This window comes from Streptomyces sp. TLI_55, from assembly GCF_900206255.1.
In the GTDB taxonomy this organism is placed as follows: Bacteria; Actinomycetota; Actinomycetes; order Streptomycetales; family Streptomycetaceae; genus Streptomyces; species Streptomyces aquilus.
Genome location: NZ_OAOJ01000001.1, coordinates 7,872,870 through 7,927,413, shown reverse-complemented (window position 1 = coordinate 7,927,413; position 54,544 = coordinate 7,872,870). Strand labels below are relative to the sequence as shown.

Here is a 54,544-nt window from a genome sequence, read left to right as displayed (position 1 = left end):
ATTCTCACAGTGGTCCTCGTGCCCAGCCTGTTGGGGCTGCTGCGGCTGTCAGACGTCCCGCTCGAATCCGGGCCCAGGTTGACGGCCGCCGGACGACAGGCCGCGCGCGAGTGGCGGACCCACGACCGCGCTGGAGAGCATCGGCTGCCCAAACGCCAAGTGGGAGCGGCTGGTCCCGAATCGGCGCTTCCCGTGCGCGAGCCGCAGCGGATCTGGTCCGCGTACGGCAGATCGTGGCACGTCGTGGACGCCGGGCCGCTGGACACCCCGCGCTGGGGACACCTGTGGCAGCTCGTGCTGCTGGCCCTGGCCGTGTGCGCCGCCTTTGGCGCCCTGGTCGCGGTGACCCTGACCGCGCACCGCCCGGCGTTGGCCTGGGAATGGGACACCGCTCCGTTGCTCGCCGGCGTACTGCTGTGGGGTTTGTGGCTGCCGGCCCGCCGCCGGGTCCTGGCCGTTCCCGACGAGGCGAGCTTTCGCGGTGCCGTCATCTCACGCTGGGACTACGACACCCACTACGACGACCCGTACACGGACATCACGCACTACTGCTGCTCCATCGAGGACCCGGCGACGCGGAAAGCCTGGTCCTTCGAGGTCGACCAGTGGAGCCGGCCGATGTTCTCACGCGCAGCGAACCCCGAGCTCAAGGACCGGTTCCGGGTAGGGGACGTCGTCGATGTCCACTGCAGCCCGCGTCGGCGAAAGATCCATCAGATCAGTGTGGTCGAGGCCGTGTCGCGGACCGACTGACGATTCCAGCGACGAGGCGTCGTAACCGCTGTCGGTTCGAAGTACCACGCAGCCGTAGACGCCGGGTCGGCCAGAACCTCCGGGTACGCGTCCAAGAAGTGGCGACGAACCTCGCGCCTCGGCCGTCCGCCGGCCCCTGTGTCCAGGGCGCGAGCTATACCGCAACGCGGGCATCCTCTCAGCCGAGTTGTGTCCGACCCCCCGGACGGCCCTCTAGGTGCCGGTGCCGACGACCTGCTCCGCCACTGACCGACGTCGAGGCCACCGGCACGGTGAAGTTCGCAGACCATGCATGCACATGCCGCGGGGAACCTCATCGCCGCTGGGGAGCGCCCTGGACCTTATTGGGCCGTCAGGCTGCATCAACGGGCGGCATTAGGGTTCAACAGCCGTAATTGACACGAGTCAGCAGGCCCATCGACATCCGTGCCAAGCGGTCCCCGAGAATAATCAAGGGACCGCTTCAGATCTCCTCTGAAACGGTCCCTTACCTGTGACTGTCTCCAGTCGGGACGACAGGATTTGAACCTGCGACCCCTTGACCCCCAGTCAAGTGCGCTACCAAGCTGCGCCACGTCCCGGCCGCGGTCGCCACGGGTGTTCCGTGCGAACGCGCAGGTAAACCCTACCTTACGCGCACGGCCGGGCCGACTGGCGTGACGTCAGCCCCGGGTGGCGACGGTCTCCCGGCGGGCCGGGGTGTCCACGGTGACCTGCCGTACGGCCCGCCGGACGGGGACGAGCAGCGCGGCCAGGGACGCCGCGAGCAACAGCAGCGCCAGCACGGTGAAGCCGTGGGTGTATCCGGACTCGTACGGCAGTCCGGACGGCTGGAGGTGCCCGGTCACCAGGACGCTGGTGACGGCGGCGCCGATGGAGCCGCCGATGGTGCGGATGTTGGCGTTCATGCCGGTGGCGGCGCCCGTCTGGTCGGCGGGGACACTGCCCACGATCAGGTTGGCCATGGAGGCGAAGGCGAGCCCGATCCCGAGGCCGAACAGGCCGGAGACGAGGGCGACCTGCCACTGCTCGTCGTGCCACAGGGCGAGCAGACCGACGGCCGCGGCGCCGAGCGCGGCGCCCGTCACCAGCAGCGTCTTCGCCCCGAACACCGGCTCCAGACGGCCACCGAGCACACCGGAGACGAACATCGCCACCAACATCGGCAGCATCAGGAGCCCGGCCGCGGTGACACTCGCGCCGAAGCCGTACCCGGCCGCCGTCGGTGTCTGGACGAAGCCCGGCAGGAAGGACCACAGCGCGTACATGCCCGCGCCGAACAGCAGCGCCACGGTGTTCGTGGTCCACACGGCGGGCAGCCGCATCACCCGCAGGTCGATCAGCGGGGTACGGGAACGGGCCTCGGAGTACAGCCACAGCGCGAACAGCACGGCGGCCAGGGCGAACAGGCCGAGCACGCGGGCCGATCCCCATCCCCAGACGGCGGCCTGACTGAGCGGCAGCAGCAGCGCCACCAGCCACGCCGACAGCAGCCCGGCACCGAGCCAATTGACGCTGCCCTCGGCCCGGTTGGGCGACTCGGGCACATACCGTACGGCGATGAGCGTGGCGACCGCGACGACGGCGACCGGGATCCAGAACAGCCAGCGGTAGTCGAGCGCGGAGACGATCGGCCCGGCGGCGACGATACCGACGCCACCGCCGGCGGCGATCACGGCGGACAGGTTGCTGATGCTCCGGCTCACCTCGGACGCGGCGAACTCGTCCCGGATGATGCCGAAGGACAGCGGGAACAGGGCGCCGCCGACACCCTGGACGACCCGGGCGACGATCAGGACGCCGATGCTCGGCGCCAGCGCGGCCAGCAGACAGCCGACCGCCACCGTCACCAGGACGGCGACGAGGGTGCGCTTCTTGCCGATCAGGTCGCCGACCCGGCCGAGGATCGGGGTGAAGATCGACGCGGACAGGAGGTACGCCGTCATCACCCAGGTCGCGGTGGACTGCGAGGTGTGCAGGGCATGCTGGACGGTCGGCAGGGCCGGCGCGATCAGCGACTGGAGCATGGCGAACACGCCGGCACCGGTCGCGAGGACCGCGAAGGTGAGGCGGGTGGAGTTGCGGGGCATGGAGAAGCCTCTCCGAGCACGAGGTGCGGCCGGAGCCTCTTGGGAGCGGTCGCGGAAAGGATGAAGGGGCACCTCGACTGCTAAAGTGGAGGTACGCCTCCACTCTATCGGAGGCCCGCCTCCGCTTCAACCCGTATCGGAGGTACACCTCCGCTTCACCTCCGGGAGGCGCCCGTGACCACCCAGTCCTTCCCCGTCACCGAGCTCGTCGCGGCGCGCCGCCCCACCCGGAAAGACGCCGCCCGCAACTACGACGCCCTGCTGGCCGCGGCGCGGGAGGCCTTCGCCGAGCACGGCGCCGAGGCGGCCCTGGAGGACATCGCGCGCCGCGCGGGGGTCGGCATCGGCACCCTGTACCGGAACTTCCCGACCCGGCGGCATCTCTTCGAGACGGTGTACGCGGACGAGGTCAACGCGTTGTGCCGGCTGGCGCTGGAGGTGGCGGACCGGGAGCCGTGGGAGGCGCTGGCCGTCTGGCTCGACCGCTTCGCCGGGTACATGGTGACCAAGCGGGCGGTGCGGGAGGCTCTCGACGGGGAGTCGGAGGTGTTCGCCGCATGCCGGGAGTCGATGTTCGCCGCGGGCGGTCCGTTGTTCACGCGGGCCCAGGAGGCGGGTGAGGTGCGGCCGGACATGGACTTCGGGGATCTGCTGCGGATGGTCTCGGGGATCATGGCGACGGCTTTCGAGGACGAGGCGCAGCGGGACCGGGTGCTGGGGATCGCGCTGGACGGCGTGCGCGCACACAAGGACCCGGGCGCCTGAGGGCTCGGCCCTTCGGCCGCGCGGGAGCCCTGGTCAGACGGCCGGCGGGGTCCCGTGCGTGTGGAACGACTCGATGGTCTTCAGGCCCCAGGCCTGCCCCTTCTTCCGCTCCTCCTCGGTCCAGGTGATCAGCGGCCAGTCGGGCGCGAGCACCAGCCGGGTGAGCGGATTGCACAGCTCGATCCGGTTGCCGCCCGGCTCGTAGACGTAGAGGAAGAACGTCTGCTGGACGGCGTGCTTGTGCGGCCCCGTCTCGATGAACACCCCGCTGTCGATGGCCAGATCGGCCGCCCGCAGGATGTCCTCGCGGGTGTCGGTCGCGAAGGCGATGTGATGCAGTCGCCCGGCGCTGCCGGTCCAGTCCGAGGTGTGGACGACGTCGTACGACTTGTTCGTGTACGTCAGCCAGCGCGCCGCGATCTTCCCGCTGTCCAGCTGGATCTGCTCCGTCGGGCGGGCGCCGAGGACGTTCTGCTGGAACTCGGCGTTGGCGAGGACGTCGGCGGCGAGGAAGTTGACGTGGTCGAGCCGCCGTACGCCCACGCCCCGGTTGGGCTTGGCCTGCGGCTGGTTCTTCAGGGCGGGCCTGAGTTCGTCGGGCGCCCGGTAGTGCTCGCTCTCCCAGTAGAGGGCGTGCTCGTGGCCGTCCGGGTCGGTGGTGACGTAGAGCCTGCCGAGGCCGGGTTCGTCCTCGACCCAGCAGCCGGTGCCGCCGGACTCCTCGACCGCCTTGACGCGACGGTGCAGTGCCTCCTCGCTGGAGGTGCGCAGGGCGAGCCGGCCGAGACCGGGCTGCTCGCGGGCGGTGAGGACGAGGCTGTGGTGCTCGTAGTCGTCGAAGGTCCGCAGGTAGACGGTGTCGCCGTCCTGGCCGTTGACCGTGAGGCCCAGGTAGTCGGTGAAGAAGGCGACACTGGCGGATAGGTCGGGGGTGAACAGCTGGGCGTGGCCGATGTGCGCGATGTCGCCGAGGGGCGGAGTCATCGCTGACCTCCTTGGGATCGTGCGGCGGCCCGGGGGAAGACGGTGCCGTCGGAGATCTTGCGGGCCGTGCGCACCACGGCGGTGCGGCGGGCGGCGGGCAGGCCGTCGGGGGTGGTGCCGAGGCTGCTCTCGATGTCCAGGAATCCGGTGGGATGTTCTATGCGCACGCGGTCACTGTCACGAGAAAGCTCCGCCAGGCCCGCGCCCACCCCGCCCTCGATCCGCAGCCCGGCGGCGACACTGGCCGCGCCGAGCACACCGATCGAGGTGTGGCAGCGGACGGGGATGAAGGTGCGGGTGCAGATCGCGCCGCCCTCGCGGGGCGGGGCGAGCAGCGTGAGCTTGGGGACGGTCGTGTCCGACACGTCACCGAGCCCCATCAGCCGGCCGGCCACCAGGCGGATCTCGCGCAGCCGGTCGGCGAGCGCCAGGTCCCCCTCCAGGTACTGGGGCGTCTCGTACCCCGTGACCTTCAGCTCACCGGCGGCGATCAGCACGGTCGGCATGCCGTTGTCCACACAGGTGACCGGGACCCCGTCGATGACGTCCCGGGCGTTGCCGGTGGGCAGCAACTGCCCTGCTCCTGCCGAGAATTCGATGACGACCGCGGCGGCCGTACCCGGCACTCCGGAGATCCGGGCCTCGCCCGTGTAGTCGACCCGACCGCCCGGGGTGGGAAAGGTCGCGGTGGCGAGGTCGCCGCTGTTGACCATCCGGATGCGGACGGAGGTGGCGTCCTCCCCCACCGGGACCAGGCCCCGCTCGACGGCGAACGGGCCGACACCGGCGAGGATGTTGCCGCAGTTCTGACGGTCGCTCACCTCGGGCCGGTCCACGGCGACTTGGAGGAAGAGATAGTCGACGTCGGCGTCCGGGTCGGACGAGGGCGAGACCACGGCCACCTTGCTGGTGAGCGGGTGCGCCCCGCCGAGACCGTCGATCTGCCGGTCGTCGGGGCTGCCCATGATGCGCAGGAGCAGCTCGTCGCGGGCGGCCGGGTCGGCGGGGAGGTCGGCGGCCAGGAAGTAGGCGCCCTTGGAGGTGCCGCCGCGCATCAGCAGACAGGGCACCTCCTCAGGCACGGAGAGCACGGAGGGCACGGAGGGCACGGAGGGCACGGAGGACACGGAGGACACAGCGGTCACGGAGGGCACGGCGGTCACGGCCGCCCTCCCTCGTACTCCGCGTACGTCCGGTACTCGACGCCGACCCGCCGGAGGGTCTCCCGCAACCCGTAGCGGTCCAGGCCGAGTTGGCCGTCGAGGAAGGCGGCCCGGGTGGCCGCCTCCTTGGCGTCGCGGGCCTCGGACCTCTCGACCGTCTCGCGGACGCGCTCGCGCGGGACGACCACGACACCGTCGTCGTCGGCGAGGATCGCGTCGCCCGGGTGGATGACCTGGCCGTCGATGGCGATCGGCACGTTGACGGAGCCGCCGGTGGCCTTGACGGTGCCCTGCGAGGAGACGGCGCGGGACCAGGCGGCGAAGCCCATGGCGCGCAGTTCCCGGGTGTCGCGGATGCCTGTGTTCAGCACGACGCCGCGAACGCCGCGCCGCCGCAAGGCAGTTGCGAACAGCTCGCCGAACAGGCCGTCCGTGCACGGGGAGGTGGTGGTGACGACCAGGAGGTCGCCCTCGCCGCACTGCTCGACGGCCGCGTGGATCATGAGGTTGTCGCCGGGCCAGCTGAGTACGGTGACGGCGGTGCCGGCGACCCGTACGCCCTGCTGCACGGGACGAATCCCCGGGCCCAGCAGCCCGGTTCGGCCCATGGCCTCGCTCACCGTCGCCACGCCGTAGCCGGCCAGCGCGTCGACGTCCTTCAGCTTCGCCTTCGGCGGGTCGGTGACGATCACACCGCTCATGCCAGCTCCTTCGCGATCTGCGGGTACGGACGCATGTACGCCTCGGCCATGGTCCTGTGGGCCAGGCCCAGGTTCGGCCCCGCGTTGCGCTTGAGCTGGACGCCGCGGCGGACGGCGAGGTCGGTGTAGTAGTCCCACAGGTGCTGCTGGGCGCCGAGGCACTCCATGGCCTTGCGTTTGGTGTCCCAGACCTCGGTGATGTCGAGGAGGACCTCGGGCCGGAAGCCGCTCATCTCCGGCTGGTGCGGCTCGAAGAAGAAGACCGGCGGGGCGCCGATGATCTCGCCGGGGCCGGGGTAGCCGATGGCCTGGGCGAGGACCCGGGCTTCCAGGGCCATGCGGTTCGCGGCCGGGTGGTCGCCGTTGTACGGGTCCTCGACGGGGTGGGTGAGCACGACGTCGGGCCGGGTGTCGCGGTACGTCTCCACGAGCCGGTCGGTCAGTTCGGGGGTGACCAGCAGCGGGTAGTCGCCGGCGTCGAAGAAGCGGACCTCGGCGCCGAGGGTGGCGGCGGCGCGCTCGGCCTCGTCCCGGCGTATCGCCTTGATCTCCGCCAGCTTCTTCCCCTCGCGCCACGCCTTGGCGGACTCGCCGCGCTCGCCGAAGGTCAGACAGGCGATGGTGATCTTCTCACCGCGCGAGGCCGCGAGGGCGATGGCCCCGCCGGCCCGCCACACGAAGTCGCCGGCGTGTGCGGTGACGACGAGTGTGGAGCGTGGGGCGGCGGGCGCGTCGGCCTGGGTCATTGCTGCCATCTCCCTCGGTCACAGGTGAGCGCCCGCCCCGGTCCGTGGTGATCAGTCGCGCAGCGCCTCGATCACGCTGGTGAGGTGGGCGCGGACGGCCGCTTCGGCCGCCTGCGGGTCCCTGGCCCTGATCGCCTCGATCATGGCCAGGTGCTCGTTCAGGGAGTGCTGGGGACGCCCGGGCCGCAGCGCCAACTGGAAGCGGTGGCGCACCAGTTGGGCGTTGAGCCGCTCCAGCAGGTCCACGGCGGTCCGCTGGCCGGAGAACTCCAGGACCTTGGCGTGGAGCTCCTGGTTGAGCTCGGAGTAGGTCACCGGCTCGCCGTCGGCGACGGCCTTGGTCATCGCCGTGCCCAGCTCGGTGAGCTCGGCGAGCTGCTCGTCGTCGGCGGCGACGGCGGTCTTCGCGGCGCAGAGCCCTTCGAGGGCCATCCGGCATTCGGTGATGGCGACCGCTTCCTCCACGCTCACCACCCGCACCCGGGAACCCCGGTTGCGGATCCGCTCGACGAGGCCCTGGGCCTCCAGATCGATGAGCGCGGCCCGGATGCTGGCCCGTGTCACCCCGAACTGCTCGGCGAGTTCGTTCTCCACCAGCCGCTGCGCCGGTGCCATCTCGCCGTGCAGGATCGCCTGCCGCAGCTGCGCGAGCGCATGCTGTTTGGCCTGCTCCCCGGTGCTCGGACGGGCTACTTTCGGCATCGTCGCCCTCCCTGAGTGAGTGCCTGTCGAACGTAAATCCAGCCAGACAAGATTGTCAACAATCTTGTCCACGGTATTGCTTGCACCACTCCGAACGACATCTGGCCCGCCCCGCCGCTCACCCCTCCCGGTACAGCTCCGTGAGCAGCTCCATCACGGCCTGCGTCGCCGGATGCGGGTCGTCCCGCCACCAGGCGAGCCGCACGGCGATCGGCTCCCCGTCCCGCACCGGCCGGTAGACGACCCCGGGCCGCGGGTACTGGTTGGCGGTCGACTCGGCCGTCATCCCGACGCACCGGCCGGTGGCGATCACCGTCAGCCAGTCGTCGACGTCGTGCGTCTCCTCGGTGGCCGGCCGGGCCTCCGGCGACCACAGGTCGGGGGTGGTGGTGCCGGTACGGCGGTCCACCAGCAGCGTCCGCCCCGCGAGGTCGGCCATCCGCACCGACCGGCGCCGGGCCAGCGGATCGTCGGCGGCCATCGCGCACAGCCGCCGCTCCAGGCCGACGATGACCGACTCGAACCGACGGTCCTCCAACTCCCGGCGTACGACGGCCAGGTCGCACGCGCCCTCCGCGAGCCCGGCGGTCGGCGAGTTCACGCGCACCAGGTGCAGGTCCGTCTCGGGTCGCTCCCGGCCCCAGCGGCGCTGGAAGGGCAGCGTGTGCCGCCCGAGCGCCGCCCAGGCGTAGCCGATGCGCAGATGGGCGTGGCCCGAGGTGGCCTCCCGGACCAGGTCGTCGACCTCGGCGAGCACCCGGCGGGCGTGCGCGAGGACCCGCACCCCGGTGCCGGTCGGGGTCACCTCGCGCGAGGTGCGCCGCAACAGCCGTACGCCCAGGGAGCGTTCGAGCGAGGCCAAGGTACGGGAGACGGCCGCCTGGGACACCCCGAGGGCGAGGGCGGCGTCGGTGAAGGTGCCCTCGTCGACGATGGCGACGAGACAGCGCAGCTGCCGAAGCTCCACATCCATACCTCTAGCGTATAGATCGAGCTGCGGATGCATTTTGCGCAAGCGTCGAGCACACGGACCATCGGCGTATGCAAGGAGCCCCCGCACGCCCCGCCGCCCCCGCCCTGCCCGCCCCCGGCGCCCGGGAGCGCTCCGGTGTCTCCGTCGCCGGGGTGGCCACGATGGCGGGCAGCGGGCTGTCCAACCAGGTCGGCGCCGCGATCGGTTCGCTCGCCTTCCCTGTCATCGGCCCGGTGGGAGTCGTGGCGGCACGTCAATATGTCGCCGCTGCCGTGCTGTTGACGGTCGGCAGGCCGCGACTGAGGTCGTTCACCTGGCGCCAGTGGTGGCCGGTGCTGCTGCTGGCCGTGGTGTTCGGGACGATGAACCTGTCCCTCTACACGGCCGTCGACCGCGTCGGGCTGGGGCTGGCGGTGACCCTGGAGTTCCTCGGGCCGCTCGCCATCGCCCTGGCCGCCACCCGGCGCCGCGTGGACGCGGGCTGTGCGCTGCTGGCGACCGCGGGGGTCGTGACGCTGATGCGGCCGCAGCCCTCCACCGACTACCTGGGCATGGGGCTCGGACTGCTGGCCGCCGCCTGCTGGGCGTCGTACATCCTCCTCAACCGCACCGTCGGCAGCCGGTTGCCCGGAGCGCAGGGCTCGGCGGCCGCTGCCATGGTGTCGGCGCTGATGTTCCTGCCGGTCGGGATCGTGGTCGCCGTGCACCGTCCGCCGACCGCGGAGGCGGCCGGCTGCGCGGTGGCCGCCGGGGTGCTGTCCTCGGCGGTGCCCTACCTCGCCGACCTGTTCACGCTGCGGCGGGTGCCGGCCCCGGTGTTCGGCCTGTTCATGAGCGTCAACCCGGTCCTGGCGGCCGTGGTCGGGTGGGTGGTCCTCGGGCAGGGGCTGGGCGGTCCGGAGTGGGCGGGGATCGCGGCCGTCGTCGGCGCGAACGCGCTCGGCATCCTTACCGCGCGGCCCCAGCGGACTTGACCGCCCGGTTCAGCCCTTCATGGCCTACGACCGCTCCGGCGCCGCGCCCTCGAACGCCGCTCGCAGCAGCGCCAACACGCCGTCCGCCGTGACCTCCCGCGGGTTGGGGTACGCCTGGCCCGCCGCCTGCTCGGCCGCCACCGCCAAGTCGGTTTCCTTCAGGCCCAGTTCCGCAAGTGAGCGCGGCGCGCCCAGGTCTCCGGCCAGTCGCCACAGGGCCGTTGGGGCGTCGGACGACGTGTCCAGGGCGCGGGCGACGGCGGCCGCCGCCTCGGGGGCCGCGGGGGCGTTGTATGCCAAGGCGTACGGCAGGACCACGGTGTGGGTCTCGGCGTGGGGCAGGCCGAAGCTGCCGCCGAGGACATGGCAGAGCTTGTGGTGCAGGCCCATGGTGGTGGCGCCCAGGCAGGAGCCGCACAGCCACGCGCCGTAGAGGGCGCGGCTACGGGCGTCCAAGTTCCGTGGATCTGCGGCCAGTTGGGGAAGCGCGCCCGCCATGGCCCGTACGCCCTCCTCGGCGGTCAGCGCGATCAGGGGTGAGGTGTCGGGTGCGTACAGGGCCTCGACGGCGTGGGCGATCGCGTTGACGCCGCTGGTGACGGAGAGCGGGACGGGGAGGGAGAGGGTGAGCTCGGGGTCGTAGACGATGCTGCGGGGCAGGACGGAAGGGTCGCGGCCGGTGCGTTTGACGCCGTGTGCGGTCAGGCCCCACACCGGCGTCGCCTCCGAGCCGGAGTACGTGGAGGGGACGGCGATCAGCGGCAGGCCGGTGCGCAGCGCGATCGCCTTGCCGAGGCCGATGGCCGAGCCGCCGCCGACCGCGACACAGCCGTCCGCGTCCGCGGCGCGGGCCACCTCCACAGCGCGGTCGGCGACTTCGGCGGGGACGTGCATCCTGGCCCCGGTGTGCAGGCCCGCGCAGGCCGGGCCGAGGGAGTCGGCGACCGCCTGCGCGGTGTCGGCGCCGTGCGTGCCGGAGACCACCAACAGTCGTCGCAGGCCGAGCCGTTGGGCCTCCCCCGCGGTCGCAGTCGTCGCGGCGCCGGGGCGGAAGACGACCCGCATGGGCGGCGTCTCGTGGATGAAGGCGGCCAGGGGGTTCACGAGCGCTCCAGTACGAGGTCGATGTGCGCGTGCCGGAAGGGGTTCGGCACGCCCCACGCCCGGGCCAGGGACGGGTCGTCGGTCGGGGTGAAGTCGCGGACGAGGCTTCGTTTGACGGCGAACACCGCGTCCGAGTCGAGGTACTTGTCGCCCGCCACGAAGATGTGCGTGGTGACCGGGGCGTGGCCGGGGGCCGAGGCGATGAAGTGGATGTGGGCGGGGCGGTAGGGGTGGCGGCCGGTGGCCCGGAGCAGGTCCCCGACAGGGCCGTCGGTGGGGATCGGGTAGGAGCTCGGGACGCAGGTGCGGAAGCGGAAGCGGCCCTCGGGGTCGGTGGTGAAGAGGCCGCGGCCGTTGCCGGTCGGCTGTACGTCCGGCTGCTGGACGTCGTAGAACCCGTGGGCGTTCGCCTGCCACACGTCCAGGGTGGCCCCCGGCAGCGGGGTGCCGTCCGCGGACAGCACGCGGCCGCTCACCACACAGGGCTCGCCGTCGCCCACGAGGTCGATGTCCGCGCCGAGTTCACGGACCGGGGACTCGGTCATGTGGAAGGGGCCGAGGACGGTCGACTCGGTGGCGTCGGGCGTGCCGTGGCCGTGGAGGGTCTCCAGCAGCATCGACAGGCCGAGGACGTCGGACAGGAGGATGAACTCCTGCCGGGTGTCCGTGCAGGTCTGTCCGGTCGCCGTCAGGAAGCGGATCGCCGCCTCCCACTCCCCCTGCGTCAGTCGCGTCTCGCGGGCGAAGTCGTGCAGATGGCGGACGAGAGCGGTGAGCAGGTCACGCAGACGCGGGTCCGCGGTGTCGCGCAGGCTGGCGATCGCCTCATCGGTGACGTCGGTGGTCATATGGGCTCCCATCCCCTGCATCGGTGGTCGTACGGGTTCCCCTCCCCGGCAGCACCCCGACCCTACGCTCCGTCACTTGATGACCGCGTTGGCCACGACCACCCCCACCCCCAGCAGCGCGTCCACCGCGCCGATCAGCAGGGCTGCGCCCCATGAACGGTGGGCCCAGCGGGCCGTCACCAGGCCGAGGGCGAACAGCAGGGTGATGTTCAGGGCGAACGCCGGGTACTCCACGCCCTTCGCGGGCCACCAGCCCCAGCCCGCCCCGGCCAGGATCGCGACGGTGGGCAGGACGGCCGCGATCAGGGGCCACTCGTCGACCAGCGTGCGCAGGGCGTCCCCGCGGCGGTGCGGGGTGCGTTCGGCGATGTAGTGGGCGTAGCCGTGGGCCAGGGCGGAGGCGAGGGCCGTCACCAGCAGCCACAGGGCGTCGTAGCGGCGGCTGTCCTGGGAGGTGTGGCCGTACTGGGTGAGCGCGGCGACCATCGAGCAGGCGAGGACGGCGCCGTAGACGCCGCCGAACAGGACGGCCTCGCGGGTGTCGTGCGGGTGCGGTGCGTCGGCGGTCTCCGCCGCGGCCTGTGCCATGTCTCCCACGATCACGCGCCTCGCGGCGGGCCGCCAGTCGCGACGAAGTGTCCTCCCACCTGGGCCGATACCCCACACCCTGTCCACGGCCGAGGAGCGTGCGCGCTGGCTAGGGTCGTCCCATGAGCCACAGTTTCGTAGTCCACGTCCCCGACGCCGAGCTCGAACCCGAGCCCCTCGCCCCGGAGCAGATCGTCTCCGGGACGCCCGAGGTGACCGGGAAGGTGGTCTGGGAGTCGGCGGACGGCCGGCAGATCCGCGGCGTCTGGCAGATCACGCCGGGCGTCGTCACCGACACCGAGGCGGACGAGCTGTTCGTGGTGATCAGCGGGTCGGCCACCGTCGCGGTGGAGGGCGGGCCGACGCTGGAGGTCGGGCCCGGCGACATGGCCGTCCTGCGCGAGGGCGACCGTACGACGTGGACGGTGCACGAGACGCTGCGGAAGGCGTACGCGATCAACCTGCCGTAGTGGCGGCGGGCATGTTGTACGGCGTCACGACCTGGGTCGCGGACGGCAGTGTCGGCCCCGCCGGCGGCAGCGCGCCGTGCGCCCGCATGACGAGGTGGCAGGCCTCGCGCAGGTCCTGGCGCAGGTCGTGGTGGAGGACCGCGGAGAGGCGGTGCTCGCTCAGCAGGCGGGTGTTGTCGTGGTCGAGGTCGTGCGCGATGAACACCGCGCACTCCCGGCCGAGGTCCTCGAAGGCGCGCAGGGTCGCGATGTTGCCGCCGCCGATGGAGTAGACGGCGCGGATGTCCGGGTCGCGGGCGAGTGCGGCGCGGACGAGCTCGTACTGGGTGGCGTCCAGGCCCTGGCCCTCGGCGATCTCGACCAGGGTGCGGCCCGGGTGGTGGGCCCGCATGGCGCTGCGGAAGCCCATCTCACGCTCCTCCTCGTTGCGGAAGAAGCCGCTGCTGAGGCTGGTGAGGACATTGCCGGGCCGGTCGCCGAGCCACTGGCCCATGAGGTACGCGGCCGTCGCGCCGGCCGCCCGGTTGTCGATGCCGACGTAGCCGAGGCGGGCGCTGGCGGGCAGGTCGGTGACCAGGGTGACCACGGGGATGCCGGCGGCGACCAGGCGGCCGACGGCCGCGGTGACCTCGGGGACGTCCGGGGCCTTGAGGATGACGCCTTGGGAACCGCGCCGGGCTATCCGGTCCAGGGTGCGGACCTGCTCCTCGACCGGGCCGGTCTCCCGGAAGTGGAAGCGGGAGCGCACGACCGCCGGATGCAGGGCGGGCAGTTCCGCCTCCAGCGCCGCCCGGACGGCGGTGCTGAACCGCTCGGGCGTCAGCATCACTATGTCGATCATGAAGGTGCGGCCCACCAGCCGGACCTGGGTGCGCTGCCGGTCGAGGTCCGCGATGGCCTGCCGGACCTCGCGGGCGGTGCTCTCCCGGACGCCTCCCCTGCCGTTCAGGACCCGGTCCACGGTGGCCTCGCTCAAACCCGCCTGACGTGCGATTTCCCGGATCGGGAAGGGGTGGCCCATGGGCAGGCTCCTTGAGGGGTTTTTGATGGCTCCGTGCCGGTTGTTCGACGGGTTTGTACTGACAAGAATGACAGCGCTGCGTCGCCCCTGTCACCCGAGCGCTGCGTCGCCCCGTCACCGAGAGGACACCGATGTCCTTCACCGCCGTACACCGCCGGGCCTGGCTGTCCGAGCAGGACTGCGACCTCGCCGCCCTGCGTCCGCTCGTCGAGCGGACCACCGACCCGGCCGACTATCCGTACGCCGAGGCCGTGGAGCGCAACGTCCTGCTCTACGACAGTGAGCGCGTCGCAGCGGCCGGGGACCGCCGTGAGGTCCAGGAGGAGCTGGTGCGGGCCCTCACCGACGGGCCCGGAGTCGTGGTGTTCCGGGGCGCGTTCCCCGATGCCGCGGTCGTGGACCGGGCCACCGCGGTCTTCGAGGCGCTGATCCGCGAGCAGGACGCGGCGGGCGCCACCGCCGGCGACCACTTCGCGAAGCCCGGCGCCAACGAGCGGGTGTGGAACGCGCTGGAGAAGGCCGCCCTGTACGACCCGACGGCGTTCGCCGACTACTACGCCAATCCCGTTCTCGCCCTGGTCTCCGAGGCCTGGCTGGGCCCCGGCTACCAGGTCACCTCCCAGGTCAACGTCGTCAACCCGGGCGGCCTCGCCCAGACCGCGCACCGCGACTACCACCTCGGTTTCCTCTCCGACGAGGTCGCCGCCGCCTACCCGGCCCATGTGCACCGCCTCTCCCCCGTGCTCACACTCCAGGGCGCGGTCGCGCACTGCGACATGCCGGTGGAGTCCGGGCCCACGCTGTACCTGCCGTACTCGCAGACCTTCGAGCCGGGCTATCTGGCGTGGCGGCGGCCGGAGTTCCAGGCGTACTTCAAGGAGCACCACGTCCAGCTGCCGCTCGCCAAGGGCGACGCCGTCTTCTTCAACCCGGCGCTGTTCCACGCGGCCGGCACCAACCGCACCACCGATGTCCGGCGGATCGCCAATCTGCTCCAGGTGTCCTCGGCGTTCGGGCGGGCCATGGAGACCGTGGACCGGGAGACGATGGCGAACGCGGTCTACCCGGTGCTGCTGCGCCGCGCCACGGAGGGCGCGAGCGAGGAATGGCTGGCCAACGTCATCGCCGCCAGCGCCGAGGGCTACCCGTTCCCGACCAACCTCGACAGCGATCCGCCGGTCGACGGTCTGGCCCCGCCCTCGCAGGCGGATCTCGTCCGGCGGGCGCTGCGCGAGCGGTGGACGCCGCGGACTCTGCGGGACGGGCTGCGGGCGGCCGCCGAGCGGCGCGAGAGCTGAAGGGACTCGGTTTCATGGGACTTCTCGACGACAAGATCGTCCTCGTCAACGGCGGGAGCCAGGGCGTCGGTGCCGCGATCGCGCGGGCCGCGGTGCGCGAGGGCGCGGTGGTGGCCGTGTCCGGGCGGCGCCCCGAGCCGGGTGAGGCGCTGGTGGCCGAGCTGACGGCGGCGGGCGGCAAGGCGATGTTCGTACGGGCCGACCTCGCGGACGCCGAGCAGGCGAAGGCGTCGGTGGCGTCCGTGGTGGCGGCGTACGGCCGGATCGACTGCCTGGTGAACTCGGCGGGGCTCACCTCCCGGGGCACGCTGCTCGACACCACGCCCGAGCTGTTCGACCAGCACATCGCGATCAACCTGAAGGCGCCGTTCTTCGCGATGCAGGCCGCGGTCGCCGACATGGTGGGGCGGGGCGCGCCCGGCACGGTCGTCAACATCATCACGTCCTCGGCGCACGGCGGGCAGCCGTTCCTCGCCCCGTACGTCGCCGCGAAGGCCGGGCTGATCGGCCTGACCCGCAACGCCGCGCACGCGCACCGCTGGGACCGGGTGCGGATCAACGGCCTGAACATCGGCTGGACGGCGACCGAGGGCGAGGACGCCACCCAGAAGACCTTCCACGGCGCCGGCGACGACTGGCGTGAGCAGGCCGCCGCGAAGCTGCCGATGGGCAAGCTGGGCCAGCCGGACGAGATCGCCGACTTCGTGGTCCTGCTGCTGTCCGACCGGTCCGGCGTGGTCACCGGATCGGTGATCGACTGGGACCAGAACGTCCTCGGCGGACTCGACTAGCCCCCGCTGATCCACTGATCGACGCAAAAACCCTCAAGGAGCTGCAACCCCCATGCGCATCGGAATCCTCGGCCTCGGCCGTATCGGCGCCTTCCACGCCGAGACCCTCTCCGGACTCGACGCGGTCGAGTCGCTGGTCCTCACCGACCCGTTCGCGGACGCCGCCAAGGCCGCCGCGGAGAAGTTCGGCGGCGAGGTCGTGGACTCGCCGGAGGCCCTGCTGGCGGCCGGCGTGGACGGGATCGTCGTCGCGGCGGCGACGGACGCCCACCCGGCGCTGATCCTGGCCGGTGTCGAGGCCGGCATCCCGGTCTTCTGCGAGAAGCCGGTCGCCAAGCACATGAGCGAGGGTGTCGCGGTCCTCAAGGCGATCCAGGGCACGACCGTGCCGATCCAGATCGGCTACAACCGGCGTTTCGACGCCGGGTTCGTGGCCGCGCGGGCCGCCGTGCAGAGTGGCGAGCTCGGCAAGCTGCACACCGTGCGCTCGACGACCCTGGACCCGGCGCCGCCGCCCGCCGCGTACGTCGCCGCCTCCGGGGGCATCTTCCGGGACTGCTCGGTGCACGACTTCGACATCATCCGCTGGGTGACCGGCCGTGAGGTCGTCGAGGTGTACGCCATCGGCGGCAACCGCGGCGCCGACTACATCAAGGCGGCCGGCGACGCCGACACCACCGGCGCGATCCTCACCCTGGACGACGGCACGATCGCGGTGATCTCCAACTCCCGCCACAACAAGCGGGGTTACGACGTCCGCATGGAGCTGCACGGCTTCGAGGACTCCATCGCGGTCGGCCTGGAGGACAAGCTGCCGCTGCGCTCGGTCGAGCCCGGGGTGACGTTCCCGGCCGGCACGCCGCACGACTTCTTCATGGACCGCTTCACCGCCGCCTACCGCGCCGAACTCACCGCGTTCACCGAGGTCGTGGCCGGCACCCGGCCCTCCCCGTGCACGGTGGAGGACGCCCTGGAGGCGGGCTGGATCGCCGAGGCGTGCACACTGTCCCTGCACGAGCACCGCCCCGTCACCATCGAGGAGGTACGGCAGGCATGACCGAGCCGGGCCGGGAACCACTGCGCATCGGAGTCCTGGGAGCCGCGCGGATCACCGCGAGCTCCCTCATCGCCCCGGCCCGGACGACCGGCCACCGCGTCGTCGCGGTGGCCGCCCGCGACCGGTCCCGCGCCGAGGAGTTCGCGCGCGAGCACAGTGTGGAGCGGGTCGTCGGCTCCTACGCCGACCTGATCGCGGACCCCGAGGTCGAGGTCGTCTACAACCCCCTCGCCAACGGTCTGCACGGGCCGTGGAACCTCGCCGCCCTCGCGGCGGGCAAGCATGTGCTGTCCGAGAAGCCGTCGGCGAGCAATGCCGCGGAGGCCGCCGAGGTGCGGGAGGCGGCGGCGAAGTCCGGGACCGTCTTCATGGAGGCGTTCCACTACCTCTTCCACCCGGTCACCCGGCGCCTGCACGAGCTGCTGGAGAGCGGTGAACTCGGCGACCTCCAGCGGGTGGAGACGATGGTCGCCATCGCCGCGCCCCCGGACACCGACCCGCGCTGGTCGCTGCCGCTGGCCGGCGGCGCGATGATGGACCTGGGCTGCTACAGCCTGCACGCGGTGCGCATGCTGGCCCCGTTCGGCGGCGGCACCCCCCGACTCGTCTCCGCGCGCGGCGGCGAGCGGGCGGGGGCGCCGGGCGTGGACGAATGGCTGGACGTGGAGCTGGAGTTCCCGGGCGGGGCCACGGCGTCCGCGCGCTGCCACATGGCGTACGACGGTCTCGACATGAGCTGCCGGATCATCGGCAGCCGGGGTGAGGCGACCGCGACGAACTTCGTGCTGCCGCACCTCGACGACCGGGTCGTGGTGCGCACCGACGCGGGCGAGCGCACGGAGCGGCTCGGCACCAGGTCGTCGTACACCTACCAGTTGGACGCGTTCGCGGCGCGGGTGCGCGAGGGGACGCCGCTGCCGCTGGACGCGGACGACGCGGTGGCGACGATGGAACTGATCGACGCGAGCTACCGCGCGGCGGGCTTCGAGCCACGCCCCCGGTCGGCGCTCCCGCGCCTGTCATGATCGACGGCATGCCCGCACCAATCGTTCTCGCCCGGGTCACCGACATCCAGCAGGTTCTCGCCGATCACTCCCGCTACTGGGGCGACCGCGACCTCCGCTCCCTCCATCTCCTGGCCCTGGTCCAGGAGTTCGGGTCGACCTGCCTGGTGGCCCGGGCCGAGGACGGCATCCACGGTTATCTCGTCGGGTTCGTCACGCCCGACGCCACCGGGTACGTCCACCTGATCGCCACCCGCGACGACCTGCGCGGCACCGGGCTCGGCCGCCGGCTCTACGGAGCCTTCACCGAGGCCGCGCGGAAGCAGGGCGCGGTCCGGCTGAAGGCCATCACCTCGGTGACCAACACGGGATCGGTCGCCTTCCATCGTGGCCTGGGCTTCGACGCCCGCATCGTGGAGGACTACAACGGTCCCGGGCAGCCGATGGTGGTCTTCACGCGGGCGCTCCCGGAACCCGGTCAGGCGTAGAGCCCCGGCCGCTCCACCAGTTCGACCGCCACCCGCCCGCCGTCCGTCAGCGCCCGTACCCCGGCCTCGCAGACGGCGGCGGCCGCGTACCCGTCCCACACGCTCGGACCGGTTACCTCGCCCCGGCGGGTGGCGTCGGCCCAGGCCTGGAGCTCGCGGTCGTAGGCGTCGGCGAAGCGGTCGGTGAAGTCCTGGGCGATGGTGCCGCCCCAACGCCCCGCCATGTTGGTGACCATGGCGTGGCCGTCGCCGATGCGGGCGGTGCCGCGTTCGCAGACCACCTCGGCCTGCACCTGGTAGCCGAAGCCGCAGTTGACGAAGATCTCCACGTCGGCGACCACGCCGCCGTCCGTCTCGAACACCACGAACTGCGGGTCCTGCAAGCCGTCCGGCGCGTTCACCGAGGGCCTCGGCCGCAGCACGGTGACGGCGGTGATCTCCTGGCCGAGCAGCCAGCGGGTCACGTCCGTCTCGTGCGCCACCGAGTCGCTGATGAGCATCTCGCTGGTGAAGAAGGGCGGGCTGGCCGCGTTGCGGTGCCGGTTGTGCAGCAGCAGCGGACGGCCCAACTGTCCTGTGTTCAGCAGCGCCTTGAGGCGTACGTACTCGGGGTCGTAGCGCCGCATGAAGCCGACCTGGACGCGGCGGCGGCCCAGTCGCCGTTCGGCCTCCAGGACGCGCAGGGCCGAGGCCGCATCCGGAGTGAGCGGCTTCTCGCACAGCACCGGGAGGTCGCGTTCGAGGGCGGCCAGCAGGGCGGCCTCGTGCGCGGGGCCCGAGGAGGCGATCAGTACGGCGTCGACGTCGTCCGCGGCCATCGCCGTGACCGGGTCGGTGTAGGCGGTGCAGCCGTCGACACGGGCCGCCACGGCCTTGGCGCGCTCCGCGTCGACGTCGACGACGGCGCTCACCCGAGCCCCGCTGACGACCTCCTGGATGCGCCGCACATGGTCGGCGCCCATCTTTCCCGTTCCGATGACGGCGACTCGGAGAGTGTCGCTCCGCGTCATGTCGTCGCCCCCTTCAGGCGCCGCAGGACCTCAGGAACTTGCGGGTGCGCACCGCGATCGGCAGTGGCTTGTCCGGTGCGCACGGGTACATGTCCTGCTCGACGATCGCGAACAGCTCCACGCCCAGCTTCTGCGCGGCCACCAGCACCGGCTCCAACTCCGGTACGCCGGAGGGCGGTTCGCACATCACACCGCGCTTCACGGCCGGGCCGAACGGCACCTCGTTCGCCACCACGTCGGCGAGGATCGCGGGGTCGACCTGCTTGAGGTGCAGATAGCCGATGCGTTCGCCGTACGTCTCGATCAGCTTGACGCTGTCGCCGCCGCAGTAGGCGTAATGCCCGGTGTCCAGGCAGAGGTTGACGAGTTCGGAGTCGGTCGAGTCGAGGAAGTGCTCGACGTGGTCCTCGGTGTCGAGGTGGGTGTCGGCGTGCGGATGGACGACGAGGTCCAGGCCGTACACCTCCTTGACCTCGTGCCCGAGCCGTTCCATGCCCTTGGTGAGGTGCGCCCACTGCTCATGGGTCAGCTCCGGGGGTTCGAGCAGCTCGGCGGTCTTGTCGTCCCGCCAGAACGACGGGATGACGACGAGGTGCCCGGCTCCCATCGCCTGGGTGAGCGCGGCGACCTGGCTGACGTGCGCCCAGGTCGCCTCCCACACCGAGGGACCGCGGTGCAGTCCGGTGAAGACCGTGCCGGCCGAGACCTTGAGGCCCCGCTGGGCGACCTCGTCGGTGAGCCGGGCCGGGTCGGTCGGCAGATAGCCGTACGGACCCAGCTCGATCCATGAGTAGCCGGCCTCGGCGACCTCGTCCAGGAACCGTTCCCACGGCACCTGTTGGGGGTCGTCGGGGAACCAGACGCCCCAGGAGTCGGGGGCGGAGCCGACCCGGATGCGGTCCAGGGCGGTCACGACAGGTCTTCCTTGGTCGTCACCACCGGTGCGGTGAGGTCGGCCGCCTCGGGCAGCTCCTCGACGTCCACGCCTCGCACCTGTGCCAACTCGTGCTTGAGCGCGGCGAGTTCGGAGCCGCCGGCCATGTGGTTGGTGAGCTCTTCGAGGCTGACGTCGTCACGGGAGGCGTTGAGCTCCATGGTGCCCAGACGCAGCACGCTGAAGTGGTCGCCGACCATGTAGGCGTGGTGCGGGTTGTGGGTGATGAAGATGACGCCGAGGCCGCGGTCGCGGGCGGCGGCGATGTACTTCAGCACCACACCGGACTGCTTCACGCCGAGGGCGGCGGTGGGCTCGTCCAGGATCAGGACGCGGGCGCCGAAGTAGACGGCGCGGGCGATCGCCACGCACTGGCGCTGGCCGCCGGAGAGCGTGCCGATCGGCTGCTCCAGGTCATCGAGGATGATGCCCATGTTGCGCAGCTCCTCGTCGGCCGTCTTCTTCATCCGGTCGATGTCGAGGCGCCGCAGCGGCCAGGGCCCCTTGGTCATCTCGGAGCCGAGGAAGAAGTTGCGCCACACCGGCATCAGCGGGACCACGGCGAGGTCCTGGTAGACGGTGGCGATGCCCTTGTCTAGGGCCTCGCGCGGGGTGGAGAACCGCACCGCGGCGCCGTCGACGAGGAACTCGCCCTCGGTGTGCTGGTGCAGACCCGAGATGATTTTGATCAGCGTCGACTTGCCCGCGCCGTTGTCGCCCAGCACACAAGTGACCTTGCCGGGATGGACCTTGAGGTCGACGCCGTGCAGGGCGCGGATGTTGCCGTACGACTTGCCCGCGTTGCGGAGTTCGACGATCACGCCGTCGCTCCCCTGGGGGGCGGTGTCGGCGAGGATGGCCCCATGGGTTCCCTGGGTTCCGTTGGATGTCATCACGTCACCTCCGGGTCGCCGTACGGCTGACCCACAGATTGATCAGGACGGCGCCGAGCAGCATCACGCCCAGGAAGGCCTTGAACCAGTCCGGGTTCCACCCGGCGTACACGATGCCCTGCTGCACCATGCCGAACATGAACGCCCCGAACACCGGGCCGATCGCGGAACCGGCACCACCGGTGAGCAGACAGCCGCCGATGACGGCCGCGGAGATGTAGATCAGCTCCTGCCCGACACCCTCACCCGACTGCACGGTGTTGAAGGAGAACAGGTTGTGCATGCCGACGAACCAGGCGCCGAACCCGACCAGCATGAACAGCGAGATCTTCGTGAAGGTCACCGGGACACCGACGGCCCGCGCCGACTCCTTGTTGCCGCCGACCGCGAAGATCCAGTTGCCGTACTTGGTGCGCAGCAGCACCCAGGTCGCCAGCGCGGCGAAGACCAGCCAGTACACGATCGTGATCTTGATCTGTACGCCGCCGACCTCGAAGGACGAGGCGAAGATCTTCTTGGCGCCGGAGAAGCCGTCCATGTTGCTGATGTCATCGGTGGCCACGTTGCCGGTCACCAGCTTCGTCACCGCCAGGTTCACGCCCTGGAGGATCAGGAAGGTGCCCAGGGTGATCAGGAAGCTCGGCAGACCGGTCTTCACCACCAGCCAGCCGTTGAGGAACCCGATCGCGAGCGACACGACCAGGGCGGCGACGACGCCCACCCACACGTTCAGCGTGAGCTGGTAGGCGAGCATGCTCGCGGTGAGCGCGGAGGTGATGACCGCGACGCCGGACGAGAGGTCGAACTCGCCGCCGATCATCAGCAGCGCGACCGGCAGGGCCATGATCCCGATGGTCGACGACTGGTAGAGGATGTTGGCCATCGCGCTGCCTTCGCGCACCGGCGGCGCGGCGACCAGGAAGAACACGTAGACAGCGACGGCACCGAGGAAGACACCTACCTCGGGGCGGGCCAACAGCCGCAGCGCCAGGGGACGTTCAGCGGTCCGGCCGTCGGTCTCCTTCGGGCCGGGGGCCGGCGGTGTGGTCACCGCCGGCTCGGCGTGCTGGGTCATTCGGATCACCGGGTGCCCTTCGCGGCGTACTGCGCGACCGCGTCGACGTTGGACTTGTCCACGAACGCGGGACCGGTCAGCACCGGCTGCTCGCCGCCGCCCATGTAGTTGCCGTTGTTCTTGTAGAGCCACAGCGAGTCGATCGCCAAGTAGCCCTGGAGGTACGGCTGCTGGTCGACCGCGAAGGCGATGGTGCCCTTGCTGATGGCGCCCGTCAGGTCCTTGTTGAGGTCGAAGGTGGCGACCTTGGCCTTGCTGCCGGCGTCGGACACGGACTGCGCGGCGGTCAGCGCGATGGGGGCGCCGAGGGCGACGACGTAGTCGATGGACTTGTCCTGGCTGAGCTTGGCCGTGATGGTCGACTTCACGGACGGCATGTCGGCGCCGTTGACGTTGACCGTCTGGAACTTGCCCGAGAACGTCTTCTTCACGCCGTCGCAGCGCTGGGTGAGACCGATGTTGCCCTGCTCCTGGATGACACATACGGCGCTCTTGGCGCCCTCGTCGTTCAGCCGCTTGCCGAGCGCCTCACCGGCGACGGTCTCGTCCTGGCCGAAGAACTCCAGCAGGCCGAGCTTCTGCCATTCGCTGACACCGGAGTTGAGGCCGACGACGGGTATCTTCGCGGTCTTCGCCTTGGCGATGACGTCCTTCAGGGCGTCCGGCTTGGCCAGCGTGACCGCGATGCCGTCGACCTTCTGGTCGATGGCGTTCTGCACCAGGGTGGCCTGGCCGCCGGCGCTCGGGTCGTTGGTGTAGATCAGCTTGACGTTGTCCTTGGCGGCGGCGGCCTCGGCGCCCTTGCGGACGATGTCCCAGAAGGTGTCGCCGGGCGACTGGTGCGTGACCAGCGCGACCGTCATGCGGGGGGTGCTGGCCTTGCCGGCGGAGGCGCCGTCCGCGCTCTCCTCCGACTTCTTGCCCCCGGAACTGCTGGAGCAGCCGGCGAGGGTCAGGGCAGCGGCCGCCGCCAACGCCACGACCGGGGCGAATCTGCGGGACTGAGAGCGAGAAGAGCGGTCCATCTTTCCTGCACCTCACTGTGCTTACGGGGGAAAGGAAGAGAGATCTCGGTGATCCGAGGCCCGGGATCTTGGCATGTCCGGGTCGCGGGCCGCAAATACGGCGCTTGTACTGGGACGGAATCAAATCCCTGGGCGTGCCCGCTGTCAATACTTTGTTAAGACATCATTTCACGATCAGGTCCGAATGTAAGTACAAACCATTGACAGGGTCACCTCCCACGTCCTACACCTGAGACTCGCAGGCCCCCACGCGGGGCGCACGTCCAGCCGAGTCCGAGGAGCATCGCGCATGGCCGGATCCGCCCAGCCCTTCGACTTGATCACGATCGGCCGCACAGGAGTCGATCTTCACCCACAGCAGTCGGGCGTGCCGTTGAGCGATGTGCAGACCTTCGGGAAGTTCCTGGGCGGTTCTGCGGCGAACGTCGCCGTCGCGGCCGCCCGGCTGGGGCGCTCCGCCGCCGTCATCACCCGTACCGGCGACGATCCCTTCGGCTCCTCCCTGCCTCTGGCGCTCAAGGAGTCCGGGGTCGACGACCGCTGGGTGACGCCGACGCTCGGCGCCGACGAGCTGGACTACTTCGCACTCCGCTCGGCCCGGATCCTCTGGATCACCGGCACCGGTCTGAGCGCGGAGCCCAGCCGCTCCGCGACCCTCGCCGCCCTCAAGTCCCGCGAGAAGACGGGCGTGACCGTGTTCGACCTCGACTGGCGTCCGGCTCTTTGGACAGACCCGGCCTGGGGCGCCCCTGAGGAGGCGCGCCCCTATTACGCGGAGGCCCTGCGCCACGCGACGGTCGCGATCGGCGACCTCGACGCGTGCGAGTTCGCCACCGGAGTCCGTGAACCCCGCGCGTGCGCCGAGGCGTTGCTGGCGGCCGGGGTGGAACTGGCCGTGGTCAAGCGGGGCCCCGAGGGCGTGCTGGCGGTGCACCGCGACGGCCGCAGCACCGAGGTACCACCGGTGGCCGTCGAGGTCGTCAACGGCCTCGGCGCGGGCGACGCCTTCGGTGGCTCGCTCTGCCACGGTCTGCTGTCCGGCTGGGACCTGGAGCGGATCGTGCGGTACGCCAACGCGGGCGGCGCCCACCACGACGACCCGGAGCACACGGGCCACACGGAACACACCGAACATCCCACCCCCTGCCTCCCCCTCCAAACAGCCCCGGAGACCTCCTGATGAGCACCCCCACCCGCCGCCTGACCGTCGCCCAGGCCCTGGTGCGCTTCCTGTCCGTGCAGTACACCGAGCGCGACGGCGTACGCCATCGGCTGATCGCCGGTACGTGGGGCATCTTCGGCCACGGCAACGTGGCGGGCGTCGGCCAGGCCCTCCTGGAGGCGGGCGAGGAGGCGATGCCCTTCCACCAGGGCCGCAACGAGCAGGCCATGGTGCACGCGGCCGTCGGCTACGCCCGCCAGCTCGACCGGCTCTCCGCGCAGGCGGTGACGACGTCCATCGGCCCCGGCGCCACCAACCTCGTCACCGGCGCCGCCCTCGCCACCATCAACCGCCTTCCCGTCCTGCTCCTCCCCGGCGACTACTTCGCCTCGCACGCCCCCGACCCGCTGCTCCAGCAGCTGGAGCACCCCACCGAGGCGGACGTGTCGGTCAACGACACCCTGCGCCCGGTCTCCCGTTACTTCGACCGCGTCACCCGCCCCGAGGCCCTGATCCCGTCCGCCCTGAACGCCATGCGGGTCCTCGCCGACCCCGCCGAGACGGGCGCGGTCACCCTCGCCCTCCCCCAGGACGTGCAGGCCGAGGCGTACGACTGGCCGGAGGAGTTCTTCGCCGAGCGCGTGTGGCACGTACGCCGTCCCGCGCCCGACCCGTACGAGCTGACGGCGGCCGTGGCGGCGATCCGGGCCGCCGAGCGGCCGCTGATCGTGGCGGGCGGCGGGGTGCACCACAGCAGGGCCGAGGAGGCGCTGAAGGCGCTCGTGGACGCCACGGGCATCCCGGTCGCCTCGACGCAGGCCGGCAAGGGCTCGCTGCGGCACGACCATCCGGCCGACCTCGGCGGCATCGGCCACACCGGCACGGCCGTCAGCGACGACCTCGCCCGCACCGCGGACCTGGTGATCGGCGCGGGCACCCGGTACACGGACTTCACCACCGCCTCCGGCACCCTCTTCCAGAACCCGGACGTCCGGTTCGTCAACCTCAACATCACCGCGTTCGACGCCCACAAGCTGGCCGCGCGGACACTCGTGTGCGACGCGCGGTCGGGACTGACCGCGTTGACGGAGGCGTTGGCGGATCATCGCGTGAACTCGGTTTACGAGGCCGAGTACCGCGCCGGGAAGGACCGCTGGGACGCGGTCGTCGACGCCGCTTTCACCGCCGCCGACGAGAACGCCGTACCGACCCAGACCCAGGTGCTCGGCGCGCTGGACGCGGTGGTCGGGGACGAGGACGTCGTCATCAACGCGGCCGGCTCGCTCCCCGGCGACCTGCACAAGCTGTGGCGGGCCCGCAGCCCCCGCCAGTACCACCTGGAGTACGGCTACTCCTGCATGGGCTACGAGATCCCGGCGGCCATCGGCGTCCAGCACGCCACCCCCGACACCCCCGTGTGGGCGCTGGTCGGCGACGGCACCTATCTGATGATGCCGACCGAGATCGTCACGGCCGTCCAGGAGGGCCTGCCGATCAACCTGCTCCTCGTCCAGAACCACGGCTACGCGTCCATCGGCGGCCTGTCCGAGTCGGTCGGCGGCGAGCGTTTCGGCACCGCCTACCGCTACCGCGCCGCCGACGGCACCTTCTCCGGCGCCCCGCTCCCCGTCGACCTGGCCGCCAACGCGGGCAGCCTCGGCATGGACGTGCTGCGCGCCAAGACGGTCCGCGAACTGCGCGAGGCGCTCGCCGCGGCCCGCGCCTCCGACCGCCCGACCTGCGTCTACGTCGAGACGGACACGGCCGGCCCGACCGCGCCACCGGCCGATGCCTGGTGGGACGTACCGGTGGCCGAGACCGCGTCCCGCGAGGCCGCCGTACGGGCGCGGCAGGAGTACGACCGCGAGGTCACCGCCCGCCGCCCGCACCTGTGACGCCCCGCGCCCGCTCCACCCAGGAGGTACCCCCATGGCGAAGACCGGCGGTCACCCGCGCACCGCTGCCGCCCCCGCGCTCGACTCCCTGGACTTCGCCCTGGACCGGGGCAGTCCGGTGCCGCTCTACTACCAGCTCGCCCAGCAGCTGGAGGCGGCGATCGAGCACGGGGCCCTCGCCCCGGGGAACCTCCTGGGCAACGAGATCGACCTCTCCGTACGCCTCGGCCTGTCCCGCCCGACGGTCCGCCAGGCCATCCAGACCCTGGTCGACAAGGGGCTGCTGGTCCGGCGGCGCGGGGTGGGCACGCAGGTGGTGCACAGCCAGGTCAAGCGCGGGCTGGAACTGAGCAGTCTCTACGACGACCTGGAGGCGGCCGGGCAGGGGCCGACCACGCAGGTGGTGCGCAACGAGCACGTCCCGGCCGCCGCCGACGTGGCCGCCGCGCTCGGCGTCGCGGAGGGCGCCGACGTCGTCGTACTGGAACGGCTGCGCGCCACGCACGGACAGCCGGTCGCGGTCCTGTGCAACTACCTGCCCGCGACCCTCCTCGAACTCGACACCGCCAGACTGGAGACGACGGGCCTGTACCGGCTGATGCGTTCGGCGGGCGTCACCCTGCACAGCGCCCACCAGACCATCGGCGCCCGCTGCGCCACGGCCGAGGAGGCGACCCGCCTCGACGAGCGGGAGGGCGCCGCCCTGCTGACGATGCAGCGCACGGCGTACGACGACACGGGGCGGCCGGTGGAGTACGGGACGCATATCTACCGCGCCTCCCGGTACGCGTTCGACTTCCAACTGCTCGTCAGACCATGAGGTGTTGTCTAGCGGACCCCGTCCAGGCGGGCCCGCTGCTCCTCGGTCAGCTCCAGGTCGACGGCAGCCAGGTTCTCCTCCAGCTGGGCCAGGGTCGACACCCCGGCCAACGGGAGGATCGGCAGGGCGCCGCCGATCTGCCAGGCCAGGACGACCTGGTTGACGGTGGCGCCGGTCTCCCGGGCCACCTCCTCCAGGACCTTCAGGCGGGCCGGAGTACCCGGGTGGTCGTAGTCGGCGGGGAGCCGGTCCGGGTGGGTGTAGGCGCCCTTGAGCAGGGGTGAGTAGGCGACCAGGGTGAGCGTGGGCTCCTCGCGCAGATAGGAGAGGAGTTCCGCGCCCGCGTGGCCGAGGCTGCCGTCCGGCCAGAAGTCGTCCGGCACGTCGAGACGGGGCCGCAGATGGCTGTGGGCGTACTGGAGCACCTCGTAGCCGGGCAGTCCCGCCGCGGCGGCGATCGCGCGGGCCCGCTCCACCCGCCACACGGCGTGGTTGCTGACACCGAGCAGTCCGACGGTGCCTTCCGCGACGAGTTCGCCGAAGCCCTCGACCGTCTCCCGCAGCGGGACGTCGTAGTCCTCGATGTGCGCGTAGAGCAGGTCCAGCTTGTCCACGCCCAGCCGCTCCCGGCTGCGTTCGGCGGACTCGCGGATCACCTTCGCCGAGAGGCCCTCGGCGTTGTCGACGTAGCCGGTGCCGGGGGCCAGGGGGCGGGCGCCGAGCTTGGTGGCGATGAAGACCTCCGCGCCGATGCCGCGGCTGCGCCGCCAGCGGCCGAGGAGTTCCTCGCTCTGGCCGCCCTGTCCGCCGTCGACCCAGTAGGCGTAGTTGTCGGACGTGTCGATGAAGTTGCCGCCGGCCTCGACATAGCGGTCGAGGAGGGCGAAGGAGGTCTCCTCGTCGGTGCGCGAGCCGAACAGCATCGCGCCGAGGGCGAGGACGCTGACCTCGCGGCGGTTCTTCGGATCGGTGCCGATAGTGCGGTACTTCATGACGTTCCCTCCCGTTGCGCACCCTCGGTCGGGGTGCGCGAACGGGAGTCTTGCTGCTGGAGCGCACTTCAAGTCAAGAGGTCACGGCACGCGTCACGAACGCGCGAACGGCCCTTCCAGGGCTGCCCATTGGAGCAGCATGATCGTCTTGGCGTCGGCGATCTCGCCGGTGCGGATCATCTCCAGGGCCCTGCGGAAGGGCAGTTCGAGGATCTCGATGTCCTCGCCCTCCTCGTCCAGGCCGCCGCCCTCGTGGGTACGGGTCGACGGGCCGTACGCGGCGGCGTAGAAGCTGACACGCTCGGTGACGGAACCGGGGCTCATGTAGACGTCGAAGACGTGCTGGACCTCGCCGATGGTGTGCCCGGTCTCCTCGACCACCTCGCGGCGCACGGCGATCTCCGGGTGCTCGTCCTCGTCGTCGAGCAGCCCGCCCGGGGTCTCGACGAGCATGCCGTCGGGGTGGCCGTTGACGTACACGGGGAAGCGGAACTGCCGGGTGAGCAGGACGGTTTCGCGGTCGGCGTCGTACAGGAGCATGGTGGCGCCGTTGCCGCGGTCGTGCGTCTCGCGCTGCTGAGTGCGCCAACTGCCGTCCGCGTGCTGGAAGTCGAAGGTGGTGGCCCGCTCGACGTACCAGTGGCTGGAGAGCAGCTTCACGTCGCGGACCTTGACCCGGGGGTTGCCGGTGAGATCCAGGCCGGTGCGGTCGAGCCCGGTGCGGCCGCGGCCGTCCGGGGTGTCGATGCCGGCGGTCATCGGGCACCGGCCGGGAGGCTGAGGATGTGCGAGTCGGTCATGCCCGCCTTCTATCATCCCTGGGCACCGAGCCGCGCGACGTGTTATGATCTCAGAGTTGCAGTTGTGGTACCCATGAACCTATGTGCGCCTGACGGGAATGTTTATCCATCAGGCGCATTATTTGTTTTTCCGGCATCTCCGGATGGGGCCTCTGCCTACTGAAGGAGAAAGTCATGGCACAGGGAACCGTCAAGTGGTTCAACGCTGAAAAGGGTTTCGGATTCATCGAGCAGGACGGTGGCGGCCCCGACGTCTTCGCCCACTACTCGAACATCCAGTCCCAGGGCTTCCGTGAGCTGCAGGAGGGCCAGCGGGTCTCCTTCGACGTCACGCAGGGCCAGAAGGGCCCCCAGGCGGAGAACATCGTCCCCGCCTGATCGCCGGACGCGTATTCCGCTCACCGGGGTCCGCACCGTCTTGGTGCGGACCCCGGTTTGTGCTGTTTCCAGGAAGGCAGACCACCGCATGTCCCGCAGGCCCCAGAAGTCGAACCGGCGCGCCTCGTCCCCCTCACCCTCCGCGTCGCCGTCGAAGGAATTCCGGCTGCCGGAAAGCACCACTCCCGCACTTCCCGCCGTCGAGGACTTCGCCGACCTGGACATGCCCGCGGGGCTGCTGAAGACCCTCACCGCACAGGGCGTGACCACGCCGTTCCCCATTCAGGGCGCCACCCTCCCGAACTCGCTGGCCGGCCGTGACCTGCTCGGCCGCGGCCGCACCGGCTCCGGCAAGACCCTGGCGTTCGGGCTCGCGCTGCTGGCCCGTACGTCCGGGCTGCGTGCCCAGCCCAAGGCGCCCCTGGCGCTCGTGCTGGTGCCCACCCGGGAGCTCGCCCAGCAGGTCACGGACGCGCTGACGCCGTACGCGACGGCCGTCAACCTGCGGATGGCCACCGTGGTCGGCGGGCTGTCCATCACCAAGCAGGCCGCCACCCTCCGGCGCGGCGCCGAGGTGCTGGTGGCGACGCCCGGCCGCCTCAACGATCTCGTGGAGCGCGGCGACTGCGTGCTCGACCAGGTCGGCATCACGGTGCTGGACGAGGCCGACCAGATGACCGACATGGGGTTCCTGCCGCAGATCACCAAGCTGATCCAGCAGGTACGGCCGGACGGGCAGCGGATGCTCTTCTCGGCCACCCTCGACCAGAACATCGACCGTCTGGTGCAGCGGTTCCTCACCGACCCCGTGGTGCACTCGGTGGACCCGTCCGCGGGCGCGGTGACCACCATGGAGCACCACGTGCTGCACGTCCTGGACGAGACCGACAAGAAGGCCGTCACCACGCGCATCGCGGCGCGGGACGGCCGCGTCATCCTCTTCCTCGACACCAAGAGGTCCGCCGACCGGCTCGCCAAGCGGCTGCTGTCCGTCGGGGTCCGGGCGGCGGCCCTGCACGGCGGCCGCTCCCAGCCGCAGCGCAACCGCACCCTGGAGCAGTTCAAGAACGGCCAGGTCACCGCGCTGGTGGCGACCAACGTCGCGGCCCGGGGCATACACGTCGACGACCTCGACCTCGTCGTCAACGTCGATCCCCCGACCGACCACAAGGACTACCTCCACCGGGGCGGCCGCACGGCCCGCGCCGGCGGTTCCGGCAGCGTGGTCACGCTGGTCCTGCCCGACCAGAAGCGGGACGTCACCCGGCTCATGTCGGACGCGGGCATCCGCGCCCGAACGGCCCGTGTCACCTCGAGCGACGCCGCGCTGACGACCATCACCGGCGCCCGCGAGCCCTCCGGCGTGGCGGTCACCATCGAGGTCCCCCAGCCGACGGCACCGGCGAAGTCCCGCCCGGACCGCAAGGCCGGAGCCAATGCCGGGGGCCGGCCCGGTCGCCGACGCCGTGGCGGCGGTGGCGACGGTCAGTCCCAGGCCACGTCGGGCGGTGCTCCCAGGGCCGGGAGCGAAGGCTCCACCCGCCGGTCCGGCACCGGCACCGGCAAGGCCAAGAGCGGCGCCCCCGCGGCGGGCGGCCGCACCTCCGCCCCCCGCCGGTCAGCGTCCGGAGGCACTGCGAGCCGCGCGTCCGGTGGCCGTCGCACGGCGCCCCGCCGGGCCACCGGGGGCGCTGCCTAGAACGCGCGCGGGGGCCGGTCACGGACCGGCCCCCGCGGCACAGCACAACCGAAAGGCCGTTTCAGATGCCTCTGAAACGGCCTTTGCCGTACGGCCTGCTCAGGACAGTGCACCTGGGTACACCCCCTTGGGCAGCTACCTGCAATGGCCCACCCCGCAGCGACCGGCAGAGTCGACGGCGGCGCGTCCGAGGACGACGCGCACGTACCCATCGAGCAGGAGGCCGGGCAGCATGCGGGAGTGGAAAGCGGAGGCAGGTGTGTTCCTCGCCGTCGCGTTTGTGGCAGCGGGGGTGCTGGGGGCGGTGCAGCCCGCGACCGGGATACCGCAGGAAGTGGTGCAGCTGACCCAGTTCGGCCCCGCCCTGGGGGTAGGGGCGGTGGCCCTGCTGTGGCCGTCCCGCGTCCGGCGCCGGCTCGCCGGGGCCCTGCCCGGCCGCCGGGCGGACGAGGCGGTGGGCGCCGGAGGCGAACGGGCCGGCCAGGGACTGCTGTTGCTGCTCACGGCACCCCTGATCACCGTCCTGAGCGTGGCCGCGTACACCGCCGTGGAGGGCACACCCCGGGCGACCGGTCCGGGATCCCTCGGTCACCCCTTCGCGCTGATCGTCGTGGCGCAGTTCGTCGGCGCGTGCGGCGAGGAGATCGGCTGGCGCTGCCTGCTCCAGCCGCTGGTGCGCGGGCGGTTCGGTCCCCTGTCGGCCTCGGCGCTGGTGGGGGTGGTGTGGGGCCTGTGGCACGTCCAGGTCTTCGCCCAGGCCCCGGCCTACGCCGCCGGATTCCTGCTGGCCACCGTGGCGATGTCGGTCGTCCTCGGGCTCGCTCTGGAGCGCGTGCGAGCGGGCCGTCTGCTGCTCGCGGGCGGTTTCCACACCCTGGTCAACCTGGGGATGCTGCTGTTCATGGATGATGAGTCCGGCGCGGTGCTGCCGATGGTGCTGTTCGGCGGCGCGTGCCTGCTGGCGGCGGTTTTGTGGGTGGTGCGCGCACCGGCGGTGCGGGTCCTGGCGCCGCTGCACGGCGCACGCTGACGCGACGGGACGACGGGACGACGGTGGCCGGGGCAACGGGGGACGGACGGACGGGTGCGGGTGGCCGCGGTACGGTCGGCCGCGGCTGGGTCGCCGTAGGGCGGTGCCAGGTGCTGTCGCTCGCCGCCTTCGCGGTGATCGCCGTCGGCGGCCTCGTGGTGGGCGTGCTGCTCCTGCTCCCGGTGGGGGCGGGCTTTCCCCTGCTGCCGCCCGCCGCGCTGGCCCTGCGCCGGCTCTCCGACCGCTACCGCTCCTGGACCCTGCGTTGGACGGGCACCCGGATCAGCCCGCCGGACCCTCTCGCCCCCGGAAACCCCGGTGGCCGCACCGGGAACCACCGCCGCCGGGCGCCCCGGATCCTCGGCGACGACGGATTCTGGCACGACCTCAGATGGGCCTGGCTGGAGCCGTGGACCGGCGCGCTCCTGGTCGCGTTCCCGCTCGCGCTCGTCCACTACGGGCTGTTCGGTGCGCTGGTGCAGCCGTTCGTCTGGCGGCTCCTCGGCGACGGCAACTGGTACGCGTTCATCCCTGTGCGCTCCACCGCCACCATGCTCGCCGCCCTCCTCCTCGGCCTCGTGTTCACCGTGGCCGGGCTGCGGCTGGCCGCCACCGCGCTGAGGTGGCACGCCCGCTGGAGCCGACGGCTGCTGTCCGCCCCCTACCGCACCGAACTGGAGCGCCGCATCGAGCACCTCACCGACACCCGCGCCGACGCGCTCGACACCCAGTTCGCCGAACTCCGGCGCATCGAAAGGGACCTGCACGACGGGGCACAGGCCCGGCTGGTCGCCCTGGGCATGACCCTGGACCGGGCGACCCTGCTCCTCGACACCGATCCCCCGGCCGCCCGCGCTCTCCTCGACGACGTCCGCGCCACCTCGTCGCGGGCGCTGAAGGACCTCCGCGACCTGGTCCACGGCATCCATCCGCCCGTCCTCGCCGACCGTGGACTCGGCGACGCGGTACGGTCCCTGGCACTCGACAGCGTGCTCGACGTGCTCGTCGAGGCACAGCTGCCCGGGCGGCTGCAGGCCCCCGTCGAGTCCGCCGCCTACTTCGCGGTGAGCGAGCTCCTCGCCAACGCGGCCAAGCACTCCGGCGCCCGCCAGGTCCACATCCGTATCGAGCACACCGGCCCCGCGCTGCGCGTCACGGTCACCGACGACGGCCACGGAGGGGCGGACCCCTCCCGCGGCAGCGGACTGCACGGCGTACGGCGCAGGTTGAGTACCTTCGACGGGTCCCTGGCCCTGCACAGCCCGCCGGGCGGACCGACCACCGCGACCCTGGAGATACCGTGCGCATCGTCCTCGCCGAAGACCTCTTCCTGCTCCGGGACGGGCTGAGCCGCACGCTCCGGGAGCACGGCTTCGACGTGGTCTCGGCCGTGGACAACGGCCCCGCCCTGCTGCGCGCCCTGCGCGAGGAGCGGCCGGACGCCGCCGTGGTCGACATCCGGCTGCCGCCGACCTTCACCGACGAGGGCCTGCAGGCCGCCCTGGAGGCCCGCCGCACCCGCCCGGCCTTCCCCGTCCTGATCCTCTCCCAGTATGTAGAACAGCTGTACGCCCACGAGCTGCTCGCCGGCGGCCAGGGCGCCATCGGTTACCTGCTGAAGGACCGGGTCACCCACACCGCCCAGTTCATCGACGCCGTACGGACGGTGGCATCCGGCGGCACCGTCATGGACCCGCAGGTCATCGCCCGGCTCCTCGCCCGGAGCGACGCCCGGGGCAACACCTCCGACCTCACCCCGCGCGAACACGACGTACTGAAGCTGATGGCCGAGGGCCGCTCGAACGCCGCCATCATGAACACCCTGCACATCAGCGAGAGCGCGGTCGCCAAGCACACCGCGAGCATCTTCGCCAAGCTGCGCATCGAGTCGTCGGCCGACGACAACCGCCGTGTGCTGGCCGTCCTGGCCTACCTCAGACGCTGACGGACGCCCGGGCCCGGAGAGCTGGGCGCCCCCTCCTTCGCGTCAGCCGAGGTTCTTGGGGCCCAGATACGTGCCACCGCTGGCGTCGATGGTGTTCGCGGTGACGAATCCGCTGTCAGGGGAGGCGAGGAAGGCGACGACCCCCGCGATGTCGGCGGGAGCACCCACGCGTTCGATGGCCTGGCTGCCGGTGACCATCTGCTCCGCCTGCGGATGGCCGAACAGCCAGGCGGTGCGGTCGGTGTGGACGGTGCCGGGCTCGACCGTGTTGATGGTGATCCCCCGCGAGCCGACCGCGTTGGCGAGATTGCGGCCCAGCGTGGCCAGGGCCGCCTTGGACATCGAGTACGCCAGCTCTCCCGGGACCGAGATGCGGGTCACTCCTGAGCCGATGTTGATGATCCGGCCGCCCTCGCCCATCAGCGGGAGCGCGCGCCGGATGAGGAAGTACGGCGCCCTGACGTTCACCGCGAACAGGCGGTCGAAGGCTTCGGGGGTCTCGTCGCCGGCGCCTTTGTCGAGGGCCGCGTTGTTCACCAGGATGTCGAGCCGGTCGGTGCCCGTACGTTCCCGAAGCCCCGCCGCGACCGCGTCGACGAGGGTGTCCGCGTCGCCGGGCACGCCGAGTTCGGCCCGCACCGCGAACGCCTGCCCACCCGTGGCCTCGATCGCGGCCACGGTCTCCTTCGCGGCGCCCTCGTCCCGTCCGTAGTGCACGGCCACCAGGGCGCCGTCGGCGGCCAGGCGCTCGGCGATGCCCCGCCCGATGCCCCGCGACGCGCCGGTGACCAGCGCGGCCTTGCCCGTGAGTGCTGCCATCGGTCCCACTCCTCTCGGATTGCCTCCGCGGTGCCGCGGTACAGCCCCAGAATCCGCCGTCCGGCCTCTGGCCATCAACGGCCGTCTCGGTACCGTTCCGTTAACCGAGCGGTTCACAATCCGGGGGCGGGCGCATGGAGTTGCGGGACATCGAGATCTTCCTGGCCCTTGCCGAGGAGCTGCACTTCGGGCGCACCGCCGAGCGGCTGCACGTCACCCCGGCCCGGGTCAGCCAGTCCGTGAAGAAGCAGGAACGGCGCATCGGGGCCCCACTGTTCGAGCGGACCACACGCACGGTGCGGCTGACGCCGCTCGGCGAGCAGCTCCACCGTGACCTGGCCTCCGGCTACCGGCAGATCATGGAGGGGATCCACAGTGCGACCGCCGCCGCGGGCGGGGTGTGCGGCACGCTGTCGTTGGGCGTCATGGGCTCCGAGACGCTGATGATCGGACATGTCCTCGACCCGTTCCGGGCCCGCCACCCCGCTGTCGAGGTGCGCTACCGCGAGATCCAACCCACCTCTCCCTTCGATGAGTTGCGCGCCGGAGAGGTGGACGCGGCGCTGGTCTGGCTGCCCGTCGACGAACCCGATCTGACCGTCGGACCTGTCACCCACGTCTCCCCCGTGGTCCTGATGGTCAGCACCGGGCATCCGCTCGCCACCCGCGCCTCGGTCTGTCTGGAGGACCTGGGCGACTGCACGGTCCTGGCCTCGCCTTCACTCCCGTCCGGCATGGAGGAGGCGTTCCATCCCCGGCGCACACCCTCGGGGCGTCCCATCCGGCGTGGGCCCACCGCGTCGAGCTGGCACGAGCAGATGTCTCTCGTCGCCGGTGGGAACACGGTGTGCGCGGTGGTGGCCGAGACCGCGCACTTCTACCCCTGGCCCACCATCGCGTATCCGCCCATCCGTGACGCGCCGCACTGCCACTGGGCCCTGGTCTGGCGCACCACCGGCCACACGCCCCTCATCCGCGCCCTGGCCCGCACGGCCGCCGAAGCGATGCCGCAGCACTGACCTGGCACGCCTTGCCCCAAAAAATGATCGAGGGCCGTTTCAGATCTCCTCTGAAACGGCCCTCGACCTGCGACTTCGTAAAGTCGGGACGACAGGATTTGAACCTGCGACCCCTTGACCCCCAGTCAAGTGCGCTACCAAGCTGCGCCACGTCCCGGTGCGTTTCGCGCGCGGTGGAACCGCGTGATCACGCGTTGAGTACTTTACCGCACGCCGGGGACCGCTTCGAAGAGGGCCCGGTGAGGAGTGCCCGGCGGGCGCGGGACAATCGGCGTATGGGCAGCACATCCTCAGGACGGCCGACCGGGGCGCGGGACCGTGACGACGAGGGGCGGGCGCGCAACGCCCGGCCGCGGGACGGGCTGGGGCGGCCGCTGCCGTACGGCGCGGACGGTGTGGAGCGGCAGCCCGAGGGGGTGCTGCGGACGCCGGAGCAGTCCGTCGCGGAGGCCCAGGAGCTGCTGGACGCGGGGAAGCCGTTCCATGCGCACGAGGTGTTCGAGGACGCCTGGAAGTCGGGGCCCGAGGAGGAACGGGAGCTGTGGCGGGGCCTGGCCCAGCTCGCGGTGGGGCTCACGCACGCGGCCCGGGGCAACCTCACGGGCGGGGCGCGGCTGCTGCGGCGCGGTGCCGGGGCGGTGGAGGCCTGGGCGTCGCAGGCGGCGCGGCCACGGCCGTACGGCATGGACCTCGCCGGTCTCGCCGGGTGGGCGCGCGAGCTGGCGCGGACCGTGGAGGAGGACGGACGGGCCGTCGACGCGCGGGCCCGGGCACCCCGCCTGCGACCCTGACCTTGGACGCGGTGCCGTCACTGTCAGTGGCGTACGGCAGACTCAAGGCGTGCGAAAGATTCATGTCATCGGTATCGGCGCGGGCGACCCCGACCAGCTGACCCTCCAGGCGGTCAGGGCGCTGCGGGACACGGACGTGTTCTTCGTCCTCGACAAGGGCGAGGTGAAGAGCGACCTCACGGACCTGCGCCGGGACATGCTGCACACGCACATACCGGAGGGGACGTACCGCGTCGTCGAGGCGCGTGACCCCGACCGTGACCGGACGGCCGGCGGCGCGGCCTACTCCCCCGCCGTCGGGGACTGGCGCAGCGCGCGTGCGGCGATCTACGAGCGGCTGATCGCCGAGGAGCTGGGCGAGGACGAGACCGGCGCGTTCCTGGTGTGGGGCGACCCCGCGCTGTACGACAGCACGCTGGGCATCCTGGAGGAGATCCTGGAGCGCGGCGCGGTGGCGTTGGAGTACGACGTCATACCGGGCATCAGCAGCGTCTCCGCGCTCGTGGCGCGGCATCGGACCGGGCTGAACCGGGTCGCGCGGCCGGTGCAGATCACCACCGGGCGGCGGCTCGCCGAGGGCTTCCCGGAGGGGGTGGACGACGTGGTGGTGATGCTGGACGCGCACCAGACCTTCCGGAAGTACGCGGACGACGACATCGACATCTACTGGGGCGCCTACATCGGCACCCCGGACGAGATCCTCGCCTCCGGGCCGATCGCCGAGGCCGGGCCGCGGATCGAGCGGCTGCGGGCTCAGGCGCGGGAGCGCAAGGGCTGGATCATGGACACGTATCTGCTGCGCCGCAACCCCCGCCAGGGATAAGGCACCCGCGCGGGCCCGTCCCGCATGCGGGGCTGGGCCGCCGGTGTGATCGTGACCTCGTGACGATCACCGAGGAAACCGCGCCGGCCGCCGCCGAGCCACCGGTGCTGGACAAGCGTCAGCGGAACGTCGTCTTCGTGACGATCATGCTGGGGATGCTGCTGGCGGCACTGGACCAGACGATCGTGGGCACCGCGCTGCCGACGATCGTGTCGGACCTCGGTGGTGCCGCGCACATGTCCTGGGTGGTCACCGCCTATCTGCTCGCTGAGACGGTCTCGACCGCGCTGGTGGGCAAGTTCGGCGACCTGTTCGGCCGCAAGGTGGTCTTCCAGGTCTCGGCGATCGTGTTCATCACCGGCTCGTTCCTGTGCGGTCTCGCCGGGAACATGACGCTGCTGATCGCCTGGCGGGCCGTGCAGGGCGTCGGCGCGGGCGGGCTCATGGTGACGGCGATGGCGCTGATCGCCGACGTCATCCCGCTGCGCGAACGCGGCAAGTACCAGGGCGCGATCGGCGCCGTGTTCGGGGTGGCCACCGTCATCGGCCCGCTCCTGGGCGGCCTGTTCACCGACCATCTGACCTGGCGCTGGGCGTTCTACGTCAACGTCCCGATCGCGATCGTCGTCGTGATCGCCGCGGCTCGCACGATCCCCGTGGTGAAGTCGGCGTCCCGGCCGGTCATCGACTACCTCGGCATCGCCCTGGTCGCGGCGGGCGCCAGCGCCCTGATCCTGGCGACGAGTTGGGGCGGCAACGAGTACGCGTGGGGCTCCGGCGTCATCATCGGCCTGTTCGTCGGCGGTGCGATCGCGCTCGGCCTGTTCTGCTGGGCGGAGACCCGGGCGAAGGAACCGATGCTGCCGATGCGGCTGTTCGCCAACCCGGTGTTCACGGTCTGCTCGATCCTCAGCTTCATCGTCGGCTTCGCCATGCTCGGCGCGATGACGTATCTGCCGAGCTATCTCCAGTACGTCGACGGCGACTCGGCCACGATCTCCGGCGTCCGCACCCTGCCCATGGTCATCGGCCTGCTCATCGCGTCCGTCGTCAGCGGCAACGTGGTGAGCAAGACCGGGCAGTACCGGCTCTTCCCGATCGCCGGCTCCCTGGTGATGGGGCTCGGGCTCTATCTGATGTCGCTGATGGGGCCGGACACCGGGGCGTGGCTGGAGTCGCTGTACATGTTCGTGCTGGGCACCGGCATCGGCCTGTGCATGCAGGTGCTGACGATCGCCGTGCAGAACACCGTCGAGTACGCCGACCTCGGCACCGCGACCTCCGGCGTCACCTTCTTCCGTACGCTGGGCAGTTCGTTCGGCACCGCCGTCTTCGGCACCATCTACGCCAACACCCTCGCCCCGAACCTCAAGGACGCCGTCGCCGAGGCCGCGCGGGCGGGCAGCGGCGTCGCCCCCGCGACCATCGCCAAGGCGGCGACCAGCCCGGAGGGCGTGCACCAACTGCCGTCGGCCGCGGCGGCCCCGATCATCGACGCCTACGCCGACACCATCCAGACCGTCTTCCTGTGGACGGTGCCGGTGGCGGCCCTCGGCTTCGTCGTCGCCCTGTTCCTCAAGCAGGTGCGGTTGCGCGACAGCGCCCGGGCCGCCTCGACCGACATGGGTGAGGGGTTCGGGCAGCCGTCCGGGGCGGACTCGCAGCGGGTGTTGGAAGCGGCCGTCGGAAAGATCATCGGTGGTACGGATCTGAACACCGCGCGCCGGATCATGGCGGACTCCGACACCCGCCTCGACATCGCGGGCGCGTGGGCCGTGATGCAGGTGGAGCTGTTCACGCGGCTGGTGGGGCACGCCGGCCTCGGGCTGATCGCCGCCCGCCGCCACATGCCGCCCGAGGTGCTGCTGCCGGTCTTCGACCGGATGGTCGACGAGGGCTATCTGACCCGCGCGGGCTCCCTGTTCTCGCACACCGAGGCAGGGGCCCGCGAGGCCCATGTCATCAGCAAGGCCTGGGCGACCTGGCTGGAGGAGCGGGTGCAGCAGGACATCGGCCGCCCGGCGGGCACGGATCTGCGGGCCGCGGTGGACACGATCTCCAAGCGGCTGCTGGTGGAGGACCTCAGCACCGGACTGCCGCAGCGGCAGCCGGAGTTGGCCGCGAGCCACTGAAAACCAGGTGCCGGGGCGGCCAGGCCGTCGTCATACTCCCGGCATGCCTCCCGTCCGCTTCCACGATCCCGGCCTGCTCTCGTACGACTTCGCCGACGCGGCGCTGGTCCGCTGCCCGCGCTGCGACCGGGTCGCCCATTACGAGCGGCACGCCCGTCCCGAGGCTCGGGTGGTCTGCCGGTCCTGCGGACTGTGCCGGACGAGTACCTGCTGCTGCCGGCCACCGCTGTGGCTGCGCTCCGAGACCCGGCACGGCGATATCTGGGCGTACAACCTCGAACACCTCGACCTGATCCGCCGGTTCGTGGCGGCGGACCTGCGGGAGCGGGACCCCTGGTACGAGCACGGCCGCAAGATGACCGCCGTCGCACGGCTGCCCGCATGGATCAAGAGCGCCAAGAACCGCACCGAGGTACTGCGCGTGATCGACCGGATGCGGGCCTCGGTCATCGAGAGCTGAGGCCGAGCCGCTCCAGGACCGCGGGCACGTCGGACAAGGCCGTCACGTCGGGGGGCAGGGCCGGACGTCGTACGACCACGACGGGCAGCGCGAGTCGGCGGGCGGCCGTGAGTTTGGCGGCCGTCGCCGCTCCCCCGCTGTCCTTCGTCACCACGACGTCGATGCAGTGCGTGGTGAGCAGGGTGGTCTCGTCGTCGACGGTGAACGGGCCGCGTGCGAGCAGGACTTCGGTGCGCGGGGGCATGGGCGGCTCGGGCAACTCGACGGACCGTACGACGAAGTGAAGCTCCGTCAGATGGGCGAAGGCGGCGAGGCCCAGGCGGCCCGTGGTGAGGAACACCCGGGGGCCGAGCAGGGGGAGCAGACCGGCGGCCTCCGCCAGGGAGCCGACCGGGTACCAGCGGTCCTGCGGGCCGGGCCGCCAGCCCGGGCGGCGCAGGACCACCGCCGGAACGCCGGTCGCCGCGGCGGCGCGGGCGGCGTTGGCGGTGATCGCCTCGGCGAAGGGGTGGGTGGCGTCGACGAGGGCGTCCACGCGCTGGTCCCGCAGCCAGGCGGCGAGCCCGTCCGCGCCGCCGAAACCGCCGATGCGGATGTCCCCGGTGACCGTCCCCGGCCGGGTCACGCGGCCCGCGAGGGAGGTGGTGACGCGGACGCCGGGCAGCGCGGTGAGCGCGGCGGCGAGTTCACGGGCCTCCGTGGTGCCGCCGAGGATGAGCACGTGGGGGGACATGAGGCAGAGCCTACGGCGATAGCCCCGGGCACCCTCGCTATGGTCCGGGCATGACGTCTGTGCGTGCTGTGCTCATCGACATCGACGGTGTGCTGACCGTTTCCTGGGAGCCGCTCCCCGGCGCGGTCGAGGCCCTGCGGGAGATCCGCGCGGCCGGGCTGGGAGTCGCCCTGGTGACCAACACGACCTCGCGGACGCGGGCGTCGATCGCCGGGACGCTCGCCGAGGCCGGGTTCGCGGTGGCGGCCGAGGACATCATGACGGCGCCGGCGGTGACGGCCGGGTATCTCGCCGAGCACTTTCCGGGGGCGCGGTGTGCGCTGCTCAACAGCGGGGACGTGCGGGAGGATCTGGCGGGCGTGCGCCTCGTCGACCTCGTCGACGACGATCCGGACGTCGTCGTCCTGGGTGGTGCCGGGGAGGAGTTCGGGTATGCGGCGCTGAACCGGGCGTTCGGGCACCTCCAGCGCGGGGCGCGGCTGGTGGCGATGCACCGGAACCTGTACTGGCGTACGGAGGACGGGTTGCAGTTGGACGCGGGAGCGTTCCTGGCCGGGCTGGAGAAGGCCGCCCGTACCGAGGCGGTGGTGACGGGGAAGCCGTCGCGGGCGTTCTTCGCGTCGGCGCTCGCCCGGCTGGGGGTCGGTGCGGACGAGGCGGTGATGGTCGGGGACGACGTCGAGTCGGACGTGCTGGCGGCGCAGGCGGCCGGGGTCACCGGGGTGCTGGTGCGGACCGGGAAGTTCCTGCCGGAGACGCTGCGGGACGCGAGTGGTACGCCGGATCATGTGATCGACTCGTTCGCGGAGCTGCCGGCGCTGCTGCGGGCGTGGTCGGCGCAGGAGTAGGCGGCGGAGACAAAGGGGCCGGGCGTCAGCGCAGCAGTAGTTGCAGGCCGCCGACGATGGTCGCCGCGATCACCAGTTGTTCGAAGAGTCGCTGGTTGATCCTGTTCACAGCCCACTTGCCGATGAACGCGCCGGGCACGACGAACGCCACGAGCGCGGCGTCAAGGAGCAGTGAGTTCCCGTCGATCAGTCCGAGCCCCACGCTGAAGGGCACCTTGGACGTGTTGACGATGAGGAAGAAGAAGGCGGAGGTGCCCAGGAAGCCGAGCTTCCGGAAGCCCGCCGACAGCAGGTACATCGACATCACCGGGCCGCCCGCGTTCGCGACCATCGTGGTGAAGCCGCCGAGGACGCCGTAGGAGCGGGCCTTGACGCGGCCCGCCCGGGTGGTGACCGCGTCCGGGTCGTCGGCGGCGTCGGCCGTGCGGCGGCGCCAGATCGTCACGCCCGCCATCAGCAGCAGGATCGCGCCGATCGACGTCCGGACGATCGCGTCGTCCGCCCACATCAGGAACAGCGTCCCGAACACCACGCCCGCCGCGACGGCCGGGAACAGCCGCCACAGTGTGGGCCAGTGGGCGTGCCGCCGGTAGGTGAGGACGGCGAGCACGTCCCCGGCGATGAGGATCGGCAGCAGCACGCCGGTGGAGGCGCGGGCGGGCAGGACCGCCGCGAAGACGGCGAGACTGACCGTGTTGGCGCCGCTCACGGCGGTCTTGGAGAAGCCGACGAGCAGCGCCGCGAAGGCGAGTGCGGCGAACCCCCAGCCGGAGATGTCCCAGAGCGTCATCGTGTTCATGCGGAGACCGATGCTATGCGCAGCTATCCGGCCGTCGTAGGGGCGTCTCGCTGGTTGGGCCGACTGCCAGCCGCCTGGGAGGATCTCCCGGGACCTTCACCGACGCAGCTGGAGGAGAGATGGCCGAGGCCCGCGAGCACACGCTTCCCGGGATCGTCGTACGGGAGTGGCCGCACCCCGCGCCCCGCTACCTGGCCCTCGTGGTGCACGGGTACGGGGAGCACATCGGGCGGTACGAGGAGCTCGCCGACGTCCTTGTCGCGCACGGCGCGGCCGTCTTCGGGCCCGATCACCGGGGGCACGGGAAATCGGCGGGCGAGCGGGTGCTGGTCGAGGACTTCGAGGACGTGGTCACCGAGGTGCACGCGGTGGCCGACCTGGCCCGGGCCGGCCGTCCCGGGGTGCCGCTGGTGCTGATCGGCCACTCCATGGGCGGTCTGATCGCCGCCCGCTTCGCCCAGCGGTACGGCGCCGAGCTCACCGCGCTCGTCCTGTCCGGGCCGGTCATCGGGGACTGGTATCTGCCCCGGCAGCTGCTCGCCCTCGACGAGATCCCGGACACACCCATCAGCACGGCCTCGCTGTCGCGCGACCCGGCGGTCGGGACGGCGTACGCGGCGGATCCGCTGGTGTGGCACGGGCCGATGAAGCGGCCTACGGTCGAGTCGTTCGTACGGACGCTGGAGACCGTCGCCGAGGGCGGGGACGTCGGCCCGCTCCCGGTGCTGTGGCTGCACGGCGACGACGACCGGCTGGTGCCCCTGTCGGGCAGCCGGGGCGGGGTGGAGCGGCTCAGCGGGGGCAGGCTGACCGAGCGGATCTACCCGGGCGCCCGGCACGAGGTGTTCAACGAGACGAACCGGGCGGAGGTGTTCGCCGACCTCACCCGCTTCCTGGAGGGCGTGTTCCACGGTTGATCGTCAGGGCGTTTGCACCGGTTCGCCCTGGGCACCCGCGCCCGCATGGAGTGGTTGCGGCACGCGGCCTGCCCGAGTGCCTGGGCGCTCCGCAGCGGACAGACCTCGGGTGTCCGGGGCGGTACCTGCGAGCGGGAACGCGCCGCGCTGCTCCGTACCGGCACGGACGATGCCCCAAGGAGGAGCACTGTATGACTGTGGTGAAGAGCACCCTTCCCGACGCCGCCCGCGAGGTGGCCGGAGAGGCGTTGCAGAGCACCCTCGTGGATCTGCTCGGGATCTCGCTCGTCGGCAAGCAGGCGCACTGGAACATCGTGGGCCCGCGCTTCCGGTCCATCCACCTCCAGCTGGACGAGGTCGTCGCGACGGCCCGCACGTACTCCGACACGGTGGCGGAGCGCGCCGCCGCGCTCGGGCTGCCGCCCGACGGCCGGCCCGAGACGGTCGCCGCCGCCTACGCGCTGCCCGGCGCGAAGGCGGGCTGGCTGCGGGACGACGAGGTAGTGCGGCTGATGGTCGAGACGCTGGAGTCGGCGATCGGCCGGCTGCGCGACCGCATCGACGCCACCGACAAGGCCGACCCGGTCACCCAGGACCTGCTCATCGGCATCACCGCCGAACTGGAGAAGCAGCGCTGGATGTTCGAGGCCGAGAACTGGCCCCGGGACTGACCGCACACGCACGAGGAAGGAGGCCGCCATGACGGACGCCCTCGAACTCGACGCGCTGTGGGAGGACTTCCACCGTGTCGTCAACATGACCTCGCAGGAGCTGGCCGCCTGGCTGCGCGTCAGCGACGCCTCCGAGGAGACGGAACCCGTGCCGGAGCACGCCGGCACCCCCACCGGACAGCATGTCCTGGCGATCCTGCAGAAGCGGCGCACGGACCTCACCGACGACGACATTGAAGTGATGTACGAGGTGGTGGACACCGTCACCGCGCAGGCGGACGTCGAGAACGAACCCGAGCCCGAGGAGACCCGGCGGCGGCACCAGCTGATGACGCTGGGGCACGATCCGCTCAGGCCGTAACGTCCTTGCGCGGCAGCCGGGTTGACGCGAAAGAGGTGGCCGAAGACCGACTGCGGCCCGCGCGGATGATCGTGAAACACTGCTCGCAGTCCTGCCGAGCGAGCAGAGGAGTCACACGTGCCCGGGACCGAGCCGGCCGCCCCGCTGATCGACACGACCAGGCCGCACCCGGCCCGGGTCTACGACTGGTATCTCGGCGGCAAGGACAACTACCCGGTCGACGAGGAACTCGGCCGCCGGATCGCCTCGTTGAACGGCGACGCGCCACGGGCCGCGCGGGCCAACCGGTGGTTCATGCACCGGGCCACGCGCCGGCTCGTGGGCTCCGCCGGCATCCGCCAGTTCCTCGACATCGGCACCGGCATCCCCACCGAGCCCAACCTGCACCAGATAGCCCAGCGGGTCGCCCCGGACGCCCGGGTCGTCTACGTCGACAACGACCCGATCGTCCTCGCCCACGCCGGCGCGCTGCTGCGCGGCACCGAGGAGGGCGTGACGGAGTACGTCCAGGCCGACGCCCGCGACCCGGAGCAGATCCTCGAACAGGCGGGCAGGATCCTCGACTTCGAGCGTCCGGTCGCCCTCTCGCTGATCGCGCTGATGCACTTCATCGCGGACGAGGACGGCGCCTACGACATCGTCGCCGCCCTGGTCGACGCGCTGGCGCCGGGCAGTTGTCTGGTGCTGTCGTGCATGACCGCCGACTTCGAACCGGAGCAGGTGCACGAGGGCATCGCCGCCTACCAGGCGTCGGGCGTCACCCTCGTCGCCCGCGACCGGGCCCAAGTGGGCCGCTTCTTCAAGGGACTCGACCTCGTCGAGCCCGGGATCGTGTCCGTACGGGACTGGCGCCCCGAGCTCGCGGAGGGCGAGTCGGACATCGGCCCCGGGCCGGTGTCGCTGTACGGCGCGGTCGGCATCAAGCCGTGAGGTGGCTCAGCGTCAGGCCGTGAGGCGGCTCAGCGCCGCCGACACCAGCGTCCGCACTCCGGGGGCCAGCACCGACAGGTCGGGGGCGAAGAACGGGCTGTGGTTGTCGGGCACGTTGCCGAACCGCTCCGCGTCCGTCTCCCCCGGGACCGTCTCCCACACCTCGTGCGGTGTCGAGGTCACGTACCAGTAGTCGTAGGGCACTCCCGGGGGCGCGAGCAGGGAGAAGTCCTCGCTGCCCATCTCCGGGCCGAAGTCGAACACCGCGTCGGCGCCGAACAGTTCGCGGTGCACGGCCGCGATCTCCCGGTCGAGGGCGGCGTCGTTGACGGTGTTCGGATACCCGGGGATCACGGTGATCTCCGGCGGCACCGGGCAGCCCGCCGCCAGGCACTCGCCCTCGACGATCCGCCGCACCGCGGTGAGGATCCGCTCCCGCACCCGGTCGTCCTGACTGCGCAGGTTCAGCGCGAGCCGCGCCTCGGCGGGGATGATGTTGCTCTTCGTCCCGGCGTGGAACTGCCCCACCGTCAGCACCGCCGAGTCCTTCGCGGCGACCTCCCGGGAGACCACGGTCTGGAGCCGGGTGACGATGTGCGCGGCGGTGACGACGGGGTCGACGGTGGACTCGGGGCGCGAGCCGTGGCCGCCGACGCCGGGTACGACGACCTCGACGCCGTCGGACGCGGACATGATCAGGCCGGGGGTGTGCGAGTAGCAGCCGGTGCGCCCGGGGACGACATGCTGGCCGAGGACCACGTCCGGGTACGGGAAACGCTCGTGCACCCCGTCCGCGGCCATCACGCCCGCTCCCCCGCCGGCCTCCTCGGCGGGCTGCCCGACCGCCACCAGCGTCCCCGACCAGGCGGCACGCCCGGCGGCGAGCGCCTCCGCGGCCCCCGCGAGCCAGGTGACGTGGCAGTCGTGCCCGCAGGCGTGCATCACGCCGTCGACCGTCGAGGCGTACGGCAGCCCGGTCGCCTCCTGCACCGGCAGCGCGTCCATGTCGCCGCGCAGCCACACCACGGGCCCGTCCCCGTTGGCCAGCACACCGACCACGCCGGTGCGGCCGACGCCTTCGGTCACCGTGAACCCGGCCGCGCGCAGCCGGGCCGCGAGCCGGGCGGCGGTGCGGTGTTCCTGGAAGGACAGCTCGGGGTGGCGGTGCAGGTCGCGGTAGAAGTCCTCCAGGTCGCCGGTCTTCAGCCCGGCGGTCAGATCCTCGGTGAGCCGGGCGACTGCGGCGGGGTCGGTCATCGCGCTCCCTCTCTCCTCGAAAGTGGGCCTCGTGAGCGGGTTCCCCGCCCCGGCGACTCCACCGCTTCACGGCGTGGAGTCGCCGGGGCGGGACCTCACCCCAGCAGCCAGCCCCCGTCCACGGCCAGCCCCACCCCGTTGACGGCCCGGTTGCGCAGCAGGAAGTCCACGGTGTCCACGACGTCGGCCATCGCCGCGAGCCGCCCCGTCGGGGTGCGCTCCCGCAGCCCCGCCAGCACCTCGTCCGGCTTGTCCCGCCAGTAGGGGCTGTCCCCGACCACCCCCGGGTGGACGGCGTTGACCCGGACGGGCGCGAGCTCCACGGCGAGCGTGTGCACAAGGCCGGTCACCCCCGCGTTGACGGTCGCCACGGTCGTCGCGCCCCGATAGGGCCGCTCCTTGGCCTGCCCGCCGAACAGCACGATCGCGCTGTCGGCGTGCAGGCCGGGCCGCAGGGCGTGCACGGCCTCGGTGTAGCCGACGAGCTTGAGCGTGACGAGGTGGACAGCGGCGTCGACGTCGTAGGCGGCCACCCGGTTGTCGTCGCGGGAGACCCCGGCCAGCACCAGATGGTCGACGCGTCCGACACCGGCCAGCGCGGCGCCGATCTCCCGGGGGCGGGAGAGGTCCAGGGCGAGGCCGCGGGCGCCGATCTCCTTGGCCGCGGTGTCGGTGCGGTGGGCGTCGCGGCCGGTGATCAGCACCTCGTCGCCGCGTCCCGCGCGCATCCGTGCGAACTCCCGGCCGATGCCGGAGGTCCCGCCGATCACCACGACCCGGTTCATCGCATGCCCCTCAGATAGTCCCAGTCCCGGGTGAAGCGGTAGGAGTGCCGGGACGGCGGCTGCGGGGCCTGCGTCTCCAGCCAACGCACCGGGCCCGCACCGGCGTTGGTGAACCCGTGCACACAACCGGCGCCCGCCCAGGCGAGATCGCCGGGTCCGAGGTGGTAGCGCGCGTCGTCGAAGGTCGCCTCCACCACCCCTTCGAGGATCAAGTACGTCTCCTCGAAGGGGTGGTCGTGGGTGCCCGCGACGCCGTCGACGGCGTACTGCACCATGAACATCGTCGAGGCGACCGCGCCCAGGTCGGCGTCGACCATCATCTTGACCGTGATCCCGCTGTAGACGAGCAGCGCGGTCCGCATGCTCGCCGACACGGCCAGCAGGTCCTGGGACTGTTTGCCGGGGTCCATCTGCGCGGGCTCGAAGTGGCCGAAGGAGCGGGTGCGGAGGTCACGGACGTCGATCCGGACAGGGTCCCGGACGGGCAGGTCGGGCACGGGCTGGGTGTCGTACCCGTAGCGGGCGCGCGGCACGGGGGCGAGCATGTCGGCCCAGCGTGCGCCGGTGTCCCCCGCGCCCCGCCAGGCGTGCGGGACACCGGTCGGCAGCAGGCCGTAGTCGCCCTCTTCGAGGAGGTACGACCCCTCGGGCAGATCGAGGATCACGGTCCCGTCGAGGAGGTGGAAGCTCTCCTCGTACGAGTGCACATGCGCGCCGACCCGGCCGCCCGGCCGCAGCTCGCAGACACCGAAGCCGGTGTGCACGCTCCCGTCCGTCTCACCGACCAACTCCCGCCGCCGGTAGCCGTGTTCGTCGACTTCCGGCGCGAGGACCTCGGCGGCGCGACGCACCAGGTGCGCGGTCACCGGGCCGCCTTCGCCGCCAGGAGCCGGTCACGGGACTCCTCCACCAGGCGCCGGGCGCGGGCCACGTCGGCCGTCAGCCTGCCGTCCCGCTTGCGGATCACGCCGTCGACGATGACGGTGTCCACGTTGGAGACGTCGGCGGACAGGGTGACGGCGGCGGCGGGGTCGTGCACGGGGGCGACGTTCAGCGCGGTGGCGTCGATCGCGACGACGTCGGCGCGCTTGCCGGGGGTCAGGGAGCCGGTGCGGTCCTCCAGGCCGGCCACATGGGCGCCGTTGCGGGTGGCGATCTCCAGCATCTGACGTGCCGTCAACATGGTGTCCGGCACCGGCATGTTGGCGTGCCAGCAGTCCGCGTTGAGCCGGGCGCGCTCGGCGCCGAAGGCCGCGCGGATCTGGGTGAACATGTCGCCGGGGACGGTGGTGACGACGTCGATGCTGAGCGAGGGGCGCAGTCCGTGTTCGATGGCCTTCATCACCGGTGGCCAGCCGTGTCCCATCTGCGTCTCGACCTGCGGCGCGATGGACACCGTACCGCCGCTGTCGGCGACCATCCGCCACTCGTCCTCGTGGAGGTAACAGCAGTGGATGTACGTGGTGTCGGGGCCGAGGAGGCCGAGGTCGTGGAGCTGCTTGACCATGCCGAAGCGGCCGGCGAGGCGGCCCATCGCCACGTGCACGGTGATCGGGATGTCCAGGTCGCGGGCGAGGGCCCATTCGGCGGTGACGACGTCGTTCACGCAGAACCCGGGGCCGCGGGTGGCGAGGGCCAGGGTCAGCAGGCCGGTGTCGGAGGCGAAGTACTCGGTGCGGATGCGGCGCACGTCGTCGCCCGGTATCGCGATCTTGCTCTCGAACCAGTAGTCCGCGAGGGAGGTGTTGGCGCTGCCGTACGCGTACTGCGCCCGGATGCCGGACTCGGTGAGGGCCTGGATCGCGGCGTCGGGGTGGGCGGGGGTGTTGTTGATGTGGGACCAGTCGACGAGCGTGGTGATGCCGGCGTTGAGGCACTCCAGGGCGCCCGCCAGGTTCGCCGCGTAGACGTCCTCCGGGGTGTAGAGCGGGGCGAAGGTGTCGAGGATGTCGACGAAGTAGTCGTCGAGGGTGGCGTCGGGGGCGACCCCGCGGATGGAGGCCTCCCAGGTGTGGCGGTGGGTGTCGACGAAGCCGGGGATCACGATCCGGCCCGTCATGTCGAGGACCTCGGCGTCCGCGTCGATCCGCGGCGCCACGGCCTCGATCCTCCCGTCCTCGATGAGGACGTCCCCCTGGGGAAGGTCCCCGATGTCGGGGTCCATCGAGATCACCTGACCTGCGCGCAGGAGTGTCCGAACGGTCATCGCCCTTCCTCCTTCGGGGTGTTCGGTACGCGGTGGGGCCCTTCGGCTGTTCTTCAGTACGCGGTGAGGTCGCGGACGGCTGCCACGACCTTGTCGACGGTCGGGATGACCCGCTCCTCCAGCGCGTCCGCGAAGGGCAGCGGCACACACTCCCCCGCCACGCGGCGCACGGGTGCGTCCAGCAGGCCGAAGCCCTCGTCGGCGACGACCGAGACGACGGTGGCGCCCCAGCCGCCCTGGTACGGGTTCTCCTCGACGGTGACCAGCCGCGACGTGCGGGCCAGCGAGGCGAGGACGGTGCGCATGTCCAGCGGCACCAGACAGCGCAGGTCGACGACCTCGGCCTCGATACCCTCCTCGGCGAGCAGCGCCGCGGCCCGCAACGCCAGCGGAACCATCGCGGCGAGGGCCACCAGGGTCACGTCGGCGCCCTCCCGCACGACGGCCGCGCGGCCCAGCTCGACCACATGGTCCGGCGGCGCGGGCGAACCCTTGGACGCCAGCAGGCCCTTGTGCTCGAAGAACACCACCGGGTCGTCGCTGCGGATCGCCGCCGCCATCATGCCGACCACGTCGGCGGGCGTGGCGGGCGCGGCGATCTTCAGCCCCGGGACGGTCAGCGCCCAGTTCTCGGTGGCCTGCGAGTGCTGGGCACCGAAGCCGAGCCCGCCGCCGTTGGCGGTGCGAACGACGAGGGGCACGGTGACCTGACCTCCCGTCATGTAACGCACCTTGGGTATCTCGTTGGCGAGGTAGTCCCAACAGCAGGCCAAAAAGTCCGAGAACATGATCTCCGCGACCGGCCGCATCCCGGTCATCGCGGCGCCCATCGCCGCGCCGACGATGGCCTGTTCGGAGATCGGCGTGTCCCACACCCGCTCCGGCCCGAACTCCTCGATCAGCCCGGCGGTGGTCTTGAACACGCCGCCCGCCGCCCCGATGTCCTCCCCGAGGCAGACCACGGCCGCGTCCCGCCGCATCTCCCGCGCGATGCCCTCGGCGACGGCCTCCCGATAGGTGATCACGTCCGCCATGCGGCACCTCCGTCCGCCCACACGTCGGTCAACGCGGCACCCGGCTCGGGCGCGGGAGCGTTCTTCGCCGCGTCCACCGCCTGCCGTACGGCCTCCTGTGCGCGCTCGTCGGCCGCGGTGACCGTCTCCGCGGGCACCCCCAGCTCGGTCAGCCGGCCCCGTGCGATGTCCAACGGGTCGTGCTTGAGCCAGCGTTCGACCTCCTCGGCCGGGCGGTAGGCGGCCGGGTCGGACCTGCTGTGCCCGAAGTGCCGGTAGGTGGCGGCCTCCAGCAGAGCGGGCCCCTCTCCTGCCCTCGCCCGCCCCGCGAGCCGGGCCACGGTGTCGCGTACCGCCACGACGTCGTTGCCGTCGACGCTCTCGCCGGGGATGCCGTACGCGGGCGCCCGGTCGGCCGCCGGGCGGGCCACCGCGGTGACGTCGGCGATCGGGGTGTATTCCATGTAGAGGTTGTTCTCGCAGACGAACAGCACGGGCAGCTTCCACACGGCGGCCAGGTTGAGCGCCTCGTGGAAGGCACCGATGTTGGTGGCGCCGTCCCCGAAGAAGGCGACGGCGATCTGACCGGTGCCGCGCAGCCGGGCCGACCACGCGGCACCGGCCGCCATCGGGAGGTGGGCGCCGACGATGGCGTAGGAGCCGAGCATGCCGGTGGCGGCCTTGGTGAGGTGCATGGAGCCGCCCTTGGCACCGCACAACCCCGTGGCCCTGCTCATGAGTTCGGCGAGGCACTCCTCCGGGCCGGCGCCGCGGGCCATCGCGTGGTGGTGGCCGCGGTAGGTGGCGAAGACGTAGTCGTCCGGGCGCAGCGCGGCGCTCGCGCCGACGGCGATCGCCTCGTGGCCGGCGGCGAGGTGGGTCGTGCCCTTGACGAGGCCTTGGAGGAACAGGTCGTGGGCGGCCTTCTCGGTGCGGCGGATGACGGCCATCTGCTCGTACATCGCGAGGAGTTCAGCGGTGTCCATCGCCGGTACCTGTGGTGTTGAGATGGGACTGCGACTCCCGTCGCGTGTTCAGTTCGCCGCCGACCGTCCAGTACTTGCGGCCCGCGACGAGGAGTTCCTCGGCCGGGAACTTGGTGATGACCTCGCAGCCGTCCGCGGTGACGACCAGCTCCTCCTCGATGCGGGCCGCGGACCAGCCGTCGGCGGCGGGCCAGTAGGTCTCCAGGGCGAACACCATGCCCTCTTCGAGGACTTCGGGGTGGTCGAGGGAGACCAGGCGGCTGAAGATGGGCTTCTCCCAGATCGACAGGCCCACCCCGTGGCCGTACTGGAGGGCGAACGCGGCGGTCTCGTCGGCGAAGCCGAACTCCTCGGCGCGCGGCCAGACTTGGACGATGTCGGCGGTGGTGGCACCTGGGCGGACGAGGGCGATGGCCTGGTCCATGTACTCCCGGCAGCGGACGTAGGCGTCCCGTTGGGCGCGGGAGGCGCTGCCGACCGCGAAGGTGCGGTAGTAGCAGGTGCGGTAGCCGAGGTGGCTGTGCAGGATGTCGAAGAAGGCGGGGTCGCCGGGGCGGATCAGGCGGTCGCTGTAGACGTGCGGGTGGGGTGAACAGCGTTCGCCGGAGATGGCGTTGACGCCTTCGACGTACTCGCTGCCGAGGTCGTACAGGACCTTGCTCACCAGGCCGACACACTCGTTCTCCCGCACTCCGGGGCGCAGATACCCGTACAGCTCCTCGTAGGCCGCGTCGACCATCGCGCAGGCCTGGGTGAGCAGGGCTATCTCGTCCTGGGTCTTGGTGCGGCGGGCCTCCAGGAAGACCTGCTGGCCGTCGACGACGTCGATGCCCTCGGCGCGCAGCGCGGCCAGGATCGGCATCTCGGCGACGTCGATGCCCAACGGCTCGCCCGCCAGGCCGTGTTCACGCAACTCGGCGGCGATCTTCCGGGCCACGTCCGCGGCGATGCCCGCGTCCGGGTGGAAGGCGCCGCGCAGGGTGGAGATGCCGGCGCGGGCGCCGGTGGGCGGGCCCTCCTTGCCGTCGCTGTAGTCCAGCCACGGGTTGTACAGCTGGTGGTGGCGGGCGGCGGAGCCGAAGTCCCAGACGACCGGGTCGCCGCCGCGCACCAGCAGGGCGAAGCGGATCAGCTTGTCCATCGCCCAGGTGCCGATGTGTGTGGCGGTCATGTAGCGGATGTTGGCGAAGTCGAAGCTGAGCAGCGCGCCGAGCGAGGAGCGGTTCAGGGCCTCGTGGAGCCGGGCCGGCCGCTGTCGGCGCAGCCGGTCGAGGTCGATGCGCTGTTCCCAGTCGACGGCGTTGGGTCCGAATGTGCGGATCGCCATGGCGACCACCCCCATTGCGGAGTGAACGACCGCGCGGGGAGGGTGTCAAGTGTCACTGAACACAAACCATACCCCGGTGGCTGGTTCCTCTCCATCGTTGCAGTAGCGGTGCGGGGTCGTCGACTCGAAGCAGACCGCACCGCCGGGACGCAGTGTGTGCGTTTCGAAACCGAGGGTGAGGGTGAGTTCGCCGGAGATCAGATAGCCGTACTCAGTGCCCGCGTGGCGCATCAGGCCGCCCGAGGTGGAGGAGGAGCCACCGGGCCGGTAGGTGACGAGCAGGAAGTCCACGTCCGTGCCCGGGACATGCCCGAGCCGCTCCCACACGACACCGGAGTCCAGCTCCAGCACCTCGCGCTCACCGGGCGTGATCAGTGGTCCGATGCGCCGCGCAGGGTCGGCCGCGAAGGCGGCGAGGGCGTGCGCCACCAAGGCACTGCCGGTCGCGGCGACCGTCTCCCGCTGCTCGAAGAGAGCCTCCACGGAGATGTTCAGGACCGTGGTGATCGCGTACAGCGTGCTCACCGACGGCTGACTCTTGCCGGTCTCGATCTGGGAGACCAGGCTCGCGGAGACGCCGACCTCGCGGGCCAGGCCGCGCAGACTCACGCCGCGCTCCTGGCGCGCCTGGCGGATGCGGGCACCGACGGGCGGCACGTCGGCTGGGGACACGGGCGGCACCTCTCGTGGACGGTCGTGTGCAGTTTCATTGAACAGCCGCGGCTCACTTGCCGTCCAGCAACCGCTCCAGCCGGTCGAAGCGTTCGTGCAGCGCGCGCACCGCCTCCTCGCCCAACTCGTGGGCGCCGTACGCCAGATGGTGCCGACGCTTCTGCTCCCGTCCGACGAACCAGGTGGCCAGCGCGGCGGTGACCATGCCGTACGTGGTGATCCCGACGACCATCACGACCGCGCCGACGACCCGGCCCCACGGGGTCACGGGGAAGAAGTCGCCGTACCCGACGGTCGTCGCGGTCTCGATCGACCACCACAGGGCCTTCGGGTACGACGTCAGATTCGCGCCCCGCGCTCCCTCTTCGGCTCCGATCACGGCCCATGACCCGGCGAGCATCACCACGACCAGGACGGCCGTCGCCGCGCCCGCCGCCTTCAGATGCAGGGACCGCCCCTCCCGGCCGAGCAACACCGCGACCGCCCTGGTGAGAAATCCGGGCAGCATGACGACTCCTTGGGACGCGGACGGGCCATGGGCCCAGTGTCGGCGCCGCCCGCGGGGCGGGCATGCCGGGCGGGGCGTTCGAGTTGCCGCGCGGCCACGGCCGATGTGGGCTGTGAGGGCCGCTTGGACAACGCCGGAGGACCCGTGACGCCCCAGCCCCGATCCGTGCCGGAGACGTTCGCGTTCGCCTGCGGAGACTGCGGGCACGACTGGGAGGCCACGTTCCAGGTCATGTTCTTCACGGACCCGCTGGACCCCTCGGGCCTGACCACCCAGGAGTACGTCGACGAGGCGGGCCGGGCCGTCAGA

The 54,544-nt window shown here is 71.6% G+C and carries 58 protein-coding genes and 2 tRNA genes (2 of these 60 only partly in view); 28 read left to right on the top strand and 32 right to left on the bottom strand.

The features are described from left to right. A protein-coding gene (locus CRP56_RS36285) for a DUF2207 domain-containing protein (RefSeq protein WP_143664965.1) crosses the window boundary here: on the top strand, positions 1-753 show its 3' portion. It extends 543 nt beyond the left edge of the window; only the last 753 of its 1,296 coding nucleotides appear in the window; its start codon lies beyond the left edge, outside the window; it ends in the stop codon at positions 751-753. Positions 754-1,260: 507 nt separating this feature from the next. Here the strand turns inward: CRP56_RS36285 and CRP56_RS36280 are convergent. Continuing rightward, a tRNA-Pro gene (locus CRP56_RS36280) sits at positions 1,261-1,334 on the bottom strand. Positions 1,335-1,415: 81 nt separating this feature from the next. Further along, positions 1,416-2,843 (bottom strand): MFS transporter, encoded by a 1,428-nt coding sequence (locus CRP56_RS36275; RefSeq protein ID WP_097271320.1) that lies wholly within the window; start codon positions 2,841-2,843, stop codon positions 1,416-1,418. A 174-nt stretch (positions 2,844-3,017) separates the two neighbouring features. Here CRP56_RS36275 and CRP56_RS36270 point away from each other — a divergent pair, with 174 nt between their 5' ends. Next, positions 3,018-3,608: a TetR/AcrR family transcriptional regulator gene (locus CRP56_RS36270; RefSeq protein ID WP_097271318.1), complete on the top strand. Its 591-nt coding sequence runs from the start codon at positions 3,018-3,020 to the stop codon at positions 3,606-3,608. Positions 3,609-3,641: 33 nt separating this feature from the next. Here CRP56_RS36270 and CRP56_RS36265 read toward each other — a convergent pair whose 3' ends face one another. The 6 genes from CRP56_RS36265 to CRP56_RS36240 form a co-directional block, all read right to left on the bottom strand. After that, the gene (locus CRP56_RS36265; RefSeq protein WP_097271316.1) at positions 3,642-4,592 is read right to left on the bottom strand and encodes a VOC family protein; all 951 of its coding nucleotides are present in this window, start codon (positions 4,590-4,592) and stop codon (positions 3,642-3,644) included. Continuing rightward, a complete protein-coding gene (locus tag CRP56_RS36260) occupies positions 4,589-5,683 on the bottom strand; it encodes a 4-oxalomesaconate tautomerase (protein WP_257042050.1) in 1,095 nt (364 codons plus the stop codon). Before CRP56_RS36260 ends, CRP56_RS36265 begins: the two co-directional genes overlap by 4 nt. A gap of 68 nt (positions 5,684-5,751) precedes the next feature. Then, positions 5,752-6,456 (bottom strand): 4-carboxy-4-hydroxy-2-oxoadipate aldolase/oxaloacetate decarboxylase, encoded by a 705-nt coding sequence (locus tag CRP56_RS36255; protein WP_097271314.1) that lies wholly within the window; start codon positions 6,454-6,456, stop codon positions 5,752-5,754. Further along, positions 6,453-7,202: a PIG-L deacetylase family protein gene (locus tag CRP56_RS36250; protein WP_097271312.1), complete on the bottom strand. Its 750-nt coding sequence runs from the start codon at positions 7,200-7,202 to the stop codon at positions 6,453-6,455. Before CRP56_RS36250 ends, CRP56_RS36255 begins: the two co-directional genes overlap by 4 nt. A gap of 51 nt (positions 7,203-7,253) precedes the next feature. Then, entirely contained in the window at positions 7,254-7,904 is a 651-nt protein-coding gene (locus CRP56_RS36245; RefSeq protein WP_097271310.1) for a GntR family transcriptional regulator, read from the bottom strand. Positions 7,905-8,022: 118 nt separating this feature from the next. Continuing rightward, complete coding sequence (locus tag CRP56_RS36240; protein WP_097271308.1) at positions 8,023-8,877, bottom strand: LysR family transcriptional regulator; 855 nt, start codon at positions 8,875-8,877, stop codon at positions 8,023-8,025. 68 nt (positions 8,878-8,945) lie between these two features. Between CRP56_RS36240 and CRP56_RS36235 the strand changes: the two genes are divergently transcribed. Continuing rightward, on the top strand, positions 8,946-9,851 hold the full coding sequence (locus tag CRP56_RS36235; protein WP_097271306.1) for an EamA family transporter: 906 nt from the start codon (positions 8,946-8,948) through the stop codon (positions 9,849-9,851). A gap of 24 nt (positions 9,852-9,875) precedes the next feature. On the opposite strand, the gene CRP56_RS36230 is transcribed toward CRP56_RS36235, so the two are convergent. The 3 genes from CRP56_RS36230 to CRP56_RS36220 all read right to left on the bottom strand — a co-directional run bounded on the left by CRP56_RS36230 (position 9,876) and on the right by CRP56_RS36220 (position 12,391). Next, positions 9,876-10,916 (bottom strand): maleylacetate reductase, encoded by a 1,041-nt coding sequence (locus CRP56_RS36230; protein WP_097274788.1) that lies wholly within the window; start codon positions 10,914-10,916, stop codon positions 9,876-9,878. Between the two features lie 35 nt (positions 10,917-10,951). Then, entirely contained in the window at positions 10,952-11,803 is an 852-nt protein-coding gene (locus tag CRP56_RS36225; RefSeq protein WP_097271304.1) for an intradiol ring-cleavage dioxygenase, read from the bottom strand. 72 nt (positions 11,804-11,875) lie between these two features. After that, positions 11,876-12,391, bottom strand: a complete 516-nt coding sequence (locus tag CRP56_RS36220) for a hypothetical protein (protein ID WP_097274786.1) — start codon at positions 12,389-12,391, stop codon at positions 11,876-11,878. A 122-nt stretch (positions 12,392-12,513) separates the two neighbouring features. Between CRP56_RS36220 and CRP56_RS36215 the strand changes: the two genes are divergently transcribed. Further along, a complete protein-coding gene (locus CRP56_RS36215; RefSeq protein WP_097271302.1) occupies positions 12,514-12,861 on the top strand; it encodes a cupin domain-containing protein in 348 nt (115 codons plus the stop codon). Here CRP56_RS36215 and CRP56_RS36210 read toward each other — a convergent pair. Then, positions 12,848-13,882 carry a LacI family DNA-binding transcriptional regulator gene (locus CRP56_RS36210; protein ID WP_097271300.1) on the bottom strand — a complete coding sequence of 345 codons (1,035 nt, stop codon included), beginning with the start codon at positions 13,880-13,882 and terminating at the stop codon, positions 12,848-12,850. The two genes, CRP56_RS36215 and CRP56_RS36210, sit on opposite strands and share 14 nt — an antisense overlap. A 131-nt stretch (positions 13,883-14,013) precedes the next feature. On the opposite strand from CRP56_RS36210, the gene CRP56_RS36205 reads away from it, so the two are divergent. The 5 genes from CRP56_RS36205 to CRP56_RS36185 are packed head-to-tail and all read left to right on the top strand — an operon-like array spanning position 14,014 to position 18,520. Then, a complete protein-coding gene (locus CRP56_RS36205; protein ID WP_097271298.1) occupies positions 14,014-15,180 on the top strand; it encodes a phytanoyl-CoA dioxygenase family protein in 1,167 nt (388 codons plus the stop codon). Positions 15,181-15,194: 14 nt separating this feature from the next. Continuing rightward, positions 15,195-15,971, top strand: coding sequence for an SDR family oxidoreductase (locus CRP56_RS36200; RefSeq protein WP_097271296.1), 777 nt, complete (start codon positions 15,195-15,197; stop codon positions 15,969-15,971). A gap of 52 nt (positions 15,972-16,023) precedes the next feature. After that, positions 16,024-17,028, top strand: coding sequence for a Gfo/Idh/MocA family protein (locus CRP56_RS36195; protein ID WP_097271294.1), 1,005 nt, complete (start codon positions 16,024-16,026; stop codon positions 17,026-17,028). Next, positions 17,025-18,053, top strand: a complete 1,029-nt coding sequence (locus tag CRP56_RS36190) for a Gfo/Idh/MocA family protein (protein ID WP_097271292.1) — start codon at positions 17,025-17,027, stop codon at positions 18,051-18,053. Before CRP56_RS36195 ends, CRP56_RS36190 begins: the two co-directional genes overlap by 4 nt. Before the next feature lie 8 nt (positions 18,054-18,061). Then, on the top strand, positions 18,062-18,520 hold the full coding sequence (locus CRP56_RS36185) for a GNAT family N-acetyltransferase (protein WP_257041461.1): 459 nt from the start codon (positions 18,062-18,064) through the stop codon (positions 18,518-18,520). On the opposite strand, the gene CRP56_RS36180 is transcribed toward CRP56_RS36185, so the two are convergent. From CRP56_RS36180 to CRP56_RS36160, 5 genes are read right to left on the bottom strand one after another with little or no spacing between them, the layout of a single operon-like run. Then, complete coding sequence (locus CRP56_RS36180; RefSeq protein WP_097271288.1) at positions 18,511-19,530, bottom strand: Gfo/Idh/MocA family protein; 1,020 nt, start codon at positions 19,528-19,530, stop codon at positions 18,511-18,513. The two genes, CRP56_RS36185 and CRP56_RS36180, sit on opposite strands and share 10 nt — an antisense overlap. A 13-nt stretch (positions 19,531-19,543) precedes the next feature. After that, positions 19,544-20,443, bottom strand: coding sequence for a sugar phosphate isomerase/epimerase family protein (locus CRP56_RS36175; protein ID WP_097271286.1), 900 nt, complete (start codon positions 20,441-20,443; stop codon positions 19,544-19,546). Beyond that, entirely contained in the window at positions 20,440-21,357 is a 918-nt protein-coding gene (locus CRP56_RS36170; RefSeq protein WP_097274784.1) for an ATP-binding cassette domain-containing protein, read from the bottom strand. The genes CRP56_RS36175 and CRP56_RS36170 overlap by 4 nt, the downstream gene beginning before the upstream one ends. Positions 21,358-21,361: 4 nt before the next feature. Beyond that, positions 21,362-22,438, bottom strand: coding sequence for an ABC transporter permease (locus tag CRP56_RS36165; RefSeq protein WP_179851352.1), 1,077 nt, complete (start codon positions 22,436-22,438; stop codon positions 21,362-21,364). After that, entirely contained in the window at positions 22,438-23,457 is a 1,020-nt protein-coding gene (locus CRP56_RS36160; protein WP_097271282.1) for a sugar ABC transporter substrate-binding protein, read from the bottom strand. The genes CRP56_RS36165 and CRP56_RS36160 overlap by 1 nt, the downstream gene beginning before the upstream one ends. A gap of 289 nt (positions 23,458-23,746) precedes the next feature. Between CRP56_RS36160 and CRP56_RS36155 the strand changes: the two genes are divergently transcribed. From CRP56_RS36155 to CRP56_RS36145, 3 genes are read left to right on the top strand one after another with little or no spacing between them, the layout of a single operon-like run. After that, on the top strand, positions 23,747-24,637 hold the full coding sequence (locus CRP56_RS36155; RefSeq protein WP_097271280.1) for a PfkB family carbohydrate kinase: 891 nt from the start codon (positions 23,747-23,749) through the stop codon (positions 24,635-24,637). After that, positions 24,637-26,514, top strand: coding sequence for a 3D-(3,5/4)-trihydroxycyclohexane-1,2-dione acylhydrolase (decyclizing) (gene iolD, locus CRP56_RS36150; protein ID WP_097271278.1), 1,878 nt, complete (start codon positions 24,637-24,639; stop codon positions 26,512-26,514). Before CRP56_RS36155 ends, iolD begins: the two co-directional genes overlap by 1 nt. 34 nt (positions 26,515-26,548) lie before the next feature. After that, positions 26,549-27,334, top strand: a complete 786-nt coding sequence (locus CRP56_RS36145) for a GntR family transcriptional regulator (protein WP_097271276.1) — start codon at positions 26,549-26,551, stop codon at positions 27,332-27,334. 8 nt (positions 27,335-27,342) lie between these two features. Here the strand turns inward: CRP56_RS36145 and CRP56_RS36140 are convergent, their stop codons facing one another. After that, complete coding sequence (locus CRP56_RS36140) at positions 27,343-28,326, bottom strand: aldo/keto reductase (RefSeq protein WP_097271274.1); 984 nt, start codon at positions 28,324-28,326, stop codon at positions 27,343-27,345. 93 nt (positions 28,327-28,419) lie between these two features. Then, complete coding sequence (locus CRP56_RS36135) at positions 28,420-29,085, bottom strand: NUDIX domain-containing protein (protein WP_097271272.1); 666 nt, start codon at positions 29,083-29,085, stop codon at positions 28,420-28,422. Between the two features lie 215 nt (positions 29,086-29,300). On the opposite strand from CRP56_RS36135, the gene CRP56_RS36130 reads away from it, so the two are divergent. The 5 genes from CRP56_RS36130 (at position 29,301) to CRP56_RS36110 (ending at position 34,178) form a co-directional block, all read left to right on the top strand. Beyond that, on the top strand, positions 29,301-29,504 hold the full coding sequence (locus tag CRP56_RS36130) for a cold-shock protein (protein ID WP_059194910.1): 204 nt from the start codon (positions 29,301-29,303) through the stop codon (positions 29,502-29,504). Between the two features lie 88 nt (positions 29,505-29,592). Further along, the gene (locus CRP56_RS36125; protein WP_097271270.1) at positions 29,593-31,203 is read left to right on the top strand and encodes a DEAD/DEAH box helicase; all 1,611 of its coding nucleotides are present in this window, start codon (positions 29,593-29,595) and stop codon (positions 31,201-31,203) included. A 232-nt stretch (positions 31,204-31,435) separates the two neighbouring features. Beyond that, on the top strand, positions 31,436-32,233 hold the full coding sequence (locus tag CRP56_RS36120; RefSeq protein WP_097271268.1) for a CPBP family intramembrane glutamic endopeptidase: 798 nt from the start codon (positions 31,436-31,438) through the stop codon (positions 32,231-32,233). A 23-nt stretch (positions 32,234-32,256) separates the two neighbouring features. After that, positions 32,257-33,582 (top strand): sensor histidine kinase, encoded by a 1,326-nt coding sequence (locus tag CRP56_RS36115; RefSeq protein ID WP_257041460.1) that lies wholly within the window; start codon positions 32,257-32,259, stop codon positions 33,580-33,582. Continuing rightward, positions 33,534-34,178, top strand: a complete 645-nt coding sequence (locus CRP56_RS36110; RefSeq protein WP_097271264.1) for a response regulator transcription factor — start codon at positions 33,534-33,536, stop codon at positions 34,176-34,178. The genes CRP56_RS36115 and CRP56_RS36110 overlap by 49 nt, the downstream gene beginning before the upstream one ends. A gap of 42 nt (positions 34,179-34,220) precedes the next feature. On the opposite strand, the gene CRP56_RS36105 is transcribed toward CRP56_RS36110, so the two are convergent. After that, positions 34,221-34,997: an SDR family NAD(P)-dependent oxidoreductase gene (locus tag CRP56_RS36105; RefSeq protein WP_097271262.1), complete on the bottom strand. Its 777-nt coding sequence runs from the start codon at positions 34,995-34,997 to the stop codon at positions 34,221-34,223. A 134-nt stretch (positions 34,998-35,131) separates the two neighbouring features. Here CRP56_RS36105 and CRP56_RS36100 point away from each other — a divergent pair, with 134 nt between their 5' ends. Then, positions 35,132-36,016, top strand: a complete 885-nt coding sequence (locus tag CRP56_RS36100; RefSeq protein ID WP_097271260.1) for a LysR family transcriptional regulator — start codon at positions 35,132-35,134, stop codon at positions 36,014-36,016. Positions 36,017-36,099: 83 nt separating this feature from the next. On the opposite strand, the gene CRP56_RS36095 is transcribed toward CRP56_RS36100, so the two are convergent. Further along, positions 36,100-36,173 (bottom strand) — tRNA-Pro (locus CRP56_RS36095). Positions 36,174-36,291: 118 nt separating this feature from the next. Here CRP56_RS36095 and CRP56_RS36090 point away from each other — a divergent pair. Genes CRP56_RS36090 through CRP56_RS36075 form a run of 4 tightly spaced genes read left to right on the top strand, consistent with a single transcriptional unit; the run spans position 36,292 to position 40,222 of the window. Then, complete coding sequence (locus tag CRP56_RS36090) at positions 36,292-36,807, top strand: DUF309 domain-containing protein (protein WP_097271258.1); 516 nt, start codon at positions 36,292-36,294, stop codon at positions 36,805-36,807. A gap of 49 nt (positions 36,808-36,856) precedes the next feature. Continuing rightward, positions 36,857-37,630 carry a precorrin-6A synthase (deacetylating) gene (cobF, locus tag CRP56_RS36085; RefSeq protein WP_097271256.1) on the top strand — a complete coding sequence of 258 codons (774 nt, stop codon included), beginning with the start codon at positions 36,857-36,859 and terminating at the stop codon, positions 37,628-37,630. 59 nt (positions 37,631-37,689) lie between these two features. Continuing rightward, complete coding sequence (locus CRP56_RS36080; RefSeq protein WP_097271254.1) at positions 37,690-39,762, top strand: MDR family MFS transporter; 2,073 nt, start codon at positions 37,690-37,692, stop codon at positions 39,760-39,762. A gap of 43 nt (positions 39,763-39,805) precedes the next feature. After that, positions 39,806-40,222, top strand: coding sequence for a hypothetical protein (locus tag CRP56_RS36075; RefSeq protein WP_097271252.1), 417 nt, complete (start codon positions 39,806-39,808; stop codon positions 40,220-40,222). Here the strand turns inward: CRP56_RS36075 and CRP56_RS36070 are convergent. After that, entirely contained in the window at positions 40,209-40,955 is a 747-nt protein-coding gene (locus CRP56_RS36070; RefSeq protein WP_097271250.1) for a cobalt-precorrin-6A reductase, read from the bottom strand. The two genes, CRP56_RS36075 and CRP56_RS36070, sit on opposite strands and share 14 nt — an antisense overlap. A gap of 50 nt (positions 40,956-41,005) precedes the next feature. Between CRP56_RS36070 and CRP56_RS36065 the strand changes: the two genes are divergently transcribed. Next, positions 41,006-41,803, top strand: coding sequence for a TIGR01458 family HAD-type hydrolase (locus CRP56_RS36065; protein WP_097271247.1), 798 nt, complete (start codon positions 41,006-41,008; stop codon positions 41,801-41,803). Positions 41,804-41,828: 25 nt separating this feature from the next. On the opposite strand, the gene CRP56_RS36060 is transcribed toward CRP56_RS36065, so the two are convergent. Next, on the bottom strand, positions 41,829-42,602 hold the full coding sequence (locus CRP56_RS36060; protein WP_097271245.1) for a sulfite exporter TauE/SafE family protein: 774 nt from the start codon (positions 42,600-42,602) through the stop codon (positions 41,829-41,831). A 119-nt stretch (positions 42,603-42,721) separates the two neighbouring features. Here CRP56_RS36060 and CRP56_RS36055 point away from each other — a divergent pair, with 119 nt between their 5' ends. The 4 genes from CRP56_RS36055 (at position 42,722) to CRP56_RS36035 (ending at position 45,481) form a co-directional block, all read left to right on the top strand. Then, on the top strand, positions 42,722-43,519 hold the full coding sequence (locus tag CRP56_RS36055; RefSeq protein WP_097271244.1) for an alpha/beta hydrolase: 798 nt from the start codon (positions 42,722-42,724) through the stop codon (positions 43,517-43,519). Positions 43,520-43,710: 191 nt separating this feature from the next. Beyond that, on the top strand, positions 43,711-44,190 hold the full coding sequence (locus CRP56_RS36045) for a Dps family protein (RefSeq protein WP_097271240.1): 480 nt from the start codon (positions 43,711-43,713) through the stop codon (positions 44,188-44,190). 28 nt (positions 44,191-44,218) lie between these two features. Continuing rightward, positions 44,219-44,551 carry a DUF3140 domain-containing protein gene (locus tag CRP56_RS36040; protein WP_097271238.1) on the top strand — a complete coding sequence of 111 codons (333 nt, stop codon included), beginning with the start codon at positions 44,219-44,221 and terminating at the stop codon, positions 44,549-44,551. Between the two features lie 117 nt (positions 44,552-44,668). Further along, on the top strand, positions 44,669-45,481 hold the full coding sequence (locus CRP56_RS36035) for an SAM-dependent methyltransferase (RefSeq protein WP_097271236.1): 813 nt from the start codon (positions 44,669-44,671) through the stop codon (positions 45,479-45,481). 12 nt (positions 45,482-45,493) lie between these two features. Here CRP56_RS36035 and CRP56_RS36030 read toward each other — a convergent pair whose 3' ends face one another. The 9 genes from CRP56_RS36030 to CRP56_RS35990 form a co-directional block, all read right to left on the bottom strand. Continuing rightward, complete coding sequence (locus CRP56_RS36030) at positions 45,494-46,738, bottom strand: amidohydrolase (RefSeq protein ID WP_097271234.1); 1,245 nt, start codon at positions 46,736-46,738, stop codon at positions 45,494-45,496. Between the two features lie 95 nt (positions 46,739-46,833). Further along, positions 46,834-47,523, bottom strand: coding sequence for an SDR family oxidoreductase (locus CRP56_RS36025; RefSeq protein ID WP_097271233.1), 690 nt, complete (start codon positions 47,521-47,523; stop codon positions 46,834-46,836). After that, entirely contained in the window at positions 47,520-48,389 is an 870-nt protein-coding gene (locus CRP56_RS36020) for a cupin domain-containing protein (RefSeq protein ID WP_097271231.1), read from the bottom strand. Before CRP56_RS36020 ends, CRP56_RS36025 begins: the two co-directional genes overlap by 4 nt. Next, complete coding sequence (locus tag CRP56_RS36015; RefSeq protein WP_097271230.1) at positions 48,386-49,729, bottom strand: amidohydrolase family protein; 1,344 nt, start codon at positions 49,727-49,729, stop codon at positions 48,386-48,388. The genes CRP56_RS36020 and CRP56_RS36015 overlap by 4 nt, the downstream gene beginning before the upstream one ends. A gap of 53 nt (positions 49,730-49,782) precedes the next feature. Next, positions 49,783-50,763, bottom strand: a complete 981-nt coding sequence (locus tag CRP56_RS36010; RefSeq protein ID WP_097271229.1) for an alpha-ketoacid dehydrogenase subunit beta — start codon at positions 50,761-50,763, stop codon at positions 49,783-49,785. Continuing rightward, complete coding sequence (locus tag CRP56_RS36005; RefSeq protein WP_097271228.1) at positions 50,751-51,728, bottom strand: thiamine pyrophosphate-dependent dehydrogenase E1 component subunit alpha; 978 nt, start codon at positions 51,726-51,728, stop codon at positions 50,751-50,753. The genes CRP56_RS36010 and CRP56_RS36005 overlap by 13 nt, the downstream gene beginning before the upstream one ends. Beyond that, complete coding sequence (locus CRP56_RS36000) at positions 51,715-53,055, bottom strand: M24 family metallopeptidase (RefSeq protein WP_097274781.1); 1,341 nt, start codon at positions 53,053-53,055, stop codon at positions 51,715-51,717. The genes CRP56_RS36005 and CRP56_RS36000 overlap by 14 nt, the downstream gene beginning before the upstream one ends. 45 nt (positions 53,056-53,100) lie before the next feature. After that, positions 53,101-53,727, bottom strand: a complete 627-nt coding sequence (locus tag CRP56_RS35995) for a helix-turn-helix domain-containing protein (protein WP_097271227.1) — start codon at positions 53,725-53,727, stop codon at positions 53,101-53,103. A gap of 52 nt (positions 53,728-53,779) precedes the next feature. Then, complete coding sequence (locus tag CRP56_RS35990) at positions 53,780-54,235, bottom strand: potassium channel family protein (protein WP_097271226.1); 456 nt, start codon at positions 54,233-54,235, stop codon at positions 53,780-53,782. 144 nt (positions 54,236-54,379) lie between these two features. On the opposite strand from CRP56_RS35990, the gene CRP56_RS35985 reads away from it, so the two are divergent. Continuing rightward, on the top strand, positions 54,380-54,544 hold the 5' end (the start) of the coding sequence (locus CRP56_RS35985; protein WP_097271224.1) for a hypothetical protein. The gene runs 165 nt beyond the window's last position; only the first 165 of its 330 coding nucleotides appear in the window; it begins with the start codon at positions 54,380-54,382; the stop codon falls past the right edge of the window.

Excerpts from the sequence above, each read along its gene's own strand:
- CRP56_RS36040 (WP_097271238.1), top strand. The coding sequence starts at position 44,219 with ATGACGGACGCCCTCGAACTCGACGCGCTGTGGGAGGACTTCCACCGT.
- CRP56_RS36200 (WP_097271296.1), top strand. The coding sequence starts at position 15,195 with ATGGGACTTCTCGACGACAAGATCGTCCTCGTCAACGGCGGGAGCCAG.
- CRP56_RS36220 (WP_097274786.1), bottom strand. The coding sequence starts at position 12,391 with ATGGCACAGGCCGCGGCGGAGACCGCCGACGCACCGCACCCGCACGAC.
- CRP56_RS36105 (WP_097271262.1), bottom strand. The coding sequence starts at position 34,997 with ATGGCAGCACTCACGGGCAAGGCCGCGCTGGTCACCGGCGCGTCGCGG.
- CRP56_RS36140 (WP_097271274.1), bottom strand. The coding sequence starts at position 28,326 with ATGAAGTACCGCACTATCGGCACCGATCCGAAGAACCGCCGCGAGGTC.
- CRP56_RS36135 (WP_097271272.1), bottom strand. The coding sequence starts at position 29,085 with ATGACCGCCGGCATCGACACCCCGGACGGCCGCGGCCGCACCGGGCTC.
- CRP56_RS36205 (WP_097271298.1), top strand. The coding sequence starts at position 14,014 with ATGTCCTTCACCGCCGTACACCGCCGGGCCTGGCTGTCCGAGCAGGAC.
- CRP56_RS36255 (WP_097271314.1), bottom strand. The coding sequence starts at position 6,456 with ATGAGCGGTGTGATCGTCACCGACCCGCCGAAGGCGAAGCTGAAGGAC.
- CRP56_RS36145 (WP_097271276.1), top strand. The coding sequence starts at position 26,549 with ATGGCGAAGACCGGCGGTCACCCGCGCACCGCTGCCGCCCCCGCGCTC.
- iolD (WP_097271278.1), top strand. The coding sequence starts at position 24,637 with ATGAGCACCCCCACCCGCCGCCTGACCGTCGCCCAGGCCCTGGTGCGC.
- CRP56_RS36060 (WP_097271245.1), bottom strand. The coding sequence starts at position 42,602 with ATGAACACGATGACGCTCTGGGACATCTCCGGCTGGGGGTTCGCCGCA.
- CRP56_RS36125 (WP_097271270.1), top strand. The coding sequence starts at position 29,593 with ATGTCCCGCAGGCCCCAGAAGTCGAACCGGCGCGCCTCGTCCCCCTCA.
- CRP56_RS36055 (WP_097271244.1), top strand. The coding sequence starts at position 42,722 with ATGGCCGAGGCCCGCGAGCACACGCTTCCCGGGATCGTCGTACGGGAG.
- CRP56_RS36120 (WP_097271268.1), top strand. The coding sequence starts at position 31,436 with ATGCGGGAGTGGAAAGCGGAGGCAGGTGTGTTCCTCGCCGTCGCGTTT.
- CRP56_RS36160 (WP_097271282.1), bottom strand. The coding sequence starts at position 23,457 with ATGGACCGCTCTTCTCGCTCTCAGTCCCGCAGATTCGCCCCGGTCGTG.
- CRP56_RS36195 (WP_097271294.1), top strand. The coding sequence starts at position 16,024 with ATGCGCATCGGAATCCTCGGCCTCGGCCGTATCGGCGCCTTCCACGCC.
- CRP56_RS36100 (WP_097271260.1), top strand. The coding sequence starts at position 35,132 with ATGGAGTTGCGGGACATCGAGATCTTCCTGGCCCTTGCCGAGGAGCTG.
- CRP56_RS36045 (WP_097271240.1), top strand. The coding sequence starts at position 43,711 with ATGACTGTGGTGAAGAGCACCCTTCCCGACGCCGCCCGCGAGGTGGCC.
- CRP56_RS36185 (WP_257041461.1), top strand. The coding sequence starts at position 18,062 with ATGCCCGCACCAATCGTTCTCGCCCGGGTCACCGACATCCAGCAGGTT.
- CRP56_RS36170 (WP_097274784.1), bottom strand. The coding sequence starts at position 21,357 with ATGACATCCAACGGAACCCAGGGAACCCATGGGGCCATCCTCGCCGAC.
- CRP56_RS36000 (WP_097274781.1), bottom strand. The coding sequence starts at position 53,055 with ATGGCGATCCGCACATTCGGACCCAACGCCGTCGACTGGGAACAGCGC.
- CRP56_RS36215 (WP_097271302.1), top strand. The coding sequence starts at position 12,514 with ATGAGCCACAGTTTCGTAGTCCACGTCCCCGACGCCGAGCTCGAACCC.
- CRP56_RS36210 (WP_097271300.1), bottom strand. The coding sequence starts at position 13,882 with ATGGGCCACCCCTTCCCGATCCGGGAAATCGCACGTCAGGCGGGTTTG.
- CRP56_RS36180 (WP_097271288.1), bottom strand. The coding sequence starts at position 19,530 with ATGACGCGGAGCGACACTCTCCGAGTCGCCGTCATCGGAACGGGAAAG.
- CRP56_RS36025 (WP_097271233.1), bottom strand. The coding sequence starts at position 47,523 with ATGAACCGGGTCGTGGTGATCGGCGGGACCTCCGGCATCGGCCGGGAG.
- CRP56_RS36190 (WP_097271292.1), top strand. The coding sequence starts at position 17,025 with ATGACCGAGCCGGGCCGGGAACCACTGCGCATCGGAGTCCTGGGAGCC.
- CRP56_RS36065 (WP_097271247.1), top strand. The coding sequence starts at position 41,006 with ATGACGTCTGTGCGTGCTGTGCTCATCGACATCGACGGTGTGCTGACC.
- CRP56_RS36130 (WP_059194910.1), top strand. The coding sequence starts at position 29,301 with ATGGCACAGGGAACCGTCAAGTGGTTCAACGCTGAAAAGGGTTTCGGA.
- CRP56_RS36090 (WP_097271258.1), top strand. The coding sequence starts at position 36,292 with ATGGGCAGCACATCCTCAGGACGGCCGACCGGGGCGCGGGACCGTGAC.
- CRP56_RS36240 (WP_097271308.1), bottom strand. The coding sequence starts at position 8,877 with ATGGATGTGGAGCTTCGGCAGCTGCGCTGTCTCGTCGCCATCGTCGAC.
- CRP56_RS36075 (WP_097271252.1), top strand. The coding sequence starts at position 39,806 with ATGCCTCCCGTCCGCTTCCACGATCCCGGCCTGCTCTCGTACGACTTC.
- CRP56_RS36155 (WP_097271280.1), top strand. The coding sequence starts at position 23,747 with ATGGCCGGATCCGCCCAGCCCTTCGACTTGATCACGATCGGCCGCACA.
- CRP56_RS35990 (WP_097271226.1), bottom strand. The coding sequence starts at position 54,235 with ATGCTGCCCGGATTTCTCACCAGGGCGGTCGCGGTGTTGCTCGGCCGG.
- CRP56_RS36230 (WP_097274788.1), bottom strand. The coding sequence starts at position 10,916 with ATGCGGGTCGTCTTCCGCCCCGGCGCCGCGACGACTGCGACCGCGGGG.
- CRP56_RS36265 (WP_097271316.1), bottom strand. The coding sequence starts at position 4,592 with ATGACTCCGCCCCTCGGCGACATCGCGCACATCGGCCACGCCCAGCTG.
- CRP56_RS36015 (WP_097271230.1), bottom strand. The coding sequence starts at position 49,729 with ATGACCGTTCGGACACTCCTGCGCGCAGGTCAGGTGATCTCGATGGAC.
- CRP56_RS36030 (WP_097271234.1), bottom strand. The coding sequence starts at position 46,738 with ATGACCGACCCCGCCGCAGTCGCCCGGCTCACCGAGGATCTGACCGCC.
- CRP56_RS36010 (WP_097271229.1), bottom strand. The coding sequence starts at position 50,763 with ATGGCGGACGTGATCACCTATCGGGAGGCCGTCGCCGAGGGCATCGCG.
- CRP56_RS36245 (WP_097271310.1), bottom strand. The coding sequence starts at position 7,904 with ATGCCGAAAGTAGCCCGTCCGAGCACCGGGGAGCAGGCCAAACAGCAT.
- CRP56_RS36250 (WP_097271312.1), bottom strand. The coding sequence starts at position 7,202 with ATGACCCAGGCCGACGCGCCCGCCGCCCCACGCTCCACACTCGTCGTC.
- CRP56_RS36275 (WP_097271320.1), bottom strand. The coding sequence starts at position 2,843 with ATGCCCCGCAACTCCACCCGCCTCACCTTCGCGGTCCTCGCGACCGGT.
- CRP56_RS36070 (WP_097271250.1), bottom strand. The coding sequence starts at position 40,955 with ATGTCCCCCCACGTGCTCATCCTCGGCGGCACCACGGAGGCCCGTGAA.
- CRP56_RS36005 (WP_097271228.1), bottom strand. The coding sequence starts at position 51,728 with ATGGACACCGCTGAACTCCTCGCGATGTACGAGCAGATGGCCGTCATC.
- CRP56_RS36235 (WP_097271306.1), top strand. The coding sequence starts at position 8,946 with ATGCAAGGAGCCCCCGCACGCCCCGCCGCCCCCGCCCTGCCCGCCCCC.
- CRP56_RS36225 (WP_097271304.1), bottom strand. The coding sequence starts at position 11,803 with ATGACCACCGACGTCACCGATGAGGCGATCGCCAGCCTGCGCGACACC.